General features: G+C 43.2%; 42 protein-coding genes and 2 tRNA genes (2 of these 44 cut by a window edge). 38 read left to right on the forward strand and 6 right to left on the reverse strand.

All coding sequences use genetic code 11. The features are described from left to right. A protein-coding gene (locus tag QQL36_RS18355; protein WP_321566323.1) for a protein-L-isoaspartate(D-aspartate) O-methyltransferase crosses the window boundary here: on the forward strand, window positions 1-567 show its 3' portion. The gene continues 90 nt to the left of window position 1, outside the view; the window shows 567 of its 657 coding nt (coding positions 91-657); the start codon falls outside the window, past its left edge; it ends in the stop codon at window positions 565-567. A 9-nt stretch (window positions 568-576) separates the two neighbouring features. On the opposite strand, the gene QQL36_RS18360 is transcribed toward QQL36_RS18355, so the two are convergent. Continuing rightward, window positions 577-3,015, reverse strand: coding sequence for an outer membrane beta-barrel protein (locus QQL36_RS18360; protein ID WP_321566324.1), 2,439 nt, complete (start codon window positions 3,013-3,015; stop codon window positions 577-579). A gap of 162 nt (window positions 3,016-3,177) precedes the next feature. Between QQL36_RS18360 and QQL36_RS18365 the strand changes: the two genes are divergently transcribed. The 10 genes from QQL36_RS18365 to QQL36_RS18410 all read left to right on the forward strand — a co-directional run bounded on the left by QQL36_RS18365 (window position 3,178) and on the right by QQL36_RS18410 (window position 17,395). Then, window positions 3,178-3,251: transfer RNA gene (locus tag QQL36_RS18365), tRNA-His, on the forward strand. A gap of 599 nt (window positions 3,252-3,850) precedes the next feature. After that, the gene (locus tag QQL36_RS18370; protein ID WP_321566325.1) at window positions 3,851-4,447 is read left to right on the forward strand and encodes an RNA polymerase sigma-70 factor; all 597 of its coding nucleotides are present in this window, start codon (window positions 3,851-3,853) and stop codon (window positions 4,445-4,447) included. A gap of 245 nt (window positions 4,448-4,692) precedes the next feature. Beyond that, complete coding sequence (locus tag QQL36_RS18375) at window positions 4,693-5,838, forward strand: FecR family protein (protein ID WP_321566326.1); 1,146 nt, start codon at window positions 4,693-4,695, stop codon at window positions 5,836-5,838. Window positions 5,839-6,150: 312 nt separating this feature from the next. Next, on the forward strand, window positions 6,151-9,459 hold the full coding sequence (locus QQL36_RS18380; RefSeq protein ID WP_321566327.1) for a SusC/RagA family TonB-linked outer membrane protein: 3,309 nt from the start codon (window positions 6,151-6,153) through the stop codon (window positions 9,457-9,459). Between the two features lie 140 nt (window positions 9,460-9,599). Beyond that, window positions 9,600-10,916: a RagB/SusD family nutrient uptake outer membrane protein gene (locus tag QQL36_RS18385; RefSeq protein ID WP_321566328.1), complete on the forward strand. Its 1,317-nt coding sequence runs from the start codon at window positions 9,600-9,602 to the stop codon at window positions 10,914-10,916. Window positions 10,917-11,079: 163 nt separating this feature from the next. Continuing rightward, complete coding sequence (locus QQL36_RS18390) at window positions 11,080-13,689, forward strand: zinc-dependent metalloprotease (protein ID WP_321566329.1); 2,610 nt, start codon at window positions 11,080-11,082, stop codon at window positions 13,687-13,689. 21 nt (window positions 13,690-13,710) lie between these two features. Continuing rightward, window positions 13,711-16,158 carry a zinc-dependent metalloprotease gene (locus QQL36_RS18395; protein WP_321566330.1) on the forward strand — a complete coding sequence of 816 codons (2,448 nt, stop codon included), beginning with the start codon at window positions 13,711-13,713 and terminating at the stop codon, window positions 16,156-16,158. A 430-nt stretch (window positions 16,159-16,588) separates the two neighbouring features. Further along, entirely contained in the window at window positions 16,589-16,987 is a 399-nt protein-coding gene (locus QQL36_RS18400) for an AAA family ATPase (RefSeq protein WP_321566331.1), read from the forward strand. A 16-nt stretch (window positions 16,988-17,003) separates the two neighbouring features. Continuing rightward, window positions 17,004-17,240, forward strand: a complete 237-nt coding sequence (locus tag QQL36_RS18405) for a hypothetical protein (RefSeq protein ID WP_321566332.1) — start codon at window positions 17,004-17,006, stop codon at window positions 17,238-17,240. 81 nt (window positions 17,241-17,321) lie between these two features. Next, window positions 17,322-17,395: transfer RNA gene (locus QQL36_RS18410), tRNA-His, on the forward strand. Window positions 17,396-17,662: 267 nt separating this feature from the next. Here QQL36_RS18410 and QQL36_RS18415 read toward each other — a convergent pair. After that, window positions 17,663-17,824 (reverse strand): hypothetical protein, encoded by a 162-nt coding sequence (locus tag QQL36_RS18415; protein WP_321566333.1) that lies wholly within the window; start codon window positions 17,822-17,824, stop codon window positions 17,663-17,665. 514 nt (window positions 17,825-18,338) lie between these two features. Here QQL36_RS18415 and QQL36_RS18420 point away from each other — a divergent pair. The 14 genes from QQL36_RS18420 to QQL36_RS18485 all read left to right on the forward strand — a co-directional run bounded on the left by QQL36_RS18420 (window position 18,339) and on the right by QQL36_RS18485 (window position 34,155). Then, window positions 18,339-18,803 (forward strand): hypothetical protein, encoded by a 465-nt coding sequence (locus QQL36_RS18420; RefSeq protein ID WP_321566334.1) that lies wholly within the window; start codon window positions 18,339-18,341, stop codon window positions 18,801-18,803. A 115-nt stretch (window positions 18,804-18,918) separates the two neighbouring features. Continuing rightward, the gene (locus QQL36_RS18425; RefSeq protein WP_321566335.1) at window positions 18,919-21,021 is read left to right on the forward strand and encodes a TonB-dependent siderophore receptor; all 2,103 of its coding nucleotides are present in this window, start codon (window positions 18,919-18,921) and stop codon (window positions 21,019-21,021) included. Between the two features lie 5 nt (window positions 21,022-21,026). Continuing rightward, window positions 21,027-21,734, forward strand: coding sequence for an ABC transporter ATP-binding protein (locus tag QQL36_RS18430; protein WP_321566336.1), 708 nt, complete (start codon window positions 21,027-21,029; stop codon window positions 21,732-21,734). Further along, window positions 21,734-23,125, forward strand: a complete 1,392-nt coding sequence (locus QQL36_RS18435) for an ABC transporter permease subunit (RefSeq protein WP_321566337.1) — start codon at window positions 21,734-21,736, stop codon at window positions 23,123-23,125. Before QQL36_RS18430 ends, QQL36_RS18435 begins: the two co-directional genes overlap by 1 nt. Continuing rightward, a complete protein-coding gene (locus QQL36_RS18440; RefSeq protein WP_321566338.1) occupies window positions 23,125-24,576 on the forward strand; it encodes a DUF3526 domain-containing protein in 1,452 nt (483 codons plus the stop codon). The genes QQL36_RS18435 and QQL36_RS18440 overlap by 1 nt, the downstream gene beginning before the upstream one ends. Before the next feature lie 230 nt (window positions 24,577-24,806). After that, window positions 24,807-25,181 carry a hypothetical protein gene (locus QQL36_RS18445; protein WP_143708815.1) on the forward strand — a complete coding sequence of 125 codons (375 nt, stop codon included), beginning with the start codon at window positions 24,807-24,809 and terminating at the stop codon, window positions 25,179-25,181. Between the two features lie 257 nt (window positions 25,182-25,438). Further along, entirely contained in the window at window positions 25,439-26,215 is a 777-nt protein-coding gene (locus QQL36_RS18450; RefSeq protein WP_083722475.1) for an MbnP family protein, read from the forward strand. After that, entirely contained in the window at window positions 26,212-27,213 is a 1,002-nt protein-coding gene (locus tag QQL36_RS18455) for a cytochrome-c peroxidase (RefSeq protein ID WP_321566339.1), read from the forward strand. The genes QQL36_RS18450 and QQL36_RS18455 overlap by 4 nt, the downstream gene beginning before the upstream one ends. Before the next feature lies 1 nt (window position 27,214). After that, window positions 27,215-28,012: an MbnP family protein gene (locus QQL36_RS18460; protein ID WP_320581698.1), complete on the forward strand. Its 798-nt coding sequence runs from the start codon at window positions 27,215-27,217 to the stop codon at window positions 28,010-28,012. Then, window positions 27,993-29,042, forward strand: coding sequence for a cytochrome-c peroxidase (locus QQL36_RS18465; RefSeq protein WP_083722472.1), 1,050 nt, complete (start codon window positions 27,993-27,995; stop codon window positions 29,040-29,042). Before QQL36_RS18460 ends, QQL36_RS18465 begins: the two co-directional genes overlap by 20 nt. A gap of 2 nt (window positions 29,043-29,044) precedes the next feature. After that, window positions 29,045-29,971 carry a transporter gene (locus QQL36_RS18470; RefSeq protein WP_083722471.1) on the forward strand — a complete coding sequence of 309 codons (927 nt, stop codon included), beginning with the start codon at window positions 29,045-29,047 and terminating at the stop codon, window positions 29,969-29,971. 16 nt (window positions 29,972-29,987) lie between these two features. Beyond that, window positions 29,988-32,327, forward strand: coding sequence for a TonB-dependent receptor (locus tag QQL36_RS18475; protein WP_083722470.1), 2,340 nt, complete (start codon window positions 29,988-29,990; stop codon window positions 32,325-32,327). Between the two features lie 3 nt (window positions 32,328-32,330). After that, on the forward strand, window positions 32,331-33,440 hold the full coding sequence (locus tag QQL36_RS18480) for a PepSY-associated TM helix domain-containing protein (RefSeq protein WP_321566340.1): 1,110 nt from the start codon (window positions 32,331-32,333) through the stop codon (window positions 33,438-33,440). A gap of 1 nt (window position 33,441) precedes the next feature. Beyond that, window positions 33,442-34,155, forward strand: a complete 714-nt coding sequence (locus QQL36_RS18485; RefSeq protein WP_321566341.1) for an MbnP family protein — start codon at window positions 33,442-33,444, stop codon at window positions 34,153-34,155. Window positions 34,156-34,642: 487 nt separating this feature from the next. Here the strand turns inward: QQL36_RS18485 and QQL36_RS18490 are convergent, their stop codons facing one another. Next, window positions 34,643-35,509 (reverse strand): helix-turn-helix domain-containing protein, encoded by an 867-nt coding sequence (locus QQL36_RS18490; RefSeq protein ID WP_083722467.1) that lies wholly within the window; start codon window positions 35,507-35,509, stop codon window positions 34,643-34,645. A gap of 145 nt (window positions 35,510-35,654) precedes the next feature. Here QQL36_RS18490 and hxlB point away from each other — a divergent pair, with 145 nt between their 5' ends. Together hxlB and hxlA are read left to right on the forward strand one after the other, a co-directional pair. Next, a complete protein-coding gene (hxlB, locus tag QQL36_RS18495; protein WP_321566342.1) occupies window positions 35,655-36,239 on the forward strand; it encodes a 6-phospho-3-hexuloisomerase in 585 nt (194 codons plus the stop codon). Window positions 36,240-36,362: 123 nt separating this feature from the next. Continuing rightward, window positions 36,363-36,998, forward strand: a complete 636-nt coding sequence (gene hxlA / locus QQL36_RS18500; RefSeq protein WP_083722465.1) for a 3-hexulose-6-phosphate synthase — start codon at window positions 36,363-36,365, stop codon at window positions 36,996-36,998. A gap of 279 nt (window positions 36,999-37,277) precedes the next feature. Here hxlA and QQL36_RS35705 read toward each other — a convergent pair whose 3' ends face one another. The 3 genes from QQL36_RS35705 to QQL36_RS18510 form a co-directional block, all read right to left on the reverse strand. Beyond that, window positions 37,278-37,691 (reverse strand): transposase, encoded by a 414-nt coding sequence (locus QQL36_RS35705; RefSeq protein WP_143708819.1) that lies wholly within the window; start codon window positions 37,689-37,691, stop codon window positions 37,278-37,280. Between the two features lie 107 nt (window positions 37,692-37,798). Beyond that, a complete protein-coding gene (locus QQL36_RS18505; RefSeq protein ID WP_083722464.1) occupies window positions 37,799-38,278 on the reverse strand; it encodes a hypothetical protein in 480 nt (159 codons plus the stop codon). 17 nt (window positions 38,279-38,295) lie between these two features. Then, complete coding sequence (locus tag QQL36_RS18510; protein WP_321566343.1) at window positions 38,296-39,138, reverse strand: hypothetical protein; 843 nt, start codon at window positions 39,136-39,138, stop codon at window positions 38,296-38,298. Window positions 39,139-39,187: 49 nt separating this feature from the next. On the opposite strand from QQL36_RS18510, the gene QQL36_RS18515 reads away from it, so the two are divergent. The 11 genes from QQL36_RS18515 to mrdA all read left to right on the forward strand — a co-directional run. Next, entirely contained in the window at window positions 39,188-39,382 is a 195-nt protein-coding gene (locus QQL36_RS18515; protein WP_083722461.1) for a hypothetical protein, read from the forward strand. Between the two features lie 422 nt (window positions 39,383-39,804). Beyond that, window positions 39,805-40,395 (forward strand): RNA polymerase sigma factor, encoded by a 591-nt coding sequence (locus tag QQL36_RS18520; protein ID WP_083722460.1) that lies wholly within the window; start codon window positions 39,805-39,807, stop codon window positions 40,393-40,395. Between the two features lie 215 nt (window positions 40,396-40,610). After that, window positions 40,611-41,750: a FecR family protein gene (locus QQL36_RS18525; RefSeq protein WP_321566344.1), complete on the forward strand. Its 1,140-nt coding sequence runs from the start codon at window positions 40,611-40,613 to the stop codon at window positions 41,748-41,750. Between the two features lie 280 nt (window positions 41,751-42,030). Beyond that, entirely contained in the window at window positions 42,031-45,597 is a 3,567-nt protein-coding gene (locus QQL36_RS18530) for a SusC/RagA family TonB-linked outer membrane protein (RefSeq protein WP_321566345.1), read from the forward strand. An 18-nt stretch (window positions 45,598-45,615) separates the two neighbouring features. Then, on the forward strand, window positions 45,616-47,085 hold the full coding sequence (locus QQL36_RS18535; protein WP_321566346.1) for a RagB/SusD family nutrient uptake outer membrane protein: 1,470 nt from the start codon (window positions 45,616-45,618) through the stop codon (window positions 47,083-47,085). Window positions 47,086-47,087: 2 nt separating this feature from the next. After that, window positions 47,088-48,020: a hypothetical protein gene (locus tag QQL36_RS18540; RefSeq protein ID WP_083722456.1), complete on the forward strand. Its 933-nt coding sequence runs from the start codon at window positions 47,088-47,090 to the stop codon at window positions 48,018-48,020. A gap of 43 nt (window positions 48,021-48,063) precedes the next feature. Further along, window positions 48,064-50,415, forward strand: coding sequence for a zinc-dependent metalloprotease (locus QQL36_RS18545; protein ID WP_321566347.1), 2,352 nt, complete (start codon window positions 48,064-48,066; stop codon window positions 50,413-50,415). Window positions 50,416-50,428: 13 nt separating this feature from the next. Next, entirely contained in the window at window positions 50,429-52,606 is a 2,178-nt protein-coding gene (locus QQL36_RS18550; RefSeq protein ID WP_321566348.1) for a zinc-dependent metalloprotease, read from the forward strand. 2 nt (window positions 52,607-52,608) lie between these two features. Beyond that, the gene (locus tag QQL36_RS18555) at window positions 52,609-53,700 is read left to right on the forward strand and encodes a thioredoxin family protein (RefSeq protein WP_321566349.1); all 1,092 of its coding nucleotides are present in this window, start codon (window positions 52,609-52,611) and stop codon (window positions 53,698-53,700) included. After that, window positions 53,681-55,834 carry a S9 family peptidase gene (locus QQL36_RS18560; protein ID WP_321566350.1) on the forward strand — a complete coding sequence of 718 codons (2,154 nt, stop codon included), beginning with the start codon at window positions 53,681-53,683 and terminating at the stop codon, window positions 55,832-55,834. The genes QQL36_RS18555 and QQL36_RS18560 overlap by 20 nt, the downstream gene beginning before the upstream one ends. 156 nt (window positions 55,835-55,990) lie before the next feature. Then, a protein-coding gene (gene mrdA / locus QQL36_RS18565; protein ID WP_321566351.1) for a penicillin-binding protein 2 crosses the window boundary here: on the forward strand, window positions 55,991-57,671 show its 5' portion. It continues 275 nt past the right edge of the window; the window shows 1,681 of its 1,956 coding nt (coding positions 1-1,681); it begins with the start codon at window positions 55,991-55,993; the stop codon falls past the right edge of the window.

Below are 57,671 nucleotides of genomic sequence, written 5' to 3' on the forward strand. Positions count from 1 at the left end.
GTTTTAGCAGCTATCAATAACATTCCCCGGCATTATTTCCTGGATACGGCATTCGAAAGCATTGCTTATGAGGATAGGGCATTCCCCATCGGGGAGGGGCAGACTATTTCCCAACCTTATACTGTGGCCTACCAGACACAGTTGCTGGAAGTAAAGCCATTTGAAAAGGTGCTGGAAATAGGTACCGGTAGTGCTTACCAGGCCTGTGTGCTGGCTGAACTGAAGGCGATGATCTTCACGATCGAACGTCAGAAACGCCTCTTTGACCAGGTAAAGCTGTTTCCTTTTAAAGCAAAGTATCCTAATCTCCGGTTCTTTTATGGAGATGGGTATGAAGGTCTCCCTACCTATGCACCTTTTGACAAGGTCCTTGTCACCGCAGCGGCCCCCCAGATCCCGGAGCGCCTGTTGCAGCAGATGAAGGTCGGTGGCAAAATGGTGATTCCTGTCGGCGGACAGGAAGTGCAACGTATGTTGCGCATTACTAAGGTAAGTGAGTCAGATTATGAGCAGGAGATGTTTGACAATTTCTCGTTTGTTCCGATGCTGGCAGGGAAAAAAGCCTGATGACGGGGTTTATAACCTGTCGTTTTGTTGTTTTTTGTCCTCAGTTTCCGGCGTTTCTTCCTGATCTTCCGGTTTCTTCTTTCTTTTGAATAAGTTTGGATCCATCTTTCCAAAACGGTAACGGATATTCAGCCTGATAAAACGGGTCATCCTCTTACGGCTGTAGTCCTGTATAAAGGCATCAGTTTCGTAGTGGGAGCTGTATTGCTGTGTATTTAATATATCGGAGATATTGAGAGAGATGGCCAGTGCATTGTTCTTCAGCATTTCTTTCCGCACCCCCATGTCAATGCCGTTCATCGCTTTGAAGGTACCCTGTGGCTGTACGCGGGGTGACCGGTAGTGAGCGTTCATTTGTATATTAAAACGGCCGGGCAGGCGGCAATTTGAGTTCACATTGATGCCCCAGGAGAAATATTCATTGCTGATGGCGGTGCCGGTCAGTTTGCTGTATTCCAGGTTCAGGTTACTGGATACATTCCAGCCTTTGAGGATGTGGAGGTTGTAGGTAAAGTTAGCTCCCCAGTCTTTGTCTGTAGCCAGGTTCATGGGTTTGGTCGTGGTGATGCCGGTAGTGGTATCCAACACACTGATGCGGTCAATGTCGTCATTGGCCTGGGAATAGTATACCCCGGTGTTCAGGAAATCTTTTGAACCAGGGTAATATCTTGAGTAGTTCATTTCGAACTTATGGGTCAGGGATGGGCGTAAAGCCGGGTTACCCACGCGGATGTTCTGTGGGTCGGAGTTGTTGACGTAGGGGAGGAGCTGGTCAAAATTCGGCCTGTCTATGCGGGTAGAATAGTTGAAGATCAGGCTTTGGTCCTGGTTATGTGGCAGGTTGTATTTCAGGAATACGCTGGGAAATACGTTGAAGAATTTATTATTCACCGAAGTATCCTTGGTGTAGGAGTAGCCATTGAGATAGGCCTGTTCTACCCGGGTGCCGACCATGTAGCCGAGGTTACCGATGGCGTTGGATACATTGACGTAGGCGCCGTAAATGTCTTCCTTATAATAATAGGTATTGGAGAGCAGGCTGCTGGTCTGGTATTCCATGGAGTCCCAGTTGTAGACCTGTGCGTTATAGTCGTTGTTGTTATTGCGTAGCGTGATTTTACCTCCTGTTTCGAATTTTCCTTTTTTCCCGAATGGGGTGGTATAGTCTGTCTGGATGTTCCAGAATTTATTTTGAGAGCGGCCGGTATTCGCCTGCAGAGTAGGGTTGGCGGCAGTGTTATACTTAGTGAAGTAGTTACTGTTGCTATTGCCTTTGTTGTTGCTATAGCTCACGTAGGCTGTCCATTCTTCATTCTGCCTGCTGGTAGTATGGCGGAAATTGAAGGCGGTGTTATTGTTGGGGTTTTTATTACCGCTGGTATTATGTCTTTCACCTGATTTGACAGGGTCTTTGACCTGGTTGAGGTAATCGAGCAAAATGTTGTCTTCGCTGTTACCGCCGCTACTGCTAAAGCCTTCGGAGAGGGTGAACGTATTATACTCACCGAGGTAATAGTCGAGTCCAATACGGCCGCCGTTTTGGTGACTGGTGTTCTTATTATGGCTATCCTGTGTAAAGAACCAGGAGCCGGAAGTATCGGCGATCAGGTTCTGGCGGTAGCTATAGCCGGAGCCGGTGGTAGATTCGTAGCGGCCATTGTAGTTACCAAAGAAGTTGAATTTCTTCAGTCTTAAGCTGGCGTTTGCCGTGCCGTTGACTTGTCCTCTTGTTGCTACGCCGGCGTTGAACATGACATTGTAGCCGATAGCTTTATCTTTTTTCAGCACGATGTTGATGATACCGCCACCGCCGTTGGCTTCGAATTTAGCAGAGGGGTTGTTGATCACTTCAACTCTGTCGATCGTCTCTGCGGGAATCATTTGCAGGGCTGTTTTAGCATCTCCAAAGGGGGAGGGCTTGCCGTCTACATAGATGGTGACGCTTTTGCCACGGAGGGTAACGTTATCGTCTATATCCACGTCCACGCTGGGAATGTTTTTTAGAATATCAGTGCCTGTACCTCCTTCGGCGGTTACGAAAGCGCCGGCGTCGAATACCTGTCTGTCGATCTGCATAGAGAACGCGGGCTTTTCGGATTTGATTTCGACGGTCGCGAGGACTTTGCCGGTGGGGGTGAGCTTTAGGGTGCCCAACGGTTTATTGGTTGTAATGTTTTTATAGAGGTTGTCGTAACCCATGAAGGTGATACGGAGGATGTAGTGGCCGGTTTGCAGCGGGTTGAAGCTGAAAGTACCATCTGGTTGGGTGTACATCCCTGTGAGCACGGAAGAATCTTTTTCCTGTAGGATGACTACGGAAGCATATTCAACGGGCTTGCCGGTGCTGGCGTCTATGGCTTTGCCGGTCAGCTTGTTGGTGGTTTGGGCTACTACAGATACATAACAGGTGGCCAGGACCGCTGTTATTATTAACAGGGAATACCGCATTGAAAGAAAGTTGAGACCGTAACAAATATATTGGTAGTGGGGGGGAATAGGGAGGGGAAAATGATGAAAGGTGAGGATTAGGGGTGTGAGGGAGAAAAAAGTTCTAAAAATATTTGGAAGTAGAGAATTGTTTTACTTATCTTTGCAATCCCAATTCAAACGGTGGTTGTAGCTCAGTTGGTTAGAGCACTAGATTGTGGTTCTAGGGGTCGTGGGTTCGAACCCCATCATCCACCCTAATGGGAACTTCCCTGATAAGGGCTTCTGTATACAGAAGCCCTTATTCTTTTAGTTTTAATCTGTTTTGAACGAAAAAAGGATCAGGTTGAAAACTTGGGAATTTTGTTGTTACGCATAAATTTTAGATAGTCTAAATAGGAAGAATTCTACATCTCTTACACCGAAAAAAGCTTCCAATGCAGGAAGACCAGGTTATCCTTATAATGTTGTAATGCACACCGGAGAGAAAAGCCCCATATACTAGTTATAAAATTGTCTCCGGAAGATGTTCAGTAGTTTATAAGTAAAAAGATTCAAAAATATGGTCTGTATATTTTTGACATTGAATTGAAGGATAAAAAAGCCGCACAGTACAAAGAGATGGCTCATTGTGTCTTTGGGTACTTTTCAGGTAGAAAATTTATATGGCTGTATAATAAAAGAAATGTAAATCTTAATAAGATGAGTTGGATACATGGTCATTATAGAAGAAGAGACGGTGTATATTTAAGTTGTCATTGGAGGACAAAAATTATTTCATTAAATTAAATCCTGAATGAGCAATATTTTGAATTTTTATACTTTTTATATACATTTCTGCTGAAATTGGCAATAAATGGGTAAGAAGAATCTTCAATATGAGTCCGATGAATACTTGCTTGATTTAATCAGACTTAATGACGATCATGCTGCATTTTCCATGTTATATGAACGATATTGGAATAAACTCCTGGCCATTTCATTCAATCTCACAAATGATAAAAGTGTCTCAAAGGAAATTGTCCAGGAAATTTTTATCAGCTTATGGAATCGCAGAAATTCACTGGAAATTAAAAATTTAAACAATTATTTAGCCACAGCAGTAAAATTTGCTTTCTTTGACTTTATTGAAAAAGAAAGAAGAAGACGTGTATTGGCATCAGCAAAATTTGGAGAAAGAGAAGAAGCGGAATTAGATTTAGGAATCGAGGCACTTTTTATGAAGGAATATCTTACCAGCCTTTTGACTTCCCTACCTGAAAAATGCAGGCTTATCGTAACTTATAGCCGTATTCATGACATGAGTAATTCGGCGATAGCAGAAAAATTGAACATTTCTGAAAAGACGGTGGAAGGCCATCTCACTAAAGGACTAAAACTGCTAAGATCGAATTTTAAAAATCGCAGGTCACTGGCGGTTTTGCCTATTCTCCTTTACCTGCATTCTTTGTAGCAGGCGCTAGTATATTCGCATATATACTATAATATAGTCACAATCTTTTATTCAACCCTCCTGTTCCACACCGCCCCCAACATTAGCAAAGCCCATCGTCTAATAAATATCGTTAGTAAAAGTATGTGATTTATACTATTTCATCCATGAAATACGAAAGCTAACATAAAATTAAAATTATTTTAACCTGAGCAAGGGTTTAGCCCCTGGTTATCCTACTTATAATTATAGCCAATGTTAAACATATGCAAATTGATGAGTTAGAAATATTAGTCCATAAATATTTGAATGGTACTGCTACTCAAAGTGAAATTCAGTTGCTAAACCAGTGGTATCAACAAGAACAGCTAGTCAATAAGGTATGGGAAGCCGATTCTTTAGATGAAGAAAGGGTCATTAAAACTGAAATATTCGAAGTAATCATGAACCGAACTGGCATACAACCAGACAGGCAACCTGTTCGGCGACTATGGTTTCCACTTACTGCCGCGGCTTCTGTCCTTTTACTCATTTGTGCCGGCTTTTATTTTTATATGCCCAACAGGAAAGCTGGTACCCAGGAGGCCAGTCTTCTTCATAATGATGCACTTCCAGGTTCAAACGGAGCAATTTTGACACTGGCCAACGGGCAAAAAATTCAGTTGGGAAAGGGTGTCATAATTAAGCCAGATATTGAAAACACTGACAGAATAAAAAAATATGGCGACAGCATTGTCGTTTACAGTTCATCAAACGAAGGTCAGATGAGCGCCACAGCATACAATACCATCACTACACCGAATGGGAAACAGTTCCATATTGTATTGCCGGATGGTACCAAAGTATTTATGAATGCAGCGTCAAGCCTGCAATATCCATTGGCTTTCAGTGGATCTGAACGGGTAGTAAAACTTACCGGGGAAGCTTATTTTGAAGTGGTTCATAATAGCCGGATGCCTTTTAAAGTGCAGGTAGACAAACAGGTAGTAGAAGACATAGGTACTGAATTTAATATCAATAGCTATAACGATAATGGGGCGATAGCAGTGACAGTACTGGAAGGAAGCGCCAAAGTCCAGGTAAATAAAAATGCTGTCACCTTAACGCCGGGACAACAGGCGCTGACCGAGACAGGGAATGATCAAATCAAGGTTCAGTCTGCAGATACTGAATCTGTGCTGGCCTGGAAAAATGGATTATTCCATTTTAACGATGCAAGTATCGATCTCGTACTTAAGCAACTGGCAAGATGGTATGACCTGGAAGTAATTTATGAGGGCAGCATACCTAAAAAGACTATCGATGGTGAAATATACAGGGACGTTAAATTTTCAGAAGTTTTCATGATTCTAAAAGCACTTCAGATTAATTACAGAATCGAGGGACGTAAAGTAATTATCAAAGCATCATAATCAATACCAACCAATAAAATCATCAATCAATTTTTTAATTCATCAAATGATCTGACAGCAGGCGCCACAAATTTTTTGTAAATCCGGCAGATGGCCGAAAAAAAACCGTGATAGTGTCGGAAGCACTATCACGGCAGGACGATTGGTTTTATGGACTCTGGGGGTTCCATAGCCACATTTAGCATTCATACTATTTTATTAACCAATTCAATCAGCAAATTAATGAAATTAATTGCCGACCTACTACTATTGGGTAGAAAAAATTTTCGAACTGTGCTTTATACGCGTCTAAGATCACGACTAACCTTTGTTTTGCTCTTGTTAGCCGTATTTAGCGCTGCATCCGGACAAAGAAAGAATGAAGTCAGCCTGGATTTTAAAAACGCACCACTTTCCAAAGTATTTAAAGCGATCAAGCAACAGACAGGATTTGCATTTGTAAGTGGCGATGTCAGTTTGAGTGGCATCACCGTAAATGTAAAAGTTAATAATGCCGATATAGATCAGGCAATGAACGTATGTCTGCGTGGAACGGGTCTCCAATATGAGATCGTCGGAAAGATAATTGTCATCAGGAAAGAGGCACCAACAAATCTGGTTGATAACAGCCCGGGTTTTCCTGCACGCATTTCGGGAGTCGTCGTTGGTGAAAAAGGGATGGCACTGGCGGGCGCTACGGCAACAGTAAAAGGCACTAAAAACTTCACGATATCCCACGCTAATGGCTCTTTTACGCTACCAGGTGTAAATGCAGATGCAATCATTGTAATTACTTATCTGGGATATGCAACACAGGAAGTAGCGGTGAAGAACAGGTTTGATATTGGGACGGTTGCTTTAAGTCCCAATGTCAGTAAACTGGACGAGATCAATGTGCTTGCCTACGGTCAAAAAACCAGTCAGCGTTTTGACGTTGGATCCTCTGTTAAAGTAACCAGTGAAATCATCGAAAAACAGCCGGTAGGAAATATTTTACAAGCGCTGGAAGGGAGGGTTGCAGGTTTGGTAATTACCCAGTCAAGCGGTCTGGTAGGAGCTGACATAAAGGTGCAGATACGTGGACAGAATTCACTGGACCAGAATGCAGACAGAGATAACTATACAAACGTTATCAAAAATGTGCCGCTTTATATCGTAGACGGTGTACCATTTCCGGCAGCTGCCATTAACCAGCAGGCATCGAGTAATAACGGCAACGGTTATTATAACTACATGACAGGACCTAATGGTAACGGTAGTCCCCTGTCTACGCTTAATCCAAATGATATAGAAAGTATTACCGTATTGAAAGATGCCAGTTCAACTGCTATCTATGGATCCCGTGGAGCCAATGGAGTTATCCTGATCACCACTAAAAAAGGTAAACCCGGGAAAATAGGCATGTCAGTTAGTGGCGGTTCGTCAATCACTTATGTGCCTACCAAATTGAAAGTACTGGGATTGTCCGATTACCTGGCCCTCAGGAAAGAAGCATTTGAAAATGACGGAAGAACGATTACTTCCAGCAGTGCGCCAGACCTGACCTTATGGAGCCAGACAGCATCAACTGATTTTAAAAAGCTATTAATTGGTTCCCCTGCAAAAACTTTTAACGGGAGTGCATCTATTTCCGGCGGTGGGGGTGGCTTTACCTTCCTGATGTCTGGCAGTTATAGTCGCCAGAACTCGGTGTTTGATGACCATAGATCATCAAACAGTTACAGTACCCATTTTAATTTTGGTTACAGTACACCCAATCAAAAATTCAGTACCACGCTTTCTGCGGTGGTAGGTTCACTTACCAGTAACCTGGCCAATACAGATTTCTATACCAATGCTTTTTCCCTTCCTCCTAACTTTCCGTTGTATGATGAAGACGGAAAGCTGTATTCATGGACGAACAGTTATCCTTATGTAACAAACCCTTTATTGAACCTGAATGCAAGTTACCAGAACAAGATGATGACTACGAATGCCGTACTGGGTTTAAATTACGCGATATTACCAGGTTTCGATTTCCAAACCAATATTGGTTATAATAAAACACAATCTACCCAGTCGATGTTAAATCCCAGCACGGCTGTTGCTGCGTCATTACTAACCTACTTCCAACCGAGTGCAAGTTATGCATCTTCCTATTCACAAAACCTGAGTGTGGAGCCACAGCTTAATTACCATACTACTATCAGCAAAGGTAGCTTAACAGCATTGGTAGGCGGAACCTTACAAAAGACAGTGAACGAACAACCTTATTATATACAGGCAACAGGATTTGCTTCAGACCTTTACCTTTCCAACCTCGCACTGGCAAGCAGCTATGTGATTCATAACGGGTACAATGCATATAATTACGCATCGTTTTTCAGCAGCATTAATTACCTGTGGGACGGTAAATATGTGTTGCTGGCAAACTACCGCCGGGATGGTTCTTCTAAATTTGGTCTGAATAATTTATATAGCAATTTCGGTTCCGTGGGATTAGCCTGGATTTTTACTGAAGAGGGTTTTCTGAAAAACAGGCCTGCGTGGATTGACTTTGGTAAGTTACGTGGCACCTATGGCGTAATAGGGAGTGACGGTATAGAAAACTATGCTTATTTATCTACTTATGGCATTACGTCGAGCAGCTATTATGCCGGCTCAAACGGTGTATCGCCTGTCAGACTGGCCAACCAGGATTATAAATGGGAAACTACCCGTAAACTTGAATTAGGCCTGGATCTTGGCCTTTTTAAAGATAGAGTGATCCTAACAACGGCCTTTTACCGGAACAGAACAAATAACCAGTTGCTCAGCTATTCACTGGCAACACAGACCGGTTTTAGCAGCTATGTTGCCAACTCTCCAGCCCTTGTACAGAACACAGGGTTTGAATTTACCCTGACCACCAAAAATATCAAATCAGCTCATTTTACCTGGACAACATCCGCCAATCTTTCGATTGCGCAAAATAAGCTAATCGCCTTTCCTAACTTAGCCACCTCCTCCTATGCGGGATCTTATGAAATAGGTAAGCCTATTAGCAGCCTCTACCTGTTCCATTATACCGGTACCGATGCCAATGGTGCACCTACCTTTACGGATGTAAACAAGGACGGTACCTACACAGTAAATCCTGCCATCAATGGTTTGAAAGGGGACATGCTGTATATGGGAAGTTCTGCAGCAAAGATGTATGGTGGCCTTTCCAATACCTGGAAGTATAAAGCCTTTCAGTTAGACGCATTTTTTCAATTCACTATCGGGGCGGTAGACCAGGGACTGCTGAAATACATGTCTGCACCTCCCGGAGGCTTGAATAACGTACCTACAGCTGTTGTAGATAAAATGCGCGAACTGGGTCTGTCCAAAATGTTCTCTACTTATTCCTATTCCAATAATTTTAACAGGCTCAAACAATCTGATATCCTGCTGAACAGATTATCGTATGGAAGACTCACCAATCTGGCATTGTCTTACAGTCTTCCTCAGAGATATGCAAGGGCATTAAGAATGGCAGGTTTGAGTGCAAACCTGCGGGCACAGAACCTGGCAGTGTTTACATTATCTGGCAACAAGTACAAGGGTGTGGATCCTGAAACAGGTCCTGTCAATGTACCACCGTTAAAAGTATTTAATGCAGGTTTACAATTTTCATTCTAAGCGCCATGAAACAGAAAAAATCAACTTCAATATTTTTCTCTCGTAAGAAAATCAGCCAGAACAGTCATCCTATCAAAGGAGCAGTTGCATGCCTGTTATTTTTATCAATTCTTTCAACGGGATGCAAAAAACTCGTAGAGGTGACTGCACCGAAAACAGAAGTGCTTAGCACGGATGTGTTTAGTACCGATGCCAGTGCGCAATCAGTATTGACCGGGACTTATGCCAACATGATCAATCTACAGGCATTCCCAAATATTGGTTATTACAGTAGTCTTTCTGCCGATGAGATGGACCCAACCAATACCTCTTATTTATATCTGAATTTTGCAAATAATACTTTAACACCTTCGGATTATAATATTCCGGGGTTGTGGACTGGATTTTACCAAACCATTTTTCAGGCTAACAGTATTATTGAAGGGGTAAAAGCCTCCACTGGTATGAGTGACTCAATCAAAGCCCGTCTGACCGGCGAGGCAAAGTTCCTGCGGGCGCTGAGCCACTTTTATCTCGTTGGCTTTTTTGGGGATGTGCCGTTGATTACTTCTACTGATGTGAAAGTAAATGCAACAATGGCACGTACGGCTACAAGTGATGTTTATGAACAGATCATAGCCGATGTGCAGGAAGCGGAAAATACCCTGCCTGAAGACTATTCATATTATAGCGATGAGCGTGACCGTCCCAACAAATACGCTGCAGCAGCTTTCCTGGCCAGGGTGTATTTATATACCGGTGATTATACAAATGCGGAAAAACAGGCTTCAATAGTCCTTGATAATAGTTTATACACTTTGTTGCAGGGAGATGATATCAGCAATATCTTTTTAAAGAATAGTGCTGAGAGCATATTTGCGCTCAATCCTGCTACATCCGCAGGGAAAGTGGTATTTCCTGATGCATACTATTACGGAAACGGACTTCAGTATGGTTCGCTATATGGTTCCAGCTATGTACTTACTGACAGTCTTTCAAAGGCATTTGAAACCGGAGACCTTCGGTATTCCAATTGGATAGGTTCTTTTGACTACAACAGTACAACTTATTATTACAGTAAGAAGTATAGAGATTACGATTATTCGCAGCAACCAACTGAATATAGTATCCTGTTCCGTTTGAGTGAACAATACCTGATCAGGGCAGAAGCGCGTGCAAACCTGAACGATCTTAGCGGGGCAGCAACAGATCTCAACGTAATAAGAAACAGGGCCGGCTTAGGCAATACTACAGCCAGTTCACAAACAGAACTTCTGAGTGCGATAATGAAGGAACGTCGTGTAGAATTATTTCTGGAGTATGGCAATCGCTGGCTGGATCTCAAAAGAACAGGACTAGCCAACACTGTAATGTCTGTGGTAAAACCTGCTACCTGGACATCGGACGATGTGCTGTACCCGATTCCTGCCAGTGAAATTAAAAGCAATCCTGCTTTAACGCAGAATAGCGGGTATTGATATTACCCTCAGATCATCATTCCTGTTATTCTACACGCATCTACAGTAGAATAACAGGAATGTTTGACCTTATATTCAGCCGTATTTCAGCCAATTATAAGAAGGAAAGCCAGCTATGAAAAATACACCTCGCGTGTATACCAATTCTAATAATTCAATTATCATGTTTATAAAAAGAAAATATCCATTTCTATCCATAATTACAGTAAGTGTGGTTATGGGATGCCTGGCAGCAGGCATCATGCCAGCAAATGCACAGAGAAAGAAAACGGCTGATAAAAAGGCAGCGACTACAGCGAAAGATCAGACTTTACCTAAAGCAGATTCAGTAGCCAGAACGGGAAATGTGCAGCCATTTGACAAAGTGATTCCTGCAGATGCGCAGGTATTCAAAGGGTTATTTACTGTTTATAAGACAAAAGATAAATACTATTTCGAAATTCCTGATTCTCTTATTGGTAGGGATTTTCAAATTATTAGCAGACTTGAGAAAGCTCCTGCAATGCTGATAAGAGGTAAGGATTCATATGCCGGTGCTGATTTAGGAAGTGCTCAGATTAGTTTTGCAAAGGCGCCGGGAAACCGACTTTTCATAACCCAGCCAATATATAATGAGGCCGCCTATGATACCTCTAATGCCGGTCTGAAGAAGGCATTGTCAGAAAATGCCCTTCAGCCGGTTTTGTATGTTATGGACATAAAAGCCTACGGTAAGGATTCTGCTATGGTAATCGATATGACAGATTACTTGAATGGAGACTATGGCATCTTCACCGGCGAAATCAAAAAGTTACTCAATGCACAATCATTACAAAACGACCGATCCTATGTTGATGCAGTGCATGCTTATCCTATGAATGTTTCGGTAAGTGCTGTGAAGACATATTCGACACAGAATAACAGGTCGCTGACTACGTTGGTAAATATGTCGTTCACTGTGTTACCTAAAATACCGATGCTCCGCAGGTATAATGATGAACGGGTAGGATATAAAAGCTATAACCTGACCGATTTCGACCTTGATCTGCAAAGGGGGAAAACAGTAGGGATTATTAACCGCTGGAGGATGGAACCAAAGGTGGCAGATATGCAGGCCTATATGAGCGGGAAACTGGTAAAACCTGCACAACCTATAGTATTTTACATTGATCCTGCTACACCCGGGAAATGGGTACCATATCTGATAAAGGCTGTTAACGACTGGCAAAAAGCATTTGAGCATGCCGGTTTTAAGGATGCTATATATGCATTGGAAGCACCAGGGAACGACAGTACCTGGGATAGCGATGATAACCGGTTCAACACCATTACTTACACACCATCTATAGGCAGTTCAATTTCCTCAAATATTGTAACAGATTCGAGGAGCGGAGAAATAATTCATGCAACTATTCACATCGAGCACAACGTACTGGTTAACCTGTATTACTCTTATATCGCTTATGCAGGTGCAATTGATACTGGTGCAAGGAAACCAATCTTTGATGATCAGCTGATGGGCGAACTTCTGCAACGTGCAGTATCTATCCAGGTAGGTTCATCTCTTGGTCTGTTACCAAATGCAGCAGGGTCTTCTACTGTGCCGGTAGACAGTCTGCGAAATATGCATTGGCTGGAAAACCATGGAATCAGTACAACTATCATGGAAGATGATGTATATAATTTCGTGGCACAGCCATCAGATCATATTTCAAGGAAGGGAATAATGCCACAACTGGGAGAATATGATAAATGGGCGATCTATTATGGTTACCACTATTTCCCCGGTATAGCAGGTACAGAGGCAGAACGTAAACTGGTATTGAAAATGGTTGAGGACAGTTTAAAGGCTAACCCCAGATTGGTTTATGGTGCTTTAAATAACGAAAAGGTAGTGGATCCCAGGGCACAGTTGTATGACCTGGGCAATAATGCTGTAGCTGCAGGTGCATTAGGTATTCAGAATCTGAAGAGAATGATACCAGAAATTCCGCGTTGGACAGAACTTCCAGGGGAGGTGTACAGCTCTAATGGAAATAGTAGGTTAGGTGGGGTGGAATATTCTATTGTAGAACTGTTTACGAGGTACCTTAAAAATGTAGCCAATATTTTCGGCACATATTACTATTCACCACAGGGTGCCGGTTCCGATCAGAAAGTATACCAGGGTGTACCTGTCTCCCAACAAAAAGGCGCCATGGCGTTTCTGCGTTCTAATGTGTTTGATAAGGAACCGGACTGGTTGATGACGAAGAAAATTGAGGATAAGATCACGGCACCTCCATATAAGAATATTATTTACCAACCTGGAATTTCCCTGCTTGACAACTCCATGCTAAGTATGGACCAGTTGAATAAAGTGAATTTGATGAGTGAACGTTTCGGCCCCTCAGGTGCTTATAGCCTGGTCGCTTACCTAAGTGACCTCGATCAGGCTATCTGGTCTGAACTGGGTACTGCTAAAATTGTAAGCAGTTATCACCGCAGCCTTCAGCAAACCTATATCAATAGTATGGAGAAAGTAATCAATAGTCCACGTGAAAGGGAGACAATGAATACGATCGTCCTTGTCAGAGGTCATTTGATTGACCTGAAAAAGCAGGTTACTACTACAGCCAGCCTGAGTCAGGATCTTAAAACAAAAGAACATTATAAAGATATTATTGCGAAACTGGATAACCTTACAGATCCTAAAAGACAAGCACCTGCGCTGCCTGGTCTGCCAGGGAAAAATCATGGTATCGGCATTAATAAGGAACTCAATGGTGATGATAATAGCGAGCTAACTTATTAATCTATTTTAAATTATTCAAAGATGCTTGATAAAAGAATATTTCCCCTGCTTTTGATGCTGATTGCGTTTCCTATAGCGGGTTGGGCACAGGGAGGAATAATAGGAGGAGCTGCTTCAATGCCAGCTAAAGAAATCGTTCCGTTCGATAAATTAATAACACCGGATGCTAAAATCAGTCATGGTGTGTTTAACATATACCACATAAAGGAAAAATATTACCTGGAAATCCATGACTCACTTTTAAACAGGCAATTTCATCTTGTCAACCGTATCCTGCAGGCCTCTGCAGCAGTGGACAAAATAAAGGAGGGCTATGCCGGTGATGAGATGGGTAGTACTCCCGTTGTCTTTTTAAAAGGTCGTGATAATAAAATATACCTGAGCAGTTCATTTTCTTTTGACCGATCAATGGATACCACGGTAAACGGCATGGCCAATGTACTGAACAAGAATAGCATTTCGAGTTTTGACTTTGCATTTGCTATTTGTGCCTATGGACGGGATAACAAATCGTCTATTATCGATGTAACCGATTTATTTTCCAGCAATAGTCCTTTGCTGGTAGGTCGTTTAGATTCAACTCCATTCCAGTCTGACAAGTCTTACATTGAAAGAATCCGGTCATTCCCAACGAACCTGGAAATTCAAACGATAAAGACTTATGGCACAGGAAAAGGGGATAGCACAGCTACATTACGACTTAATACTTCTATTTTATTACTGCCGGCCATTCCAATGAAAGAGCGGTATTTTGATCAGAGGGTGGGTTACTTTACACCTTTCAACTATGATTACGACAAAGATCCACAGCAGGCTAAGATGGTATTGAAAATCGATCGCTGGCGGTTGGAGCCTAAACCTGAGGATGTAGAGAAATATATGCGCGGAGAGTTGGTGGAACCGGCAAAGCCTATTGTATTTTACATTGATCCGGCTACGCCAAAAGTCTGGGTACCCTACCTGATCCAGGGGGTTAACGACTGGCAGGTAGCTTTTGAAAGAGCGGGTTTTAAAAATGCCATCATAGCTAAAGAAGTACCGGCTGATGATACTGCCTGGAGTATGGATGATGCACGATATAGTGTAATCGTATATAAACCATCATTACTGGCAAATGCACAGGGGCCTACCGTCAATGATTATCGTAGTGGTGAAATCATTGAATCGCATGTAGGCTGGTATCATAACGTGATGACATTGTTACATAGCTGGTATATGATCCAGGCCGGTGCCAATGATCCGAGAGGACGCCATCAGCAATTTAGCAATGAGCTCATGGGGCAATTGATCCGCTTTGTTTCTTCCCATGAAATCGGTCATACCCTTGGTCTTAAGCATAATTTTGGTTCGTCATCAATTGTGCCGGTAGATAGTCTTCGTAACAAAAAATGGGTGGAGACACATGGTCATACTCCATCCATTATGGACTACGCACGCTTTAATTATGTAGCACAACCAGAAGATAGTATTTCTGATAAAGGTATATTCCCCCGGGTAGGCGATTACGATAAATGGGCAATTGAATGGGGATATAGGGCGTTTCCGCAGGTGGCGGATGCACGGGCAGAAGCAAAGATATTGTTCCAGATGACAACGGACAGTCTGCGTAACAATAAACGGTTGTATTATGGAGAACAGGCAATATTTGGGTTGATTGATTCCAGGTGTCAGAATGAGGACCTGAGTGAGGACGTGATGAAGGCCAATGATTATGGAATAAGAAACCTGAAACGGGTGATCACACAACTGCGTGATTGGACAAGTATGCCAGACGATAAATTTGGCAAAATATCCGGCAACGGCCTGCGTAGGGAGTACTCGGCTTTATTATCACAATTTGCTCAATACCAGACTCATGTCATCAATACAATTGGACTTGGATTTTATGAAAATGTGACGGCGACAGACACTACGCCTGTTTTTAGATTAATCCCTAAAGCAAAACAACAGGCCGCAGTTGCCTTTTTAAACACACAGATCCTGGCCACCGAACCGGAATGGCTCACACCTGATTATATTATAGACATGGTCTGGCCACCGGATGTAGGGGTACTCACACAGGCTGTAGCTAATGATGTATTACACCAACTGCTGGTACCTCAGAAACTGATAAATCTGGATAATGCAGAGGCCATGTATGGAGAGAAAACTTATACCCTGCATGATTTCTTAGCAGATATGAATAAGGGTATATGGAACGACCTGTCTGGTGCGCAAGCCGTAAGTAGTTATCACCGTTTCCTGCAGCAGAATTATATCAGCGCTATGCTGACGATGATAAAGGATGTGAAAAATGGCGCTGTTTCAGCCACCATTAGAGGGCACATTCAGGGAATAGAAGGGAAGATCCGAAGAATATTACCTATGGTTAGAGATGAGGAAACCATTTACCATTATAACGACATTTTGTTGCAAATGGAAGCCTTTAAAAACCCCGCTTCCTTAGCATTGGGAATTAATAAGAGGTGAATATAGTAAAATGCGCAAAGCGCGCAGGATTCTTTTTATTAAAGCGGTAGGTAAAAGCAGGGAATTAATTACCCGTCCAGTCATGGTCTTTCTTCCGTCTGGTATTGGTCTTTCTGCAGGTTGGTGGAGAATATAGTTTTAAATAATTCTATAAAAGAAAAAAGCAGGCTCTAATTATGAAGAGCCTGCTTTTTATTACTACAGATAACGAAATTAAAATCGAATATTCGCCTCTTTTAAAGGATTGGCCTGTTTGTCTGAATGGAAATTGGCGCCAATAATAGTTTGCCCAGCGTGCCTATCTACCTTCTTAAGAGTCATAAAATCATAAGTAGGCCTTAATAACATTTCTAAAGATTTTAACTATGATCGAATTAAGCTAGCTAAACAGATTTTTGACGAGGAAAGTAATGTTATTGGATTAGCTCAAATGGACTTACATACCGATGAGTCGCAAGGGACTAATAAATTTTATAATTACATAGGCGATCTATTTGCACTTTTCTCGGGTGGAGGGGTTTTTGTGTCTGACGAGATTGATGGAAATTTTCATCCTGCTTTGTTAAAGCATTTAATTAGTTTATTTCAAGATCCTAAAATTAATACAACAAACGCTCAAATAATTTTTACTAGTCATGATGTCAATATAATGGCACCTGAGTTTATGCGCAGGGATCAATTTTATTTTACAGAAAAAACTATTCAAGATAGTACGCGGCTTTATTCTTTAGGTGATTTGAAAGGGATTAGGAATAATGTTGACTTTGCAAGGCAATATTTAGCTGGTTTTTACGGTGCATTACCGCAGCTTAATAAATATATAGAATAATCATACACGCAATACGATGAGCGAAGTTTTACCTTGGGATTTACATGCTAATGATGAACGGACTTCTGACGGCCTAACTACATTTATTGTTTTTTGTGAAGATGGGGTCTGTGAACCCTTATATTTGAACTCATTGGCAGTCGGTGCAGCTGAGGTTAATTTTATTGATAATGCGCGTTTTGAGGTGAATTATAAATGGAAGAATAATGCCTGGGTGACAGATGATAGTGTTCGTTTGGCGAAATACTTTTAAATTTTATTGATAAAAATACTTTTTTATTAAAATAATTCTTAGTTTCGCGCCCCGCACGGTTAGAAACGGTGTGTAAAAACGGTGGTTGTAGCTCAGTTGGTTAGAGCACCAGATTGTGGTTCTGGGGGTCGTGGGTTCGAACCCCATCATCCACCCTAACGGGAATTTTCTTTAAAAGGGCTTCTGTACACAGGAGTCCTTTTTTCTTTGATTATTGAACCTATTATAGGTATAATCGTTGATCTTATTTTTTATATTTCATCTCCAACGACTCGATTTCTTCGTTTACCTTTTTTAAAGCTTCTTTACTTCCAGCTAACTCGATAACCCGGTTTTCTAATCCTGATGTCGTATGTTTTCGGGCGGTTGTAATTATATAATCTACTTGATTATCAGATAGCTTTAGTTCATGAAGCATATTGTCAAATTGCTGATTGAGGTGCAATGGCAGGAATTAATAAAACTTTGGCGATACCTTTCATGGCCTGTTCCAAAGATTCCTCATCATCAAAGTTAACTATGCGAACATTTACTCCTTTATCAATATAATGTTGTGCTTTATTCTGGCTTTGGCGGTCTTCCATCCTCCGGGGGACAATGACGTAAGATTTGCCTGACCATTGAGAAACTTACAGCAAATGGTCTGTCCAGGATTTATACCTGGGTTTCCTCTTAATACTTTTCTGAAAATCAGAAAAGGCAGGGCAAAAGTACGGATTATACTTTTGTTTTAATGTAAAGGTGTGAATGTTAGGGTGACTGGAGCTGGTAGATATATATAGAGACACCTTAAAGCCGGGTACGTCCGCCAATAAAATCACGGTTTATGAACGAAATCTGCAAATAATTATGAGAATCCGAGGCGCTGAAGAAAGGTCTGAATTGAATCTGATAAGAAGGGGATAAAATGAAAAAGCAGGCAGTCATCGGGGAAATTATGTACAATTTTTAGGGTGTCTGAATTGTTTTTATTAAAAGATTGTATTATTTCAGGAACAGTAATACTTTTACATACTCATAGCAGGTACTTAAACCTGCTTGGCAATTATTCGTCAAACATTGCTGTTTTTACTATAATTAACAACATATACTGCGATCTTGATTAAAAGAATATATTGGTTTCTTTTCATGTACGACCTGAATGAATCGGGGGAGAGAGCTCCTTCCGTTGCTGGTAGTAGGTCATTGAAAGGAATACTGATGCAGGATCTGTCTTATGTTGTTTTGTTTTCCTACACCTTTTTTATACTTGCTCCTGTTATGCCGCTGGTGGCAGATTTAGTTGCCCATACCTTTTGGGAGAAGGACCACCTTTCGACTGCGCATCACTTGTATGGAAATAACCATGTGAGTAGAGAGGTGCAGAAAGCTGAGAATCAAACCGGTAAGGAGACTGGCAGCAATGGTCAAAAGGCATGTATGGATGACCTGGTGCATAGACCGGAAAGCAATTTGATTTATGATTTAAAGCCGTCTATAGCATTGACGCAAACTTTTATAATATTTAATGCATCCTGCGCTGTCGCCTACCCCGACATTGATTATCCTCCACCACGATTATAGCTATTCCCTTTTTCTTTTGTTTGATGAAGCGCTTCGCGTTGTCGGACTGGTATTTCTATTACTATGGTCACGTGAGTGACATGGGATGCTATTTCCCATTTATAACTATTCGAAAATGCAACCTGCTATTAAGATCACAACAGCATTCCTGTTATGCACAACTATTGCTGCAGCACAGGATACTACTATTGGGTTTTCTTCCCAGCTGAAGGAAATCAGTATTTCTTCCAAATACTATAAGCCATATAGTCTCAATACGGTGTCCAGCGCCCTACGCCTGCAGACGCCACTGGTCAGCCTCTCACAGAATATCCAGGAGATCAGTCAGGACGTGATCCGGGACCAGGCCAGTTTTAATATGACAGAGGGAGTCTCCAGGAATGTAAGTGGGGTGGTGAGGCAAGAGGTGTCTAATAACCTCGGCCCCTATATGTTTATGAGAGGGGGACAGATCTCTACTCTCCGGAATGGGATCGACCTGACGCCTATTTATAGGGGACCTGTACCAGAAGATGTCTCGATCATAGACAGGGTGGAGTTTATCAAAGGACCATCCCTCTTTATGAGCAATATAGGAGACCCTGCAGGGACCTTCAATGTGATGACGAAGCAGCCTACCGGAAATGAAAGGAAGACGGTGGATGTAATGCTGGGGAGCTGGGATTTTTATCGGATTGCGGCTGACCTTGATGGGAATTTAAGTAAGAAGCTTCAATACCGGTTGAATGCAATGGCGATGACAGCCAACTCCTTTGTGAAGTATGATTTTAATAAAAGATTCCTCATTGCACCAGTGCTGAAATACAACCTGAGTGAGCGAACTGAGATTACGGCGGAATATACCTTTCAGCAATTCAGATATGGCTTAATGAGTCCGATCGTCATGTCACCAAAAGGGTTTGGTACGCTGCCGAATGACTTTACGATTTCAGAAAAGAGTCTGCCTCCCTATCATGTATCTGACCATACAGCCTTCCTCACCTACTTTCATCGCTTTAGTGACAATTGGCGCTTTACACTCAGAGGGGCATGGATGAGAGATGATAAGGAAGGGATATATATGTGGGTAACCGGCGTAAATACAGCGGATTCCGGTACACTGCTGCGCAATCCCAAATACGATCTGGACAGAACACAGGTATTCTCCGAACAGGCCTTTGTTAACGGGAAATTTATTACCGGGTTGGTGACGCACCAGCTGCTAGCCGGTGTGGATGTGAACCAGAAGAAATTTATTGCGGATAGTTATGTTTCCTATGATACCAACTATTATCCTTTGGATATTGACAACCCGGTGTATGGGACGGACATCCCGGGTTATCATACGCCAGGTGGCGTGAAAAATGGTAATACCCGGCAAAAGATCAATTATTACTCGTTATATGCACTGGACGAACTGTCGTTTTTCGCAGATAAGGTAAGATTGACACTGGGTGTGAGGTATACGTCTATCAAAACAAATAACGTGGTGTCTGGTGTGACGACAGCTGCTGACGATAAGGTGTTTACACCGCGGGTTGGATTGAGTTATACCATTCTGAAAGGGTTTACTGCTTATGGTTTGTATGACAGAACGATCGTACCACAGGCAGGTATGACCAGCTCCGGGGAAAGTATTGAGCCAATGAAAGGGCGCAGTGCAGAGATAGGGATGAAAAAGAACTGGATGAATGGAAGGTGGAATACAACGTTTGCACTTTACGATATTCAGCGGAGCAATATCATGCAGACTGACCCCGATAACAGCCTGTACAAAGTGCAGGTAGGTGAAACGGCTGCCCGTGGGGTGGATGTTGATGTAATGGGACAATTGTTTAAAGGGATGAATGTGATCATTAACTATGCCTTCAGTGATGCGAAAGTAGAAAAGGATGTGAGCAAAGCACTCATCAATACGCGTACGCCGATGTATGTAAAACATGTACAGAACACATGGCTGAACTATGAGCTACCCTGCGCCTTGTCTTTTTCATTGGGTTACCAGTACCAGGGGCAGCGTGGCGAACGATATGCCACTGCTACACAGCATAAAACCCCGGATTATTTCCGGTTAGATGCAGGGGTGGGGTATAAGTATAAAAAGTTAAAGGTAAACCTGCTGGTAAATAACCTGCTGAACAAACACCTGATTGCAACACCATGGTATAGAAACGGGCTTTATTATTGGGTACCACAGCCCGGCATTAACGGACGCCTATCTATCAGTTATAATATTTAAACTTTATGCTAATAGCAGAGAACTTAACAAAACAATACGGCGATTATACCGCTTTGGATAAATTGAATCTTGAGATTAAGACAGGTGAAGTATACTGCATGCTGGGATCTAATGGAGCCGGGAAATCCACTACGATCAATATCTTTCTTGGATTTATTCCTGCTACGGGAGGCCGGGCTTTGATTGACGGACAGGAAGTGGATGTCAATAATGCTGCCACACGAAATATGGTCGCTTATATTCCTGAGATTGTGAATCTTTATCCTACGTTGACAGGTATGGAGAACCTGGAATATTTTAGTGCGCTCTCCGGGTTTAAATACACCCGTGATGAACTGACTGCTTATATGCACACTGCGGGGCTGCAAAGCATTGCATTTGATAAAAGGGTCAACTCTTATTCTAAAGGGATGCGTCAGAAGGTTGGGATCGCGATTGCGTTAGTGAAAAAAGCGAAAGCACTCTTTCTGGATGAACCTACTTCAGGGTTGGACCCACACGCCAGCAATGAGTTTTCACAGATCATTATGCGGCTGAGTGAACAGGGCGTATCTACCCTGATGGCGACCCATGATCTGCTGATGGCGAAGAATCTCGGGAACCGGATTGGTATTATGCATAGGGGCAAACTACGGCATGAGATGCATGCAGCAGATGTTTCTGATGCGGATCTGACCAGGCTTTATATTGATGTTGTTAAAGAAAATTTGTAATGATCAGGATTATTTTTAAAAAGGAGCTGAAAGAGATCTTCCGCACTTCCAAAATATCCTGGATGATTGGCGGACTGCTGATCCTTACGATCCTTTCAGTTTATAATGGATATACCTATTATAAAAACCATAGCCGGTTGCTGAAGGAATCGCAGGAAGTGACTTATCAGCAGTTTATTTCACAGGGAAATAAAAACCCGCATTTAGGTGCTCACTTTGGTTTTTATGCATATAAGCCTACTGCTGATCTGGCGATGATTGACAATGGGATTGAGGATTATACCGGCAATTCGTTTTACCTCGAACCGCATAAGCGGGGCATTATAAAATTTAGGGAGGTGACAGATGCGACGAGTCTGAAGAGCTTTGGGTTCTTCAATATTGCTTACCTGGTACAATTTATCTTTCCGCTGTTTGTGTTCTTAATATGTCATAACATTTTCTCCAAAGAGTGGGAAAATGGAACGATTAAGATGTTGCTGAGCTCTAAGGCCGGGAAATTACAGTTGTATATGGGAAAGTTGCTGGCGTGTCTGAGTGTTGTTTTTATGATCATAGGTATTATCGTGCTGGCGGCTTTTGGGTTGTTGCTGACAGGTACCGGGCATTTCGGGGCAGTATTACCTAGCTTCCTGATCTTTGTCGTGGGGCTTTGTCTTTTTGCGATAATTATGACCAGTATTGCGGTATCTGTATCGCTCCTCACAAGGAGTGCGACGTTATCACTGGTGATCTTATCCGGTTTCTGGCTGACAGGAGTATTTTTGACCCCACGGTTATCTGCGGAGGTATCAAAGCAGACCTTCCCTTCTATTACTTCTATTGAGTTTGAGCATAGGACTTTCAATGAAATGCAATATGGCGTGAAAGGTGAAGGAACGAAAGATCAACGCCGGGAGCAATTGCTGAAGAGAACCCTGGCGGCGTATCATGTCGATAGTATTCAGCGCCTTCCGGTATTTTTTATCCCGATCACTATTGAATTCTTTGAAGAATCTGATGGAAAAGTGATGGATAGAGCGTATTCGGCGGTGGAGCAGAACCAGGCAAGACAGGATGGATTAGTACGTTCGCTGGCGATATTCTCCCCGTTTCTGGCATTCAGGGATTTTTCTATGCATATGACTGCTACAGACATGAACACGCACAATGATTTTGCAGAGAAGGCTGAGATACACCGCAGGAAGGTGGGAGTTATTGTTGATGATTTTTATCAGGATCATGTGGAAGCTTCTAATGATTTCTGGAAAACGGTGCCACAGTTTAAATATGAGCCGCCTGGTACCGGTATGCGTTTTTTAGCAGCATGGAGTGCGATGGCAGTACTGGTTTGCTGGGGGGTGTTGACTATAGGGCTAATGATCTTCTCTTACCGTAAAATGTCTGTGTGATGCTACGAATTATTATTAAACATGAAATAAAGTTACTACTCAGAAATAAGGTGCTGGTATATTTATTTACGATCATCTTTTTTATTTTGCTGGCTTCCTTGTGGATTGGAAGCAGCATGTATAAAAAGCAGCTGGGGACGATTCAGAAAATTAAGCAGTATGATACTGAGATTACGGATAGTCTGCGGCAAAGGATACATCGTATTGAATCGAATCATATGGTGTACCCGGGATTTATCTGGGACGATCCTACTTTTGCTTATAATACCGCGAGGAATGAGGGCCCGCAGTTTGCGATCAAGCAACCATTCCCTTTGCAGGCATTGAGTATCGGACAAAGTGATATTCAGCCTTTTTACTACAAGGTGTATATCAATAAGAAGCAATACCTGACGTATGACGGGGAGATTGAGAATAGTTTTTTGCAGTTCATTGGAAACTTTGATTTTTCTTTTGTGGTGGTGTACCTGTTTCCTTTGCTCATTATTATTTTCTCCTATAATGTGCTTTCTTCAGAGAAGGAACAGGGTACATGGGTATTATTGAAAACAAGCAATCAATCACTGGCGAGGTTGATCTTCTCAAGAGTGGGGATAAGATTTTTGTTGTTTACTGTTTTCTTCTGGCTGGTGGTGACTCCCGTATTAATGGTTTTGATAGGGAGTGCATTTGTTTTTTCGGATAACTGGTGGTGGATGGTGGCGTGTGTGTCGCTGTATTTTGCTTTCTGGTTTTCATTGTCGATGCTGGTAAATAGCTTTTCGATGAGTTCTGCCGTGAATGCGATGACGTTGATCTTTATCTGGTTGTTTACGGGAATCATTGTACCAAATGTTTTGCAGATCGGGTTAAATAAGATGTATCCTATTCCAAGCAGAATTTCGATGGTGATTGAGGAAAGGAAGGCGTTGAACAGTTATTTTGAGAAGGATGGGCAGGAACTGACGAAGGATGTATTCAATAATCCACGTACAATGATACGCCAGGCATCTATAGTTACGCCAGGGATGGTGTATGGATATGGAGTGATTGTGTATAAGAGCCAGGAGATTAAAGATGCGGCGGCTGAAGTGGCGGAGCGGAAATTGTATGGGCAGATTGAGCGGCAGCAGGAGGCGATCAGTAGTTTTCAGCTGGCAAGTCCGGCTTTGATGCTACAGGAGCAGCTGACGACACTGGCGGGCACGCATTGGCACCAGTTTAACAGCTTTAGTACAGATGTGGATACTTTCAGGAAGGTGACGCAAAGGTTTTATTATCCTAAAATGGCGTATGATTCTACGTATCGCACATTTAATAATGACGATGTGGATGCTATTCCGAGGTTCGTGCCAAAGCAGTACGCAGGATTTGGATGGAGTCCTTTATCCAGGTCGGCGCTGATTTATTTATTGATTACGGTCGGGGTGTTGATTGCGGGATATAGGAACTTGCTGGCAGTGGTAAAGTAAGCTGTTTTTTTGAAAAGTATGTTGCCGGCTTGAGCAGCATACTTTTCATATCCTGAGTTATGCAGTTAACAAAATATAATAAATTTAAGGTAATGCTTCATTCAAAATCAATAATGGATACATTGCTGTAAATATTATTTTTAAGTGAGTGTGCAATCGTATGACTTTTGCCACCTTCTTTTCGAAATTTATATATAACTTGCATACAATTCTACAAATTCAGGAACTTAATGCGCAAACAACTAATAACGGCTTTCCTGCTGCTGCTCTGGCTTTGCCAGCTGTCGGGCCGTTATCTGGTAATGTTTGAATTTTACCTTAACCAGGAATATATAGCCAAAAACCTTTGTATCAACAGGAATAACCCTCAGATGCACTGTAATGGTCATTGCCAGATGAGGAAACAACTGAATGAGGAAGAAAAGAGAAACCAGGAAAACCCTGAACGTCGCGCAGAAAATAAAAGCGAACATTTTATACCTGGCCTGGCCACTATTACATTAGCTTCACCTGTTATTACTATTTCAAAAGCATATTATACACCTCTTATCATAGGATACCCTATAAGTGGCTCTACATCTATATTTCATCCCCCGGGAGCCTAGTGTCTGTTCCATAAAATTTACTTTTCAGTTTTAAATGCAGTACCTGCCGGTACCTGTTCCGGTATGTTCATGTCTTTTCAGTATGCGGAATTGAATCATTTCTTTCCGGCGGCTGAAAAAGCATGATCCTGATTTTCTTATGCGCAGTCAACGCTGCGGATAAGCAGGAAATCTTTATATCATAAAAATTCAACCTGATTTGCATTCACCCGAATGCATAATAATATTCTATTGCCCAATTTCAAACACAATCATTCATGAAAAAAATTTCTATTCTGCTGTCGTTCGCAACTATATTATTCTCGGCCTGTAGCAAAGATGATGACAAAGACACCTCTGATACGCTGAATGGTCAGACTGTACTGACCTTCGACTCAAAGGTGGGTAGCGACGATTTTACTTTAAATAAGGATGTCACGATCAATGGCGCTACTTACAATTTCACGCAGCTGCGCTATTGGGTGAGTAATGTAACGCTTACCAATACTGATGGGAACACCTATAAAGTGCCTTCTTCTTATTACCTGCTGGAAGAGAATAATGCGATCGCTGTGCAGGACGGTAGTTTTGAATATCCTGCCACAAAAAGAGAAGATGTGACCATTAGCGATATTCCTGCCGGAACGTATAAGAGCATTACTTTTTCCATCGGTATAGACGCTGTATATAATGATAATTTAAGTCTGCAGGCAGGCGAACTCTCCCAGTTAAACGGTATGACGAATGTATCCTGGATGTGGCACACCAGCTATATCTTCAGTTCCCTGAAAGGTACCCGTAACAGCACTGCTATAGCAGTAGAAACTGGTTTGAATACCAACTACCGTACGATCACCATTACGTTGCCCGGCAGTGTTACCATCAATGCCGCTTCCACAACGAATATCAAATTTTCCGTGGATGTTACGAAGATCATTGACGGCCTGGATCTGGCAACCACTCCGACAATAGGCGCTTCAGTACCTGCCGTGATGACACAGGTTGCAGACAACTACAGCACTAAGGCTATCACCGCCACCACTATTGCCAAATGAGAATATTGATCTGCATATTTACACTGGCCATAATCGCCTGTTCAAAAACACAAAATACCCCGGCAGCTGTCATCAGCATTCCGGGGTATTTCCCTGCTTTGCCAGCTACACCAGACAATCCGCTGACTAAAGAGGGGATTGAACTGGGACGCCTGTTGTTTTATGATACCCGGCTTTCCGGTAATAACAAACTATCCTGCGCCAGCTGTCATCAGCAAAACCTGGCATTTACTGACGGGGTTGCGCTGAGCGATATCGGCGTATCAGGCAAACAGCTTCACCGGTCAGCACCTGCACTCATTAACCTTGCCTGGGCCACGAACGGCCTGTTTTGGGAAGGAGGCTCTACCAACCTGGAATCGCAGGCCCTTGGCCCCCTTACCAGCGAAGATGAAATGCACCAGAACCTGTACGAACTCATTTCCGAATTGAATGAAGTACCGGAGTATGTGCGCCGGTTCAAATCAGCTTTCAATAGTGAAATTACAACCGCTAATATTCTGAAAGCACTGTCACAGTTTGAAAGAACACTAATCTCGGCTAACTCTGCCTATGATCAACAGCAACTGAATATACAGGAGCAGAAAGGATTGACCTTGTTTAATAATCACTGCCGTTCCTGTCACAGCGGAGTACTCTTTACTGACAATAGTTTTCATAATAATGGTATTGACAGCGATTTCTCCAGCGATGCACTGGAAGGAATTTACCAGGGCAGGTTCCGGATCACGTACGATTCTGCCGACCTTGGAAAATTCAAGACACCAACACTCAGAAACATCGCCCTTACGGCTCCTTATATGCACGATGGCCGCTTTGCAGACCTGTTTGCCGTATTACAACATTATAGCAATGGTATAAAGCATTCGCCAACTACCGATACTATTTTATTGAACAAAGAACCACTCAGCTCAGATGACCAGACTGCTATTATCGCATTCCTGCATACACTGACAGATACCGCCTTTATTCACAATACAGCTTTAAAACAACCATAAAATGAAGCAGAAATTATTCTTACTGGCCCTTATCGCATTCACTGCCTGTAGCAAAGAAACCGTTACGCCGGATAGCAGTGTAAAAGGCACCCTCTCTATACAGTTTGACAACATTGCAGGAGATAGAAATCTTCAGCTGGGCACAGGTGTTTATACGAACGCCGCCGGAGAAAAATTCTCTGTGGATATTCTCAAATATTTTGTAAGCAATATCAGTGTAAAGAACAGTAGCGGTGAAACCTATACCGTGCCACAGGATAGCAGTTATTTCCTCATCTCAGAAGAAGATGGCACAAGTCAGTTCGTAAAAGTCCATGTTCCCGAAGGAGAATATACCTCCCTCACCTTTGTACTTGGGGTAGACAGCCTGCGCAGCACGATGGATATTTCTAAACGCACAGGTGTACTCGATCCTTCCGGCGGTATGGATGAGGGCATGTATTGGGGATGGAACAGCGGTTACATCTTCCTGAAAATGGAGGGAACTTCTGATGCAGCTCCGATCGATGCCAGTGGTCAGCATAAATTCCGTTACCATATCGGTGGTTTTGGTGGTTATAATGCTGTTACTTTCAATAACATTAAAACGATCACAGTAGACCTCACAGCTGCCGGTACTGCCAAAGTAGTAGATGGCCGTGTCCCTAACATTCACCTCATGGCAGATATACTCAAGGTCTTTAACGGCACCACCAATATCAGCCTTGCAGAATGGTCTACTATTATGGTCAGCGATTATAGTGTGAATGTGGCTAACAATTACCAGAAAATGTTTACACATGACCATACCGAAAATTAGCCTTAAATACCGGCTCTTACTGGCGTTTGTGGTCTTCCTGTACGCCTGTGACAAAAAAGACGAAATTTCGGCCTTTATAGGCTTTGAACAGCCAGCCAATTTCCCGGAGCCTGTATACAACCTTGCCAATAATACAATCACCGAAGATGGGTTCATTCTCGGCCGTAAACTATTTTATGATGCGCGCCTGTCCCGGAATAATACTATCTCCTGTGGTTTCTGTCATTTACAAACATCTGCCTTCACCCACCACGGTCATGATGTAAGTCATGGTATTGACGATCGCCTGGGCAAGAGAAATGCGCCTCCCATCATGAACCTTGCATGGAATACTTCATTCATGTGGGACGGTGGGGTATTTGACCTGGATCTTCAACCCATCGCACCTATCACCAACGAGGTAGAAATGGATGAAACTGTGGAAAATGTCATGAATAAACTCAGAGCTACTTCAGAATACCCGGCGCTGTTTAAAAATGCTTATGGCAGTGAAGAGATCACTACCTCCCGGTTGATGAAAGCCTTTTCGCAGTTCATGGTGATGCTGGTGAGCAACCATTCCAGATACGACTCTGTACAAAATGGATGGGGAGCTACTTACACTGCGGACGAACAGAAAGGCTATGTGCTATTTGAACAGAAATGCAGCAGCTGTCATCCTGCACCACTGTTCACTGATTATAGCTTCAGGAACAATGGTATCGGGGTAGGTCCGAACAATGACCAGGGCAGGTACGATGTGACTGTAAATGCTGCTGATATGTACAAATTTAAGGTGCCCAGCCTCCGTAATCTTGGCTATACGGCGCCTTATATGCATGACGGCAGGTTTTACACACTGGCTGGTGTATTAGAGCATTACAACAGCGAAGTGCAGGATATGACGACCCTCGACCCTTTGCTAAAACAAAATGGTGTTTTGGGGATACCGCTCACCGCAGATGAGAAAACTTACCTGCTGGCATTCCTGAATACCCTCAACGATAAAACATTTATCACAGATAAACGATTCTCAGAAGAATCACAGTAATTATGAAAAAGAAACTGACGCTGCTGGTAATATTGTTAATGGCATCATACATAGTACGTGCCTGTGACATCTGCGGATGCGGTGTGGGCAGTTATTATATAGGCATTCTACCCGACTTTAAAAAACGTTTTCTGGGCTTACGTTACCAATATAAAACCCTACGGTCTCATCTTGGCGTGGGGGGAACCACTTCTTACCTCACCACAGATGAAACCTACCAGACAGCAGAGCTGTGGGGTGGCTGGAACATTGGTAAACGGTTCCGGGTATTGGGATTTGTGCCGGTTAATTTTAATAGCAGGGAAAATCAGGGTGTAACTATGCACCGTTCAGGTATTGGTGACATTGCCGTAGTCGGCTATTATCAACTGTTAGATACCCGGACCACCACCGGTAATGACCAGCTACTGGTACAATCCCTTTGGGTGGGCGCAGGTATCAAAGTGCCTACCGGAAAATATGAATCGACAGAACATGAAGAGAATGAAAATACACCGAATAACTTCCAGTTAGGCACAGCCAGCACCGACTTCTCAGTACATCTGATGTATGATGTACGACTTATGGACTTTGGGGTAAATATGAACCTGAGTTATAAAATGAACACCAGTAACAAGTATGATTACCGGTATGGTAATAAGTTCAGCAGCAATATTCTGGCTTATTATAAATTCAGGATCAATAATAAAGTATCTATCGCTCCAAACGCCGGTATACTCTATGAGACCGCCGTCAAAGACACAGAAAATAAAAAATATACCATCGATCAGTCCGGAGGTTATTCATTGATGGGGACCATTGGTGGAGAGGCAACATTTGGCCGTATATCGGCAGGCGCTAACTTTCAGCCGGTGATTTCTCAGCACCTGGCTAACCTGCAGGTAAAAGCGGGTAACCGTGCGATGGTACATGTGACATATTTGTTTTAAATAAAAATTGGGAATCATGTTGAAATTGTTCAGAGAAGCATTGCTAACTGTGATGTTGTTGCTGTTTTGTGCAAATGCACAGGGCATTGTAGTTACAGGCACTATCAAAGGGAAGGTGTTATCATCAGATGGTCAGCCAGCAGAAGGTGTCAGTATCATTGCAAAAGACACAAAATTTATGACCATTACCTCTGAGGAGGGCTACTTTGAGTTAAAATTACCTGCGGGTAATTACGAAATTATTTTTTCTTACATCGGTATCAAGCCTGTACACCGGCAGGTACAGGTGACAGCCGGAAAAACGACGGCACTATCTGTCGTAACACTCGACCAGTCTGCCGCACAACTACAGGAAATCACAGTCAACAGCGCGAGGCAAAACAAATTTTACAAAAAGGAGTCTCCTTATGTGGCCAAAATGCCGCTGGAAAATTTAAAAAATCCACAGGTGTATGCTACGATCTCCAAAGAGCTGATGGTGGAACAGGTCACCACTGATTTTGCAGGAGCCATGCGCAATGCACCCGGAGCTGCGCCCGGTGCCAGGGTCGATAACGGTAGAAACGTATATATGCTCAGGGGATTTGCCGAATCAGGATATATCCGCAATGGTATTACAAGTCCTTTGTACATGGATATAGACCCTGCTAACCTGGAACGGGTAGAGGTCATTAAAGGTCCTTCAGGAACTTTATACGGCAGTAGCCTGATCTCTTATGGAGGATTGGTGAACAGGGTTACAAAACGCCCTTTTAAAGCCTTTGGCGGCGAAGTAAGTTATACCAACGGCGGATTTGGACTGAATCGTTTCACTGCCGATCTGAATACGCCAGTCAACAAAGATTCCAGCCTGCTGCTCAGGATAAATGCAGCAGCACACAGGGAAGAATCTTTCCAGGATTATGGGTATGCCCATAATTACCTGGTCAATCCTGTTATCTCGTACAAGGTGAATGATCGCACGACGATTATACTGGAAGCTGAATATTACCACCGCAATGCCACACAGGTTCCCCTGTATAATATTATTTCAGGTTCCGGCGTCACGGACGTACGGCAGCTGAACAGCATTTATAAAAGATCTTTCTTTACCAACGAAGCTTATATGGAAGGAGGGGCGGTAAGCTACTATGGACAGATCAATTATCGTATCAATGATAACTGGACATCGCAAACCAACGTATCCTGGGCCAATAATAAGTACGACCGGCTGGCCTTTACTCCATATGTCATGAACGATAGCATGATCCAGCGCAGAACGGGTAAGATCAATTACGACACCAAAGCAATGGATATTCAGCAGAACTTCACAGGTAATTTTTATACAGGAAGTATCCGGCACCGCGTATTATTGGGATTGGATGTGCTGCAGCGCCAGTATTTCCTTTATAACAACGCCAGCAAAGGTATTTATGATACTGTCAATTTCCGAAAAGCAGCGACGCCGTATGTGAACAGGGAACAGTTACTCGCAGTGGCAAAAGGGCTGGCCGTATCCCCCTCTGCTAATAAAACCAATGTTTACGCAGCATATGCATCTGATGTCATAGAATTAACTTCCCGTTTAGATGTGATGTTAAGTTTGCGATATGATTATTACGACAACCGTGGTTCCTATAAGTCTACTACAGGGGCTACTACAGGCGCCTATCATCAGGGTGCATGGTCTCCTAAACTGGGTATTGTGTACCAGGTGGTAAAAGATCAGTTGTCATTATTCGCCAATTATATGAATGGCTTTACCAACCAGACGGGAGAAGATGCCAATGGTAAAGCGTTCAAGCCGGAACAGGCCAATCAGTGGGAGGGAGGTATAAAGGCAGAACTGTTCGAAAAAAAGCTGACTGCCAGCATTAGTTATTATGATATTGAGGTTAAAAATGTGTTGCGTACCAACCTGGAACAACCAGACTTCTCTATCCAGGATGGCACCCAGCGTAGCAAAGGGGCTGAAATAGAGATGATCGCGACTCCTGCCAGAGGATTGAATTTCGTAGCTGGTTATGGTTACAATGACAGCCGTTATACAGCAGCTGATGCGGATATAGAAGGTCATCGTCCGGCCAATGTACCTTTCAATGTAGCAAACTGCTGGGTCAGTTATACATTACAGCAGGGCGCTGCAGCCGGCCTTGGCGCCGGATTGGGTGCCAACTACTATGGTCAGACCTTTTATGACGACGCCAATAGCCTGAACGTACCGGCAGCTACAATCCTGAATGCATCTGTTTTTTACAACAGATCCAGGTACCGTATCGCGCTGAAAGCTGATAATCTGACAGACAAACGTTACTGGCTGAGTTTATCACCGCAAATGCCTTTGCGCATATCAGGTTCACTGGCATTAAAATTTTAAACCATGATCAGAAAGCTGCATTTATGGCTGGGCCTGGTTTCGGGAATAGTTGTTTTCATTGTCAGTGTTACAGGTTGCATACTTGTATTTGAAGATGAGATAAGGTATGCTACCAATCCTTATCTCCAAAATATTACTTCTGCCGGCTCCTTATTACCCCCTTCCGTACTGGCTGAAAAGGCGCGTGCAGCCCATGGGCAAAAGGCGGCCTACATTACCTGGGAGGGTGTTCAACATCCGGTAGCAGTCAATATGCAGGGTGCGAAAAAGCGCTCGGAATCAGAAGTGGTATACCTCGATCCCCATACCGGTAAGGTATTGGGTATTATGGATATGAAAAAGGACTTTTTTCGCTTTATCCTGAAAGGACACTATTACCTATGGTTGCCTGAAAATATTGGTAAAGTGATTGTCCCTGCTGCCGTTTTAATGTTCCTGTTCCTGCTTATCACTGGCACTATATTATGGTGGCCTAAAAAAAGGAACCAGCTGCTTGCGGGTTTAACCATCCGATGGACAGCCAGGTGGAGAAGGGTCAATTATGACCTGCACAATGTGCTGGGTTTTTACAGCGTCCTGTTTTTATTGATCATTTGTCTGACCGGTCTTGTATTCGGTTATCAATGGTTTGCCAGATCAGTATATTTCATAAGTTCTGGTGGTCGTAAAATGGTCATGACGCATAAAGGGAAATCCGGGAAGCCAATGCCGGTTGAAAATATGGTCGATAGTATCTGGATGCGTCAGATGGCACAGGTGCCTTTAAATGAATCCAACAGTGTAGTGATCTACTTTCCTGTGAAACGGGAGGATGTAATCACGTTGTATTTTAACCCTGATCATACCACCCGTTACAGGCGCGATACCAGGTACTTTGATCAGTATTCAGGTAAAGAAGTAAACGGGAAGGGAAGTGGTTTTGGCAATGGTTTATATGCCTATGCAACTCCGGCAGATAAGATCAAACGGATGAATTTTGACATGCATGTGGGTGCTATAGGTGGGCTTCCCGGAAAGGTGATCGCTTTTCTTGCGTCTCTCTTTGCCGCCAGTCTGCCAGTTACTGGCACACTCATATGGTTAGGCCGGAAATTTAAATCTAAAAAAAGATAGTATGAAACGTTTATTCATTTTAATTGTTTTATTGGCTGTGCAGTTTAGTGGATATTCAACGCATGCAAAAAGGACAATGACTATTTCCTTTAAGCATATGATTAATGGTGTGCCACTGGTATTGAACAATAAAAAATATCGCAACGAACATGGCGACACCTTTACTGTGTCAAAATTGAAATATTATGTAAGCAATTTTAGTATGGTCACAGCTAATGGTCATGAGATCACATTGCCGGCAGCCTATTACCTGGTCAATGCTGAAGATAACAGCAGTACCAGCATCACAATTGCAGATTTTCCCAAAGAAAAAATCGCCAGCATTAAATTTATTCTTGGAGTAGATAGTGCCCGCAATGTATCGGGTGCACAAACCGGGGCGCTTGATCCTGCTAATAAAATGTTCTGGACCTGGAATAGTGGTTATATTTTCCTGAAACTGGAAGGTACTTCACCGCAGTCGCCTACAGGGAAAATATCATTTGATATAGGTGGAATTAAAGCTGCAGCAAATTCTATCCGTGTGCAGGAGGTAAAGATACCGGCCGGAAAATCGGATAATGGGAAGATCACTTTAAAGGCTGATCTTGCGGACCTTTTCAGGGGTAAAGAGACGATTGATTTTTCTGCAATATATAAGGTGATGGGTGGTGCTAAATCGGTGAAAATTGCGGATAACTATGGTGTGAGTTTATTTTCTTTTTACGGGATCTAAAGTAGATATTGAGAATAGCGTTGTTTGATGAATAATTAATCCTTTCAGCGCCTTGGTTTGCTGGTCCATCTCAACACCTTTGCCATATTGTGTACTTCCTGTATCGTATAAGTAGGATTCGCCGGATCGGTCCGGATCGTATTTTTACCTTAATATCCAAATAACTGATGGGTACCGCTCAGCATATCTTTGGCCAGATCTGCATGATAGATGAGTTTGGGGAAGATTAAGAATGCTTAGGTATACGAATTGAGTGGTCAACTTAGATGATGTTCTCCTAATGAAGATAGCTTTTTAGTATAAATTGTTGTTGTTTTTTTAAAGAGTTGAAAATCAAGGTGTATTGCGTGTTTGACTTGTTCAATCCAAGTAAATAAAGGGTCGGAGTGTTCGATTATCGTCCCGCCAACGACCCACCTTGTAGAAAAGGACTTCTGAATAAGGAGTCCTTTTCTATTTATTATTATTTACTACAGGGTTAAAATAATTAACTAACCAATGTATTCTGCAACGTTTCTACATGACGTTTCACATGCTTCTGAAACGCCTCCGGCGTCTGCCCGGTATGTACCTTAAAGAACCGGCTAAAATACGGCCTGTCTTTAAACCCTAATACCCACGCGATCTCCTTTATACTATTCTCACTATGTATAATCTGTCGCTTCGCTTCTAAAATGAGCCTGTCATGCAGCAGTTGAATACTCGTTGCATTCAGCACCTCTTTCAGCACCTGGTTCAACCGCTTTGCACTCAACCCAAGTTTGTCTGCATAGAACTGCATATTCCGTTCTTCTATGTAATGATCTTCTAACAATAATAAGAACTCATATGCACGCTTTTGATTTATATTCAGCGAGGTGAACTCCTCATTCTTCATCTTTATAAGATGTAAGAGGAACACTTTCAATAATGACTTGATCATCGCCAGATTGCCGGAGTTGTCTTTGTATTCTGCTTCCAGTAGTTCATATACTTTATTCAACCGTTCCACCTTGTCAGGTGTCAACTGCATGATCGTAAACTCTCCACTGATATTAAAGATCCTGAATACATCCAGCGCAAACTCTTTATCTTCTTCTTCTAATAGCTCTCTTTTAAAAGAGAACAAGATCCCTTTCTTCCCCGCTTTATTCAACTGATGTACCCTATACGGCGGCATCAGGTATACCCATTGCCCACGTACCGCCGCCAGCTCTGGCGTGGTCTGATGCAAAGGATATTCATCCTGTAACCACAGCACTTCAAAGAAATCTTTCCTCGCAGGATCATATAAATAACTCGGCGGACAACTATCCAGATTACGGATATATAACAACGCCCGGTCCAGTTGCACATTATTCTCTTCGACTCTCATTTTGTAAAGGTACGAACCCCGCATTGGATAATTTTCCCATTAGGTGGGATTTTAGGGAAAAATGATCGCCCGCATTTCCTTATTATCCAAGTGTTTGCGGTGATTGTATAAAGCAGACGGTACTATAATACCTAATTTTGTACACATGTTCACATCTGATAAAAGCGCACTGGCAGAGCGATTACGCGCCGACCTGCCCATGATCCTGGAAGAAAATACAAAACTGGCCACTCAAATATCAATTGATGAATTGGCCATTCTCGCACTCATGCTCCAACAGGCAAAAAGGGTCTTTGTAATAGGCGCAGGCAGAACCGGACTGATGATGCGCGCCATCGCGATGCGCTTCATGCATCTTGGATTGAATGTACATGTAGTAGGAGAGACCACTACACCAGCTATCCAGGAAGGTGACCTGTTACTGGCAGCTTCCGGCTCTGGTACTACCAGCGCTATTGTAAAAGCAGCAGAGAAAGCACATAGCGTAAGTGCCAGCGTAGCTGTGTTGTCTACTACAAATAAATCGCCGCTGGCAAATGTTGCACAACTGGTGGTGATCATCCCTGCTGCACAGAAACAGGATTTTCACGGCGCGATCTCTGAACAATATGCAGGTAGCTTATTTGAACAAAATGTGTTGTTTGTAGGGGATGCTGTCTTCCAGACACTATGGAAGTTCAGTAATATCCCAGCTGAAATAATGTGGAAACAACATGCTAACATGGAATAATGTCTGTTGGACAGGGTTACATCTCCGTGAAAATATTGTGGAAACAACATGCTAACATGGAATCACCTCCTTCGGACAGAACAACCTCCTCATTGAAATAAAACAAAAATTTAAACTATCAATATGGCAAAATTACAAGTAGCAATAGATCTGCTCACTACTGAAGAAGCATTGGCACTGGCGGGTAAAGTAGCCCCTTATGTAGATATCATTGAACTGGGTACTCCCCTGATCAAAAATATGGGTGTCAGTGTAATCACTGCAATGAAAAAAGCGCATCCTGATAAAATCGTATTTGCTGACCTGAAGACTGCTGATGCTGGTGAACTGGAAGCAGATATCGCTTTCAAAGCAGGTGCTGACCTGGTAACTGTATTAGGCGTAGCAGGTAATGCGACTATCGCAGGTGCGGTGAAAGCTGCAAAGGCACATGGTAAAGGTGTGGTAGTAGATACTATCGGCGCTCCTGACCGTGTGACAAGAGCTAGAGAAGCAGCTGAACTGGGTGCTACTTTCGTAGAACTGCACGCAGGTCTGGATGAACAATGGACACCAGGATATTCAATTCAGGTTTTGATAGATGAGGCATCAAAAGCTAACACACCGGTATCTATCGCAGGTGGTGTAAACCTCCAGAATGTACAGGCGGTGATTAAAGCAGGTGCACAGGTTGCGGTGGCCGGTGCGGCGATTTATGCTGCTCAGGATCCTGCTGCTGCAGCGAAGGCACTACGTGAGGCGATTGATGCTGTTAATTAAGTTACGAGTGAATCCTTCTCAAATAAGGCTGTACCTGTCAAGGTGCGGCCTTATTTGATTGGGAGAATGGATTGGCTGGCGGCGTCCAGGAAGGAATTATTTAAGCTGGGCGCGGGTAAATGAATTTTTGTTTTTAAGGTGGAAGCAGCAGGGGAGAACTCTAGTATTTTAAAGTTTCCGAAGGTAACAATACTTCGGCAATAAATCAGGTAGCTAAAGGGTCTGTATCCAGGCATTTGTGATATAGCTGTTTTATTTTTTTACAACTTAGTGCCAGACCTAAGTTGTAAAAATTCGATCCGCTAAAAACTTATTGTAATAGGCCAACTTGATATTTCTCATTGAGAAGGCGCCTCGTTTATTTATTGGGAGCCTTAGCCAGAAAGTAGCCTTTACGATACTTACGGTTGTAAATGCCATATTGAAATGGAATGATAGTTTATTTCCACTTCTTGCCTGAAATTGGTCCAGTCCCGCATGTTGTTTAGCATCCCTTATCAGGAACTCTATCTGAAAGCGTAGTCGGTAGTAGCGTAGAATGGAAGCTGCATTGAGTTCGGTATCGGCAGAAAGAAAGCATGATAGAAAATTAGAAAATGGATCAAAATCTGCAGGAATTTTTAGTAATAAGTTGATGGTGTGGGTGTCAATTGGTGCCGGAATTATAGCCTTGGGTACACTGATAGTAGAAATTGGGCGTTCTGCAGGTTGGAGGAGATCATAGTTTTAATATTTCTATAAAAGAAAAAAGCAGGCTCTTCATAATTAGAGCCTGCTTTTTATTACTCCAGATAACGAAATTAAAATCGAATATTCGCCTCTTTTAAAGGATTGGCCTGTTTGTCTGAATGGAAATTGGCGCCGATAATAGTTTGCCCAGCGTATTTAACAATTACTAAGCTATTAGGACGTTTTGTATCATAATACATTGCATAGGCAATATCTACAGGTTGTGATTCAAGGTAATAAATTCCCTTAAACCTGAATCCGCATATATCATTTTGGATCTTTGGTATCACGTCAGTGTAGTTTTTGGTCGCATTTATAAATTCAGATTGTGGATCAAACCTATTAAAGTGGATAATCAAATTTCCATTACCTTGTTCTTGGCATAAAAAATCACCAGCAGGTGTTTTTTGAATGTCCTTCCAATAGCCGTTACCAGTTGAATCTTTCAGAAATAGTGAAATATATTGAGCCTTAATATTTATCTTAGATTTATCTTGACAAGAGGCTATAAAAGGCAAGTAAATTATGATTATCCAAGCGAAATATTTCATATGTATTACAAGTTTTATTAAGGAATTTTACCGTAAATTGTTGAATGTAAATTATAGGTTACATTCGGGTTATATTGTTGATTGAGATATAAAAAGCTTACTCTGTAAGTTACATCCCACTGAAAATCACTTATAGAGTTAGTAGTGCTTTCAACCTTAACCCCATTAGATATTTCTGCACCAACTTCTACACCGGCAGCATTTATACCTCCTTTTACAATAGTCGTACCATCCGAAGTGAATATTAATGTTCTTTTTTCAATTAAATCACCGGCAGCATTACCGAACCAGGCATAAACATCTTCCCTAATATTTAAATAAGGTTGGGTTGGAGTTTCGACGATACCAATGTTACTTCCCAAAATTTGTTGAGTAACTGGGCCTGCCTGAGTCGCATTGGGATGGGATGTTTGTTGCTCATTGTAGTAAAAAGGTAGTACTACATACAGCTGGACAGGTCGGGCGCGATAATTTAGTACAATTTTGATATCATACCTTGTACGGGTAGTGGGTCCTCCAAGACTTCCCATTGGATCACCTTCATAAGTCGCATAGGCGTCATCCGTATAAGCGGGATTAAACTGATCTGGATAAGCTGCATCATAGTTACTTGCAGTTTTTGCACTAGATAGATTTTGAACACTGTCCTTAAGTTGGGCAATAAAACTACTTGTAAGTTTCTCATCAGCGAATATTGAGTTTAAGTAGTCGTGTTGACCTTTGTTAATGCTTATTCCATTTGTAGGAAGGCCTTCCTGAGATTTGATAGATTCCGTTAGGGCACTTTCTTTCTTGGCACAGGAAAATAACAGTAATGAACATAGGCTAACAGTTGCTAGCTTACAGAATGTTGGTTTCATGAGTTAAACAATTGGTTTTTGTTCGGGTTATAAATGTTCGCAAACTTAAATGATTTTACACGATAACTTAAAATTCATTTTTAATGATAGAGGTCACTACCTAAGCGAGTGTTGTGTTAAAGAATTTGGAAATGTGATTAAAGCAGGTGCACAGGTTGCGGTGGCTGGTGCGGCAATTTATGCTGCTCAGGATCCTGCTGCTGCAGCAAAGGCACTACGCGAGGCGATTGATGCTGTTAATTAAGTTACGGGTAAATCCTTCTCAAATAAGGCTGTACCTGTCAAGGTGCGGCCTTTTTTGAGAAGGAGAATGGATGGCGGCAGGGGCAGGAATTTGTTTTCGGTTGAAGGTAGGGAAAAGGATTCTTATGTTTAGACTGGCTCCAGGAAGATTAAAATGAAGCCTTTGATATGGAGTCCTATATTTTTATCCTTTCCCTGCTACCCCAGTTCCTCCCACCTGCACTACCTTCCTTTAAATAATCCTTTTAAAAACACACAGGGCGTCTAAGTTTACCTCCTCAACAACAAATCTTCCATCCACCAACATACTTCCAAAACCACCTTCCCCTCAGGTGATCTTTCAAAGGGTATCACCACCAGGCGGCTCAGCAATGAGCCGCCTTTTATTTCATTCAAAAATTAGGTATACTTGTACCACAAAGGATGACCAATCAGTTTCTATACAATGAAATGGACGAGAATGACCTTTTTCTAAAAGTAGCAGAAGGCGACGAAACAGCATTTACGATTATCTACCAGCATTTCATGACCTTACTGGCCGGCGCTATGATGCGCCTCCTCCAATCTGAAAAAGACGTGGAAGAAGCCCTCCAGGAAGCATTCCTGCGAATCTGGCTCAACAGGGACAGCATCCCTGACATCACCAACCCAGGAGGTTGGGTAAGGAAAATAGTGATCAATGAATGTTACCGTCTGCTCAGAAAAAGAAAACTGCGTGATCGCCTGCAGGAAGATTTATTCTCCCTCGCAGACGATGACAGCTATGATCATGCCATCCAACAAGTCGCCTTCAACGAAACTAAACGCATCATTCAGGACGCCGTGGCCGAAATGTCGCCCCGCCAGGCTACTATTTATAACCTGAGCCGCATACAAGGTAAAACCACCAGAGAAATCGCAGCAACACTGCATCTGAGCAACGACTACGTGAAGAAAACCCTCGCCACCGCACTTGAAAAAGTAAGAAAAAAACTTATCGCCGCCGGAAAACTCCTCCCTTCTATATTATTATAGAAACCTCCGCCCCCCTATATTATCATAAAAACCTCCGCCCCCTATATCATTATAAAACCTCCTTCCCCCCATATTATCATAAAAACCTCCTCCCCCTATATCATTATAAAACCTCCTTCCCCCATATTATCATAAAAACCTCCTCCCCCTATATCACCATAAAAAATATTTTTCCCCCTATACCCCCCTTTTCCATTTCCAAGGGTCAATTAAATATGGACCACCAAAGATTAGCTGATTTACTAAAAGCCTATGCCGACAATTCCATCACCCTGGAAGAAACCGACGAATTGCTTACCTGGCTCGAAACTCATCCCAATCATCCCATGGCGGAAGAAGTGGGAGAGGAATTCCTGCTCGCCAATCAGCATGTCACCACTAACCTGGAACCATACCAACACATTGCCAGTAAAATTCTGGCCACCGACCGACCTGTCATCCGCAAGGTCTTCCCCATTAAACGCATACTATCATATGCAGCTGCCATCGCATTGTTAATGGGTGTATTATTATACAATCTGTTAAAAGAGAACCACCAGCCTGTTATTATTGCTAAAACTATAACACCTGCCATCAACGGCGCCATCCTTACCCGTGGTGATGGCCGGCAAATTAACCTCGATACCTTACAGTCCACCAACCTGGGTAAAGAAGAGGGCACAGCTATTAAATTACACAAAGGACTACTGGCCTATGAAGGTTCGAACAACAGTGGAAACATGGTCTACAATACCATTCACACTCCCAATGGCAGAACCTTTCATGTCCTCCTGCAGGATGGCACCGGCGTATGGCTGAATGCCGGTAGCTCCATCACATACCCCGTTGCATTCAACGGTAAAACAAGAGAAGTCAGCATTACAGGAGAAGTCTATTTTGAGGTTGCCAATGCTGTCAATCAACCATTCAAAGTGAACATCGACGACAGGGCATGGGTACAGGTGCTGGGAACTGCATTTAATATCAACGCCTACAAAGATGAACCTTACATCGCCACTACTTTAATTCAAGGTGCTGTAAAGGCTGGCTACCGCCAACAGGAAGCCATTCTGCATCCCGGTCAGCAGGCGCTCGTCAACGCAGATGGTGCTATGCAGTTAAAAGAAATAGCACCCACCGCCATCACCGCATGGCGCAATGGTCTCTTCCATTTCGATAACGCTTCCATCCCCGCCGTCATGCGCCAACTGGCCCGCTGGTACGATGTAACCGTCCGCTTCGAAGGTGCTCCATCTACCCGTTCCTTCTCAGGTGAGATCGGCCGTGATCTCAGTCTGCAGCAGGTACTGGCCATCCTTGAAACAATGAAAATTCATTATAAAATCAACAACAGGGAAATTATTATCACAGAATAAAAAACCAACCATCAATTTTTTTTCATGCAACATTAAGAAGGGATAATACCGACCGTCAACTAAAATCAGTCCTGCAGAAAACAGGAACAAAGAATTGAATGAATAAAAAAACCGGGGATTCAGATTGGACCCTGCCCCCGGTTGATATTCAGGCGATCTCTTAAGGAATTTCTACAGCTTAAAACTACCACCTAAACATTGCAAAAGTATGCAAATTAAGGCGTATTGCGGCTCCGTTTTTAAGGAGAGACCGCTGTTCTCAACCAAAATCATGTTAGTCATGAAACTAACAACTGTTATTTTAATCGGCGCCTTCCTGCAACTGAGTGCCCATACAAACGCTCAGTTGATCAATTACACCGGGAAGTCCGTAAAGCTTGAAAAAGTATTTGAAGCCATCAAAGAACAAACAGGCTATGTGTTCTTTTATGATGATGCTGACATTAAAAACGCCGCTCCTGTAAACATACAGTTGTCTGGCGCAACAGTGAACAACGCCCTGCCGCAGGTTTTGCGAAACCAACCATTTGACTACAACATCCAGGGCAAAACTGTGGTCATCTCCCGCAAGGTAGACTTCTTCCCCATAGAGATGAAAAAAGACGGCCCTGTCAATGGTGTGGTCATGTCGCCAAACGGCCAGCCACTCGCCGGTGCCACGGTGACTGTAAAAGGGAAACCCGTGAGCGTACTCACCGATGCCCAGGGACATTTCTCAATCAATGTTCTGAGCAATGAAACCCTCATTGTCTCTTACATTGGTTATAGCCGTATTGAAATCCCTGTATCCAGGTTAGATGCATTGACAATGGGTAAGATGGAGAAAACACCCGGTGGCAACTATACCCGCATGGTATCCGGCGAAATGCTGATCGGCCTCGAACCCGTAGTCACTTCATTAGATGAAACCGTTGTAACAGGTTACCAGGTATTACGTAAATCGAGCGTAGCAGGTTCTGTGAGTTCGGTAAAATCTGCGGATCTCTACCTGAATGGTGTGAACAGCATCGAACAGGCTTTACAGGGTAAACTCCCCGGTGTAGTTGTTACCAACACTTCCGGTCTTACTGGTGTAAGACAACAAATCCGCGTACGTGGTACCTCTACCTTATTAGGTTCGCAGGAGCCGGTATGGGTGGTGGATGGTATCATCCAGCAGGATCCCTTGCCATTCAAAGCCACTACCCTGAATTCACTGGGTGATATTACGAGAGATAACTTTGATTATATCCGGGACTTCGTAGGCAATTCCATCGGCTGGCTTAACCCTAATGACATCGATGAAATCACAGTACTGAAAGATGCCTCTGCCACCGCTATCTATGGCGTAAAAGCGGCAAATGGCGTAATCGTGATCAATACCAAGAGAGGGCAATCCGGACCCGCTACCGTTAGTTACTCTCTCAATACCAGCATGACTGACAAAGTAAATTATGACCGCCTGGAGATGATGAACTCCAAACAAAGAGTGGCCGTATCCAAAGAAATTTATGCACGCGGACTTGTATCCAACAGTATCAGTAACAATGTCGGCTATGCCGGTGCGCTCTCTCAATACCTGAATAAACAGATTACTGCCGAAGAATTTGATGCCAAAGTAGCAAGAATGGAAACGGTCAATACCGACTGGTTCAAACTGCTCTTTCGCAATGCAGTCAGCATGAACCATAACCTGAGCATTTCAGGAGGTAACCAGAACACCCGCTACTATGCCAGCTTTGGGTACAATACTACCAATGGTACTGCCATCGGTAATGATAGCAAAGCCTATACTGGTAATATAAATATTAATTCCCGCCTCTCTCCCAGGCTGAATGTAGGACTGCGTCTCTCTGCCAGCAACAAGGTGATCAACGGCTTCTATAAGGTCAACCCTTATGCATATGCCTCTGGTACCAACAGGGCTATTGAAGCATATACTACCGATGGTGATTTGTCTTTTTATACTGCATCCAGTGGGTTTCAGTATAATATCATCAATGAAAGGAACAATACAGGTCTCCGTACCAGCACGCTCTCTGCCAATACCAGCATGGATGTAAACTATGAAATCATTCCGGGGCTGGTATTTCAGACTTTATTTGGCTACAGTACCAGCAGTACCAATGGAGAATCTTATGCAACAGAACGTACTGAATATATTGCCGGCATCAGGAATTATGACTATGGTACTGCAAAGTCTACTGATGTTGCGTATATCAACAGTAAAATGCCTGTAGGCGGAGAACTGAATGATGACGATAGCCGTAACATTACCTGGAACTGGCGTAACAGTCTTTCCTATAGCCATCTCTTTGCACAGAAACATGCGCTTACGGCCATGATCGGACAGGAGGCCAACAGCAGCAAGACTACAGGATTGTCTGCACGTACACTGGGTTTCCTCTATGGCAGAGGTAAATCTTTTGTTAGCCTGCCATTAACCTATACTGCAAATGGGACCGCTAATCCACTCTTACTTGAAAATACGCATGTATACACAGATAACCTGGTAAATAATGTAGGTCTCTACGCAACTGTCAATTATGTATACGACAACCGTTATGTTGTCAATGCCAGTGTACGTTCTGATGCATCTAACCGTTTTGGTCAGTTTACAGGGGAAAAATTCAACCCTGTATGGGCAGGTGGTGTGCGCTGGAATGCTGGCAGAGAAAAATGGTTTGACCACAGTGGCTGGATGTCTGATATGAGTGTGCGGTCCAGCTACGGTTTTCAGCGTAACATTGTAGCTGGTATCAGCCCTGACCTGATTATCAAAACACCTACAGGTGCCGCCAGTGCTTCAGTAGACCAGTTTACCGGTGAGTCGATGCTGACTTTAAGCAAATTACCGTATGCGGATCTGCGCTGGGAGAAGAACACTTCTGTTAACCTGGGATTTGACCTCAGCATTTTCCGTGGCAGGATACAAACTTCATTTGAATATTACTGGAAGAAAGGCAAAGACCTCATTACCCAATTGGCAGTGCCCGTAGAATACGGGGTTGAAACCATGCCGATCAATGGTGGTTCTATGATCAACCACGGCCTGGAAGTAAGCGCCAGCTTCGTACCCATCCGTACCCGTGACTTTACCTGGACGGTAAGTGCAAATACAGCTAAGAACTTCAACCAGGTTAAAAAGACAGGGACGCAGTTGAATTCTTACACTACGGCTGCCAGCGGCACTTTGTACAAAGAAGGTTATCCCGTATCCGGTTTCTGGGCCTTTGATTTTAAAGGTATAAACCCTGAGAATGGTTTACCAATCATCAATCTTGCCGTACCTAAAGGTGCCGATTCTTTGAATGATCCTACCAGTTATATGCGCTATATGGGTAAGTTAGATCCATTGATTACAGGTGGCCTGGGTATGAGCTTCCGGTATAAGCGTTTTACTCTTTTTACAGACCTTTACCTGCAGGTAGGTGGCAAGCGATTCCTGAAAGCGGCGTATCGATTAAATCCGTTGTTGCCAAGAGAAGACGAAAACCTCTCTGCAGAACTGCTGCAAAGATGGACGCCCGATAATACAACTTCCAATTTTCCCGGACTGCCTGATAATAGAATTCCTTATACAAAGTTGCCTAATGGCAAGACTGCCCTGGTATATGATATGTACAACTACAGTTCTGCACGTGTAGTAAACGCCAGCACACTGAGATGTAACAATCTGTCTATGGCCTATAGTTTCCCTGAACAGGTAATAAAAAAACTGAAGTGCAAAACGCTGAACATGTCGGGTGGTGTATCGCAGCTATTCTCTATTGTGAGCAGAGACTATAAGGGAAGGGATGCCGAAGTGGCTACCGGTGCGCAGCCCCGTACCCGCACCTATACCTTATCCGCCTCCGTTAGTTTTTAATTGTCAAACAGTACGAACATGAAGCAACTTATTATATATCTTTTGCCCATCTGCCTGCTATTCAGCTCCTGCAAGAAGTTCCTGAAGGAGACGAGTCCGGACGAGATCAAGCCTACTACTACTGATGATCTGTATGCACTGATGATCAGTGATGCCTATCCTTATACAGCTAACCTGGAAGATTTTTCTGACATACTCACGGATGATGTGCGTAGTTACGGCATGCCCCGTAAATCGACAGGAGAACAGAACACCACTTATTCCAGCTATTACCAGAATGGACAAGGTGTATTCAAATATGATGCTGAAGAGCTGGATGGTTCCGAGGGTACAGCAGCGACGGCACTGAATGCCTGGGCAAGATATTACAGCAAAATTAAAGGCTGTAATATCATTATTGACTATATAGACAATGTGTCGGGAACACAGAAGGACAAGGATGCACTGGTAGGACAATCCTTGCTGCTGAGAGCGTTTTATTACTTTAAGCTGCTGCAGTTGTATTGTGCGCCATATGTTGCCAGTGCAGCATCTACGCCTGGTGTGCCATTGATCTTGTCGATGCAGGTGAGTGACGAACACATTGGCCGCAGTACCCTGCAGGAGACTTTTGACCAGGTAGAAAAAGACCTTACTCAGGCAGCGACATTGCTGGAAGCAAACTATAAAACGCCCAACGCTTATCGCGTAGGTTACATAGCCGCCTATGCATTACTCTCCAGGGTATACCTGTATAAAGGGGAGTGGGACAAAGCGATCGACTATGCTGAAAAAGTGCTGGCGGAACGTTCCCAGTTGACTGATATGAGCCTCTCTTCTTCCTCCGGTTCATTATATATATATGATCAGTCACAGAGCGCAGAAGTGATTTTTCAATATGGGTCTAATCCCAGTGGTGTTACCACGTTTTTCCCTTCTCCGATTAGCTATTCGGGCATGCATGCACCTTACGAAGTAGCTGATGAACTGGGCCAGCTGTATGAAAATAATGACCTGCGGTATAAGTTTTACTTTTATAAAGTTACCGTTTCAGGAGCTAGTTATAACACCCGTAGTTCCAAGATTGGTGTAAACAGTAAAGGCGGTGATAAAGGGATCCGTGTAGCAGAAATGTACCTCAATGCAGCGGAAGGACTGGCCCGCCGCTTCAAGTCCGGCGGCCAGGAAGCCGATCGTACCAGCGCATTGCAATACCTGAATACCCTGCGACAAAACAGGTTTTCTTCTCCATATACCACGATCGATATACAGAATGCTGACTCGCTTATCAGTTTTGCACTGGCAGAAAGAAGAAGAGAGCTATGCCTTGAAGAAAACTTCAGATGGGCAGATATCAAGCGGTTGGGATTGTCTGTGACTCACAATTTCATTGATGCAGACGGGAATAGCACCATCTATACACTGGCGGCAAACAGTCCGTTGTATGCATTACCTATTCCTGTTACTGCTTTAGAGAGAAATAATAAACTGACTCAAAACGCCCGTTAAAAATGAAATTAGCAATCTATATATTCCTTTTGCTGGCATTGGTTGCCTGTAAGAAGCAGGAAGAAACGCTCACCCCTTCTGCGAGCCTGGTTTATACATTACCACAAGGTAGTCATGATTATGATACGACTATCCTGGATTATTATAAAAAGTATGGCACCTACCTATTGTATCAATTCACAGACAGGGACGCCTACTGGACGCCAACCGGCTGGAAAAATGCAAGGTATGATTCTGCTGGTGCCTACTGGAATGTGGGGTTCCTGGCAATAGAAGCAGAGGAAACGTATGTAGGCAAACAACTGGAAGTAATACAGCGCCTTTGGTTCAGGTATTATTCCGATAAGTTCCTGAAGCAGTTTTTACCTGTGAAGATCCTGCTCTGTTCTAAAATAGACTCTTCTTATCTGGGGTATGATTTTTCTACGACCCCAACTACTTTCTACCTGAAGTATAAGGAGGTTGCCGCATGGTACAACTATGACAATATCTCTGTTAATTTTGGTAATGCCAATGTAGAAAATATGACAGCGAAAGATTCCGGTTATTTCATCTGGAAAGTATCGCAGGCTTTTATGGCAGAAATCTTCGCAACAAAACCTGTTGCTGCTACAGACGATTTTACAAAGCTTACCAGCTATACAACGAAGTTTACCACCCAGGCAGCGGCTTATGCGGCAGGATCCATTTCTACCTATTACAGCGCATCTGCACAGAATGACTGGGAAAAATTTATGCTGGCGATGGTGAGTTGTTCCGAAACCATGCTAAACCAGGCAGAAGCAGCATCATCCTACAGCAATAAAGGTATTCTCAACCCCCTCAAGGATACCAGTGGGAAAATAAAAAAGCGGTATAACATCGTACGGAATTATTTCATCACAAACTATAATGTAGACCTGCAGGCCATCGGCAATGCCGCTATCCCGCAATGATTGAAGAAAGATGACGACTTTAAAGCGATTAATCCTTACCTGCATGTTCTATGCAGCCCCCCTGTCATTGTCAGCACAGTCTGCTGATAGTATTCCATCTATGGAAAGCTTTATTAAACCGACGGCTGTGCGTCACCAGGGAATGTGTAATATTTATATACAGGAAGGGCGCTACCTCATGGAAGTGCCGGATAGTATTAATGGACGTGATATCCTCTCTGCTATTACGATTGTAAAAGGTGCTGCACAGGTAGAGCGTAAGCCCGAAAAGCGATTCGGTTATGCAGGAGATGCCGTGTTTGAAAGAGTGATCCGCTTTGTGAAAGCAGGGGACAAACTCAATATCGTACAACCTATATTTCAGAATGCACAGGATTCAACCACCATCTATTACAAGGTAGCTAACAATACTTTGATGCCTGTATTATTGTCTTTTCCTGTAAAGGCAAAGAGTGATCATGCTGTACTGATTGATTTTACAGAGACACTTACCGGGGATGGAGATCTCTTTGCATTGAAAGGAGCAAAGAAAGAGTTGAGCTTAGGTAATCTTGAAGCAGACAAGTCTTCCATCTTAAGTATTCGTTGCTTTCCTGCTAACATGAATTTCCGGTCTTTGCGTACTTATGGTCCTGGAGGGGAAAGTAAAAATTCTTCTGCATGGGAGGTCGGTGCTTCCTGGGTATTATTGCCGCTGCACCCTATGCCGCAGCGCTTTGAGGATAGCAGGGTAGGTTATTTTACAAAGACAATCAGAGACTACGATAACTATGCAATTAATCCCAGGATGGTACAGTTGACTATCCGCTGGGACTTGCACCCTAAGGCGGCAGACGTGCCCCGTTACCTGGCAGGAGAGTTGGTAGAACCAGAACATCCGATTGTGTTTTATATCGATAAGCATACGCCTGCTTACCTGGTTCCTTATTTTATAAAAGGGGTGAATGCCTGGCAACAGGCATTTGAAAAAGCTGGTTTCAGACATGCCATTTATGCATTGCCGGAACCATCTGAAGAAGATAGTACCTATGCCATGGAAGATGTCAGGTTCTCTTATATCTCTTACAAAGGTTCTCCTATTGAGAATGCCTATGGTCCCAATGTAAGCGATCCCCGGTCCGGTCAGATTATCAGTAGCAGAGTCGCGGTATTTCACAGTGTGTTAGACCTGATACAGCGCTGGTATTTTTCTATGTGTGCAGCGACCGATACAGCAGCTCGTCGTTATCCGCTGAGCCATGATGTGATGGGCCGGCTGATACAGAATGTCATCACTCATGAGGTAGGGCATACGTTGGGGTTAAAACACAACTTTGGTGGCAGCGCATTTTATGAAGTAGATAGTATTCGTAAGCCAGCTTATGTGGCAAAGAATGGTTTTGGGGCATCCATAATGGATTATATGCGATTCAATTATACTGCACAGCCGGAAGATCATATGCCAGACACCCTGTTGGTACCAGGTATTGGTGTGTATGATTTGTTTGCAATTGAATGGGGGTATCGTTACCTGCCCCAATTTACAACACCAAAAGCGACTTCCGACTCATTGGAACGCTGGGTGACGGAAAAGCGAAAAGATATTCGCCTTCGCTTTGGTAGAGAGAATGACCAGATGGATCCACGTTATCAATCGGAAGATGTAGGGAGTGACCCTGTAAAAGCCGGCAAACTGGGTATTAAAAACCTCCAGCTTACCATGCAGCATTTTAATGAATGGATGAAGACGTCTGAGAATGATCCTGCTCATTACAGACAGCAATACAGGAGCCTGTTAGGCCGATATCATAATTACCTGTTGCATGCGCTGGTTGAGGTAGAGGGACGGTATAATAACAGGGAAGCAAAGCCTGAGGAAAACCTCCCCTCTTACGAGCCGGTACCCAGGGCAAGACAGGAAGCTGCTGTTGCTTTCCTGGAAGAATACTTGTTGGAGTATCCCAAATGGTTGTTTGATACAGCTATTATGAAGAAAGCGGCATTCGAATTTGACAGGGATGGTATGGAGCCTTTCAATATTACTTTGTCCCGTTTGATCATGTCATACAGCCATATAAGTGATAACCTGGCGGTCAATCCAAAGGGCTATACTACAAAGGAACTGTACGAAAGATTATATACAGTGATATTCAGTAAACCGGCTACCAGTGAATTCAATAGGGAGCTGCAGCGTACATTACTCATAAAATCATTGTCAATAGTAGCATCATCTTCAGGTTTTTCAGATGATGTAAGTGTACAGCTGCTGGCTATAATTGATAAGATAGGTACAAAAAGCAGAAAAGAATTACAGGTAAGTACTGATGTGCTCCTGAAAGCACATTGGGAGTCACTGGCAGATATGATTACCATTTGGGAAAACGGAAATGCTTCCTCACTGGCAGCAGGTAAATAAATAATATTGGCATATGAGAAGACCACTGATAACAGTTTGTCTGCTATTGAATGTAGCACTGACTACTGCACAAAATAAATCACCGCAATCCTATAAAGAGTTTTATAAGGATGGCATGAAGAAAATAGAAGGAGATTATTCTATTTACAGGAAAGATAAACACTATTACCTGGAAATACCAGACAATGCACTGGGAAAAGATGTATTGGTAATGGGATATGTAAGGAAAGGAAATTCATCTGCAATAGCAAAATCAGCAGGTATTATCCGGTTCAGTAAAGGTATCAGCAACTCGTTGAATGTAACCCGTATTAGTTTTAATGAAGGTGCCAGCGGTGATATCAATGGGGATATGGAACCAGTAATAAAACGGTCGGGTTTATTGCCTGTCAGTTACGGTTATTCAATAGTAGCGACAGGAAAGAAAGGTGGTTATATTATCGAGATTTCCCGTCAGATTCTTGAAGGAGGAGATTGGTTTGCATTTCCTGATTTGACTTTCCTGAGTCATCCTGATCCGGAGCGCTCGGTGGTGGAAGATATTAAAACTACAGAAAAGGCAGTACGGTTTGCAGTAGAACGGTCTCAGACAGATTTTAACAAAGACTTTGTATCAGGCAGGGATATGGACAATGCCAATACTTACGAAATAGAACTTGTATTCCAGCAATTGCCTGACGAAAAGATGCCACGAAAACTGGCAGAGAAAGCATCTCCATTTGAAACATTTAGTTTCATGGACTATGGCAGAACAGCTTATACCGCCCGCAAAACATCTTTTATTCATAAATGGAATATCAATAATAAAATTAGTGTAGCACTAGATCCGAATATTCCTGCTTTTTTCAGAAAGTATATTGAGCAGGGTGTACTGGCATGGAATGTAGCTTTTCATGGAGATGTATTAAAGATTGTACAGGATCAGCAGTTAAGCCCTGGGTATATACTGGTGAACTGGGGTAATACTTATAATTCACCCATCGTTGCGACCGTTGAGCATCCTGAAACAGGTGAAATACTCGCAGCCCGTATTAATGTGACCGAAGCGGTAACGGATCAACTGATGTTACGATACTTGCTGCAATGTGGCGCCAATGATAACAGAATTATAAAAGATATCAGGAACCCGGAGATCCAGGGTGAGATTTTAAGGTGGCTCATAACCCAAACCGTAGGTGAAGCATTGGGCTTACGTGCGAACCTGAGCGGCAGTGCTGCTTATACCACTGCACAACTACGGAATCCCGCATGGATGAAGACGCATGCTTTCTCGGCTTCTATCATGGATGACATAGAATTTAACTATGTAGCTCAACCCGAAGATCACGTACCTGTGAGTACACTGATGCCGGGCATTGGTGAAGCAGACATTGCTGCGATCGAATGGGGATACGGACAAGGGCCGGCACCTACGTACTTGCCGGAAGATTCTTTGAACCCGCTTACACAGCATTATGACCTTGCTTCTGATAAGATCATGGCGTCAACACTTGCCATTAAAAATTTGCAGCGCGTGTTCCTGCAACTGGATACTATCAGCAAACAACTGGATGGTACGGAAGACCTTTTTAAAAGCAATGGATCCCTGTATGGTGCGGCATTGATCAGCTATGAGAAATACTGTATGGATGTGTCAGCGCTGATTGGTGGGGTATGCCGCAAGCCACTTTCGCTGGGAGAAGAAAAGATAAAGGCAGATGCTGCGGTACAAAAACAGGCATTGGCTTTCTTACAACAATATGTGTTCAGCGGCCCTGCTGCGTGGATGAAAATAAATGGTACACCTGGTGGTCGTGTGATCAGCGTAGAGGAGTCATTTACCCACATGCAGATTGCTATTCTGAAATCATTTATTGACATAAGAAAACTTGACCAGGTGGCAGATGCAAATGAGATTTTCAATTTCATTGATAAAGAAGTGTTCTTTTCCTTCAGTAAAGAAAAAGTGCTGACTACAGAAGAACGTACGATGCAGGCAAAATTTGTATACGAGCTTGCCCAGGCTACTTACAAAGCTAATATCAGTACTGGTTTAAATGATGCCAATGTACTGCTGCATTATTATATGATCACGACGATGAAGAAACTGGAAGATATGGCAAATACGCATCCGGATATGCTCACCAGGGAAAACTTCCGCCTGATGAAAATGAAAGCAGAACATGAATTTTTTCATAAAATAAAAGCCTGACTATGAAGAATATCATATATTCCTTACTGCTGGCATGCGCGTTTAGTCCGCTGATGGCCCAGCACAGGGAGATCGCTTTTGAACATGCACCGTTACCTGATCTGCTGGCCAGATCAGCAAAAGAACATAAACTTGTATTTGTAGATTGTTATACTACCTGGTGTGGTCCTTGCAAAGAGATGTCGACCTATGTATTCACAAAAGATACTGTAGCCGACTTTTTTAACACGCAGCTGATCTCTTTAAAGCTGGATATGGAAAAGGGAGAAGGACCGGAAGTGGGCAAAAAATACCGGGTAGGAGCATATCCGTCATATCTCTTATTAAATGAGAAAGGAGAGCTGGTGTATAAATTCGTTGGAGGCATGCCAGCAGAAGAATTTCTCAGAAAGGTATCCGAAGGGATGGACCCTGATAACAGGGTGGCACAGATCTTCCGCAGGTATGAGTCGGGAGATCGCAGCCCGGCGTTAATGCGGGAATACATCGTATTAACTTTAAGGAACAAGGAAATAAAGCGGGGAAAGGAACTCAATATAGAATACACCCAATCTCTTACCGCGCAGCAGAAGCTCCTGCCTGAAAACTGGTTTCTTTATGGAGAGAACCAGTTTTCCCGCGAGCTCTCTGATATGCATAGCCCGGACTTTACATACCTGGTAGAACACTGGCAGGACTTTGCCAAAGTAAAAGGCATTGATTCTATCAATCACAAGATCTCCGGCGTATTCCGTAAACTTACCAGCTATTGCCTGCAAGGTTATTACCAGAAAGATATCGGGTATCAAAAAGAAGACTTTGTTGTCTATCGTAAGCAAATCAAACACACACAGGTGCCAGATAAAAAAGACCTGATGATCATGATGGACATTGCCGAAGCAGCCTGTCAGGGAGATGCACAGCTTGTTACCAACCTGATTGCAGATCATATAGCCCAATTCAGTAGTCCGAATATGGATATTATATTTGCTTACCTGTCTTTCATTCCATCCTATAAAAAGAAGGAATATCCGCGTTGGGAAGAAATCATTCATACCGTAGCCGCTCATTCTCAAAACCATTTCCTCGTCGATCATGTTAAATCGTATTTTTAAAACGGGCCTGCTGGTCTTACTTGCTGGTAGTCTGTATGCTCAGGATACTTATTATGATGCCCCAAATCTGGCCAAACAGATGGGATCTCTGACCGTTATTCCTTTTTTTGTAAAGGGTACTGATAAATGCTGGTTTAGTGCGGACAAGGACTATTACCTGGTGGATGCGAAGCGCGGCACCCGTCAGTGTATTTCTGATAAAAAATACCTGGGGGGCTTGCTACAGGAGTTATTGCACCAACCTGTGGATACGGCAGCTATCAAAGTTGAGATGCCTGGTAGCAATGATATGGGAATCTATTATAAAGAAGCCCGTTATTCTTATAGCCTGGTGAATGGGAAACTGGTCCCCGCCATCCCCCATAATTATCCTCATTCTGGCTGGCGTAATGGTTTATCACCAGATAAGAAATGGCAGCTGGTGGCGAAGAACCATAACCTGTTTCTCCGGAAAAATTCGGATAGTTCTATGTTAAAGTTGTCTTTTGATGGGGAGTTATATCACTCTTTTAACATGAATGATGCTGACACTGGTACTTTGCGCGAATCAAATACAGAGGCGGTATGGATAAAAGGAACTTCAAAATTTTACGTAGTCAGAAAGGATCGGCGTAAGGTTGGTACAATGACCGTCGTGCATAGTTTGTCTACTCCCCGCCCAAGGGTAGAGACGTATAAATATGAACTGCCGGGCGATAAGGATGTGACGCAGTATGAGTTATACCTGGGCGATGCTTCGGAAGGGACCTTTCTGCCTGTAAATACGGGCGATTGGAAAGACCAGGAGCTGGAAGTGCTGTATGGCGGTGCTAAGGTGTATTTCCTGCGGAAGAAGCGTACAAGGGATGAGATGGACTTATGTGCAGTAGATTGGAAAGGTACAGTGCAGGTACTGATCCATGAGGTGAGTCGTCCTTTTATTAATGATGATGTATTCTCCGCTGCAATTCTCAATGATGGTAAAGATATTCTCTGGTGGTCAGACCGGAGTGGCTGGGGCCATTATTATTTATATGATGGTGCCGGTCATTTGCAGGGTGCAGTTACAGCGGGAGACTGGACAGCGGGTAAGTTACTGAGAGTAGATACGACTTCAAAAAGACTATACTTTTATGGCTATGGCAGGGAGCAGGGTATCAATCCTAACTACTCCTTTGTGTACGCCGTAAATTTCGATGGCAAAGGGTTGCGGCTGCTCACGCCTGAAAATGCCAACCATGAGGTGTTCATAGCGCCTGGCAATCAGTTCTTTGTTGACAACTATTCGCGGATAGACATGGATCCCCGCACTACTATCAGAAGTACCAGTAGCAACTGGCAGATGGAAATCTGGAAACCAGACCTGAGCCGGTTGTACAAATATGGCTGGAAAAGACCGGAGATGTTCACCATCAAAGCTGCCGATGGGGTAACGGATATTTATGGACTGATGTGGAAGCCGTTTGACTTTGACAGTACTAAAAAGTACCCCATCATTTCACAGGTATATCCGGGACCGCAGACAGAAACAGTATGGTCCTCGTTTACAGTGCTGGACAGGTATAATAATACCGCCCTGGCACAGACGGGGAGTATCGTGGTCTGTATGGGGCACAGGGGTGGATCGCCTTACCGCAATAAAGCATATCATACATATGGTTATGGCAACCTCCGTGACTATGCGTTGGACGATGACAGGCATGGGATCATCCAACTGGCTGCCAGATATCATTTTATTGATACCACCCGTGTCGGTATCTTTGGTCATTCCGGCGGGGGAATGATGGCGGTAGCGGCAATATGTACCTACCCTGATTTTTATAAGGTAGCAGTGGCCTCCTCCGGTAATCATGATAATAATATATATAACCGTACCTGGGGTGAAACCTTTCAGGGAATCGATTCCGGTTTTGCGTATCATGTAGCGCTGAACCAGGCACTCGCTTCGAAATTGAAAGGGCATTTATTATTAGTGACCGGAGAGGTAGATACGAATGTGCATCCGGCGGCTACCTATAGAATGGTGAATGCGTTGATACAGGCGGGAAAAGACTTTGACATGCTCGTATTGCCGGGGCAAAGTCATACTTACGAAGACACTTACAAAGCATATTTTCAACAACGGCTAAGACAATACTTTAAGTTCCACTTATGATAAAAAAAGGCGAGTCTGATCAGACTCGCCTTTTATATTATATAATAACCATCCTTCCTATTCTGATCATTACTATCCACGATCCCCTCGTACCTTTGAAAACCTTTGCCAACAAAGAATAACCATCTATCAGAAAAAAACGCACATTGTTTTAAAATGTCCATTTATAACCAGCCGAGAAGGCGTGTCATCCAGTTTATTTTTATCGGTCTCGTACTGCTGATTGTTTCCCGTTTATTTGTGCTGCAAATAATTGATAAGAAATATTCCAAGCTGGCAGATGCCAACTCCGTAGTGAGAAAAGTCGTCTATCCCAGCCGTGGAATCATCTTTGACAGAAAGGGGAGAAGTGTGTTGCGCAACGATGTGATGTACGACCTGATGGTCACTCCATCGAATGTAAAGAAAATTGACACGGCTTACCTGTGTAAGATCTTAGGGATTGATATGCCAGAGTTTAAGAAACGCATCGTGGCGGCAATTGTCAGGAATGGCCGGGTCAGACAGTCGGTTTTTGCACCGTTGTTATTGCCGGATGTATATGGGCAGTTGCAGGAAAGTATGTACCAGTTTCAACCGGGTTTTGAGCTGATGCCCAGGCAGATCCGTTCTTATCCTTATAGTGGTGCCGCCAATATATTGGGCTACATCGGTGAGATCTCGCCACAAATGCAGTTGAACCCTGCTTATAAAGATTATAACATGGGTGACTATCTGGGGATGACAGGATTGGAGAAAACCTATGAGCCCATTCTGATGGGGCAAAGAGGGATTCAATACCTTGTAAAGGATAACCTGAATCGCACACAGGGGGCGTATGAGAAAGGTGAATTTGACACAGCGGCAATAGCGGGCAAGAACCTCCGTCTATCATTGGATATTGATTTGCAGGTATTGGGTGAGCGGTTGATGCATAATAAGATAGGTAGTATTGTCGCCATCGATCCGCAAACAGGTGGTATATTGGCGATGGTAAGTGGTCCTTCATTTGATCCTAATTTATTGACGGGTTCTTACAGGGCGCGCAATTTTAATAAACTATTTAGCGATACGACCAAGCCATTGTTCAACAGGGCTATTCAGGGTACGTACGCACCGGGTAGCTCCATGAAACCATTGACAGCGTTGGTCGCGCTGGATGAGGGGATCATTACCCCTGATTTTGGTTATCCCTGTCATGGTGCATATTTGTCCTGCGGACGTAGAATTGCCTGTGAGCATAGTGAAGCCGGGCATGCAGCAAATTTACGACTGGCTATTTCTCACTCCTGCAATTCTTACTTTGTGAACCTGTACCGGATGGAAGTGGATGCAAAGAAATGGGGTGGAGTAGAAAAAGGACATCAGAAGTGGTATGAATACATGACGTCATTTGGGTTGGGACATCGGTTAGGTATTGATATACCGGGAGAATATGCGGGTTATGCGATTGATTCGGCGGGTATGAATAAGCGGTATCATGGGCAGTGGAATTCCTGTACAGAGTTGTATGTAGGGATGGGACAGGGCGCAGTGGCGGTCACGCCTTTGCAGATGGCGAATGCGATGTGTATCATTGCAAATAAAGGATTTTACTACCTGCCGCATTTTGTGAATAGTATTGATAATGATGTGGCTGATGTGCTGAAGAAGTTTAGGGATAAACATACGGTAGCGCATGTAAAAGATACGGCTTACCAGTCGGTGATATTGGGAATGGAAGATGTGGTGGAGAGTGGTACGGGTAGAAATGCACAGATAGAAGGGGTGATCGTGTGTGGAAAGACAGGTACGGCAGAGAACAATGCCATCGTAAACGGTCAATTGAAGAAGATGAAGAGCCATGCTTTCTTTGTAG

This window comes from Chitinophaga sp. LS1 (genome assembly GCF_034274695.1).
In the GTDB taxonomy this organism is placed as follows: Bacteria; Bacteroidota; Bacteroidia; order Chitinophagales; family Chitinophagaceae; genus Chitinophaga.

Excerpts from the sequence above, each read along its gene's own strand:
- QQL36_RS18360 (WP_321566324.1), bottom strand. The coding sequence starts at position 3,015 with ATGCGGTATTCCCTGTTAATAATAACAGCGGTCCTGGCCACCTGTTAT.
- QQL36_RS18370 (WP_321566325.1), top strand. The coding sequence starts at position 3,851 with ATGGGTAAGAAGAATCTTCAATATGAGTCCGATGAATACTTGCTTGAT.
- QQL36_RS18375 (WP_321566326.1), top strand. The coding sequence starts at position 4,693 with ATGCAAATTGATGAGTTAGAAATATTAGTCCATAAATATTTGAATGGT.
- QQL36_RS18390 (WP_321566329.1), top strand. The coding sequence starts at position 11,080 with ATGTTTATAAAAAGAAAATATCCATTTCTATCCATAATTACAGTAAGT.
- QQL36_RS18395 (WP_321566330.1), top strand. The coding sequence starts at position 13,711 with ATGCTTGATAAAAGAATATTTCCCCTGCTTTTGATGCTGATTGCGTTT.
- QQL36_RS18400 (WP_321566331.1), top strand. The coding sequence starts at position 16,589 with ATGGACTTACATACCGATGAGTCGCAAGGGACTAATAAATTTTATAAT.
- QQL36_RS18405 (WP_321566332.1), top strand. The coding sequence starts at position 17,004 with ATGAGCGAAGTTTTACCTTGGGATTTACATGCTAATGATGAACGGACT.
- QQL36_RS18415 (WP_321566333.1), bottom strand. The coding sequence starts at position 17,824 with ATGGAAGACCGCCAAAGCCAGAATAAAGCACAACATTATATTGATAAA.
- QQL36_RS18425 (WP_321566335.1), top strand. The coding sequence starts at position 18,919 with ATGCAACCTGCTATTAAGATCACAACAGCATTCCTGTTATGCACAACT.
- QQL36_RS18430 (WP_321566336.1), top strand. The coding sequence starts at position 21,027 with ATGCTAATAGCAGAGAACTTAACAAAACAATACGGCGATTATACCGCT.
- QQL36_RS18435 (WP_321566337.1), top strand. The coding sequence starts at position 21,734 with ATGATCAGGATTATTTTTAAAAAGGAGCTGAAAGAGATCTTCCGCACT.
- QQL36_RS18440 (WP_321566338.1), top strand. The coding sequence starts at position 23,125 with ATGCTACGAATTATTATTAAACATGAAATAAAGTTACTACTCAGAAAT.
- QQL36_RS18445 (WP_143708815.1), top strand. The coding sequence starts at position 24,807 with ATGCGCAAACAACTAATAACGGCTTTCCTGCTGCTGCTCTGGCTTTGC.
- QQL36_RS18450 (WP_083722475.1), top strand. The coding sequence starts at position 25,439 with ATGAAAAAAATTTCTATTCTGCTGTCGTTCGCAACTATATTATTCTCG.
- QQL36_RS18455 (WP_321566339.1), top strand. The coding sequence starts at position 26,212 with ATGAGAATATTGATCTGCATATTTACACTGGCCATAATCGCCTGTTCA.
- QQL36_RS18460 (WP_320581698.1), top strand. The coding sequence starts at position 27,215 with ATGAAGCAGAAATTATTCTTACTGGCCCTTATCGCATTCACTGCCTGT.
- QQL36_RS18465 (WP_083722472.1), top strand. The coding sequence starts at position 27,993 with ATGACCATACCGAAAATTAGCCTTAAATACCGGCTCTTACTGGCGTTT.
- QQL36_RS18470 (WP_083722471.1), top strand. The coding sequence starts at position 29,045 with ATGAAAAAGAAACTGACGCTGCTGGTAATATTGTTAATGGCATCATAC.
- QQL36_RS18475 (WP_083722470.1), top strand. The coding sequence starts at position 29,988 with ATGTTGAAATTGTTCAGAGAAGCATTGCTAACTGTGATGTTGTTGCTG.
- QQL36_RS18480 (WP_321566340.1), top strand. The coding sequence starts at position 32,331 with ATGATCAGAAAGCTGCATTTATGGCTGGGCCTGGTTTCGGGAATAGTT.
- QQL36_RS18485 (WP_321566341.1), top strand. The coding sequence starts at position 33,442 with ATGAAACGTTTATTCATTTTAATTGTTTTATTGGCTGTGCAGTTTAGT.
- QQL36_RS18490 (WP_083722467.1), bottom strand. The coding sequence starts at position 35,509 with ATGAGAGTCGAAGAGAATAATGTGCAACTGGACCGGGCGTTGTTATAT.
- hxlB (WP_321566342.1), top strand. The coding sequence starts at position 35,655 with ATGTTCACATCTGATAAAAGCGCACTGGCAGAGCGATTACGCGCCGAC.
- hxlA (WP_083722465.1), top strand. The coding sequence starts at position 36,363 with ATGGCAAAATTACAAGTAGCAATAGATCTGCTCACTACTGAAGAAGCA.
- QQL36_RS18505 (WP_083722464.1), bottom strand. The coding sequence starts at position 38,278 with ATGAAATATTTCGCTTGGATAATCATAATTTACTTGCCTTTTATAGCC.
- QQL36_RS18510 (WP_321566343.1), bottom strand. The coding sequence starts at position 39,138 with ATGAAACCAACATTCTGTAAGCTAGCAACTGTTAGCCTATGTTCATTA.
- QQL36_RS18515 (WP_083722461.1), top strand. The coding sequence starts at position 39,188 with ATGATTTTACACGATAACTTAAAATTCATTTTTAATGATAGAGGTCAC.
- QQL36_RS18520 (WP_083722460.1), top strand. The coding sequence starts at position 39,805 with ATGACCAATCAGTTTCTATACAATGAAATGGACGAGAATGACCTTTTT.
- QQL36_RS18525 (WP_321566344.1), top strand. The coding sequence starts at position 40,611 with ATGGACCACCAAAGATTAGCTGATTTACTAAAAGCCTATGCCGACAAT.
- QQL36_RS18530 (WP_321566345.1), top strand. The coding sequence starts at position 42,031 with ATGAAACTAACAACTGTTATTTTAATCGGCGCCTTCCTGCAACTGAGT.
- QQL36_RS18535 (WP_321566346.1), top strand. The coding sequence starts at position 45,616 with ATGAAGCAACTTATTATATATCTTTTGCCCATCTGCCTGCTATTCAGC.
- QQL36_RS18540 (WP_083722456.1), top strand. The coding sequence starts at position 47,088 with ATGAAATTAGCAATCTATATATTCCTTTTGCTGGCATTGGTTGCCTGT.
- QQL36_RS18545 (WP_321566347.1), top strand. The coding sequence starts at position 48,064 with ATGTTCTATGCAGCCCCCCTGTCATTGTCAGCACAGTCTGCTGATAGT.
- QQL36_RS18550 (WP_321566348.1), top strand. The coding sequence starts at position 50,429 with ATGAGAAGACCACTGATAACAGTTTGTCTGCTATTGAATGTAGCACTG.
- QQL36_RS18555 (WP_321566349.1), top strand. The coding sequence starts at position 52,609 with ATGAAGAATATCATATATTCCTTACTGCTGGCATGCGCGTTTAGTCCG.
- QQL36_RS18560 (WP_321566350.1), top strand. The coding sequence starts at position 53,681 with ATGTTAAATCGTATTTTTAAAACGGGCCTGCTGGTCTTACTTGCTGGT.